Origin of the sequence: uncultured Acidovorax sp., from assembly GCF_964021665.1 — a bacterium.
Taxonomy (GTDB): domain Bacteria; phylum Pseudomonadota; class Gammaproteobacteria; order Burkholderiales; family Burkholderiaceae_C; genus Acidovorax; species Acidovorax temperans.
Genome location: NZ_CAXIAK010000017.1, coordinates 1 through 52825 on the forward strand (window position 1 = coordinate 1; position 52825 = coordinate 52825).

General features: G+C 65.0%; 47 protein-coding genes and 1 pseudogene. 33 read left to right on the forward strand and 15 right to left on the reverse strand.

Annotated features, from left to right (window positions below):
* Positions 1–97 precede the first annotated feature (97 nt).
* The 5 genes from AADJ04_RS05750 to pabB all read left to right on the forward strand — a co-directional run bounded on the left by AADJ04_RS05750 (position 98) and on the right by pabB (position 5915).
* Positions 98–634 (forward strand): VOC family protein, encoded by a 537-nt coding sequence (locus AADJ04_RS05750; RefSeq protein ID WP_341239027.1) that lies wholly within the window; start codon positions 98–100, stop codon positions 632–634.
* Between the two features lie 22 nt (positions 635–656).
* The gene (gene fahA / locus AADJ04_RS05755) at positions 657–1970 is read left to right on the forward strand and encodes a fumarylacetoacetase (protein ID WP_341239028.1); all 1314 of its coding nucleotides are present in this window, start codon (positions 657–659) and stop codon (positions 1968–1970) included.
* Between the two features lie 109 nt (positions 1971–2079).
* Positions 2080–2928: a carboxylating nicotinate-nucleotide diphosphorylase gene (gene nadC / locus AADJ04_RS05760; protein ID WP_341239029.1), complete on the forward strand. Its 849-nt coding sequence runs from the start codon at positions 2080–2082 to the stop codon at positions 2926–2928.
* Positions 2925–4055: a quinolinate synthase NadA gene (gene nadA / locus AADJ04_RS05765; protein WP_207373945.1), complete on the forward strand. Its 1131-nt coding sequence runs from the start codon at positions 2925–2927 to the stop codon at positions 4053–4055. The genes nadC and nadA overlap by 4 nt, the downstream gene beginning before the upstream one ends.
* 69 nt (positions 4056–4124) lie before the next feature.
* A complete protein-coding gene (pabB, locus tag AADJ04_RS05770) occupies positions 4125–5915 on the forward strand; it encodes an aminodeoxychorismate synthase component I (RefSeq protein ID WP_207373946.1) in 1791 nt (596 codons plus the stop codon).
* A gap of 6 nt (positions 5916–5921) precedes the next feature.
* Here the strand turns inward: pabB and AADJ04_RS05775 are convergent, their stop codons facing one another.
* A complete protein-coding gene (locus tag AADJ04_RS05775; RefSeq protein ID WP_341239030.1) occupies positions 5922–6845 on the reverse strand; it encodes a LysR family transcriptional regulator in 924 nt (307 codons plus the stop codon).
* 138 nt (positions 6846–6983) lie between these two features.
* Here AADJ04_RS05775 and AADJ04_RS05780 point away from each other — a divergent pair, with 138 nt between their 5' ends.
* Together AADJ04_RS05780 and AADJ04_RS05785 are read left to right on the forward strand one after the other, a co-directional pair.
* Entirely contained in the window at positions 6984–7439 is a 456-nt protein-coding gene (locus tag AADJ04_RS05780; protein WP_288484144.1) for a tripartite tricarboxylate transporter substrate-binding protein, read from the forward strand.
* Positions 7440–7493: 54 nt separating this feature from the next.
* A complete protein-coding gene (locus AADJ04_RS05785; protein ID WP_207373949.1) occupies positions 7494–9107 on the forward strand; it encodes a gamma-glutamyltransferase family protein in 1614 nt (537 codons plus the stop codon).
* A gap of 36 nt (positions 9108–9143) precedes the next feature.
* On the opposite strand, the gene AADJ04_RS05790 is transcribed toward AADJ04_RS05785, so the two are convergent.
* From AADJ04_RS05790 to AADJ04_RS05835, 10 genes are all read right to left on the reverse strand, one after another.
* A complete protein-coding gene (locus AADJ04_RS05790; RefSeq protein WP_044396029.1) occupies positions 9144–9512 on the reverse strand; it encodes a 5-carboxymethyl-2-hydroxymuconate Delta-isomerase in 369 nt (122 codons plus the stop codon).
* A gap of 30 nt (positions 9513–9542) precedes the next feature.
* Positions 9543–10802 carry an 8-amino-7-oxononanoate synthase gene (gene bioF, locus AADJ04_RS05795; RefSeq protein ID WP_341239031.1) on the reverse strand — a complete coding sequence of 420 codons (1260 nt, stop codon included), beginning with the start codon at positions 10800–10802 and terminating at the stop codon, positions 9543–9545.
* Positions 10799–11476, reverse strand: a complete 678-nt coding sequence (gene bioD, locus AADJ04_RS05800; protein WP_066786168.1) for a dethiobiotin synthase — start codon at positions 11474–11476, stop codon at positions 10799–10801. The genes bioF and bioD overlap by 4 nt, the downstream gene beginning before the upstream one ends.
* Entirely contained in the window at positions 11473–12816 is a 1344-nt protein-coding gene (gene bioA, locus AADJ04_RS05805) for an adenosylmethionine--8-amino-7-oxononanoate transaminase (RefSeq protein WP_341239032.1), read from the reverse strand. Before bioA ends, bioD begins: the two co-directional genes overlap by 4 nt.
* Before the next feature lie 2 nt (positions 12817–12818).
* Positions 12819–13199: an aspartate 1-decarboxylase gene (gene panD, locus AADJ04_RS05810; RefSeq protein ID WP_056058565.1), complete on the reverse strand. Its 381-nt coding sequence runs from the start codon at positions 13197–13199 to the stop codon at positions 12819–12821.
* Positions 13200–13266: 67 nt separating this feature from the next.
* Positions 13267–13641, reverse strand: a complete 375-nt coding sequence (locus tag AADJ04_RS05815) for a 6-carboxytetrahydropterin synthase (RefSeq protein ID WP_056058569.1) — start codon at positions 13639–13641, stop codon at positions 13267–13269.
* Between the two features lie 25 nt (positions 13642–13666).
* A complete protein-coding gene (queE, locus tag AADJ04_RS05820) occupies positions 13667–14302 on the reverse strand; it encodes a 7-carboxy-7-deazaguanine synthase (protein ID WP_066698936.1) in 636 nt (211 codons plus the stop codon).
* The gene (nadB, locus tag AADJ04_RS05825; protein ID WP_273623264.1) at positions 14299–15888 is read right to left on the reverse strand and encodes an L-aspartate oxidase; all 1590 of its coding nucleotides are present in this window, start codon (positions 15886–15888) and stop codon (positions 14299–14301) included. Before nadB ends, queE begins: the two co-directional genes overlap by 4 nt.
* Before the next feature lie 136 nt (positions 15889–16024).
* A complete protein-coding gene (locus AADJ04_RS05830; protein ID WP_240485275.1) occupies positions 16025–16822 on the reverse strand; it encodes a ScpA family protein in 798 nt (265 codons plus the stop codon).
* A gap of 151 nt (positions 16823–16973) precedes the next feature.
* A complete protein-coding gene (locus tag AADJ04_RS05835) occupies positions 16974–17180 on the reverse strand; it encodes a DUF3460 family protein (RefSeq protein ID WP_044396037.1) in 207 nt (68 codons plus the stop codon).
* A 42-nt stretch (positions 17181–17222) separates the two neighbouring features.
* Here AADJ04_RS05835 and AADJ04_RS05840 point away from each other — a divergent pair, with 42 nt between their 5' ends.
* Both AADJ04_RS05840 and AADJ04_RS05845 read left to right on the forward strand, forming a co-directional pair.
* Positions 17223–17747 carry an outer membrane protein assembly factor BamE gene (locus AADJ04_RS05840; RefSeq protein ID WP_341239033.1) on the forward strand — a complete coding sequence of 175 codons (525 nt, stop codon included), beginning with the start codon at positions 17223–17225 and terminating at the stop codon, positions 17745–17747.
* Between the two features lie 239 nt (positions 17748–17986).
* A complete protein-coding gene (locus AADJ04_RS05845; RefSeq protein ID WP_044396042.1) occupies positions 17987–18628 on the forward strand; it encodes a YitT family protein in 642 nt (213 codons plus the stop codon).
* Positions 18629–18733: 105 nt separating this feature from the next.
* Here AADJ04_RS05845 and metG read toward each other — a convergent pair whose 3' ends face one another.
* From metG to AADJ04_RS05860, 3 genes are all read right to left on the reverse strand, one after another.
* Positions 18734–20845 carry a methionine--tRNA ligase gene (metG, locus tag AADJ04_RS05850; protein WP_341239034.1) on the reverse strand — a complete coding sequence of 704 codons (2112 nt, stop codon included), beginning with the start codon at positions 20843–20845 and terminating at the stop codon, positions 18734–18736.
* An 84-nt stretch (positions 20846–20929) separates the two neighbouring features.
* A complete protein-coding gene (locus AADJ04_RS05855; RefSeq protein WP_341239035.1) occupies positions 20930–22180 on the reverse strand; it encodes a patatin-like phospholipase family protein in 1251 nt (416 codons plus the stop codon).
* A 137-nt stretch (positions 22181–22317) separates the two neighbouring features.
* On the reverse strand, positions 22318–22875 hold the full coding sequence (locus tag AADJ04_RS05860; protein ID WP_341239051.1) for a restriction endonuclease: 558 nt from the start codon (positions 22873–22875) through the stop codon (positions 22318–22320).
* A gap of 181 nt (positions 22876–23056) precedes the next feature.
* On the opposite strand from AADJ04_RS05860, the gene apbC reads away from it, so the two are divergent.
* The 17 genes from apbC (at position 23057) to AADJ04_RS05945 (ending at position 44846) form a co-directional block, all read left to right on the forward strand.
* On the forward strand, positions 23057–24148 hold the full coding sequence (apbC, locus tag AADJ04_RS05865; RefSeq protein ID WP_341239036.1) for an iron-sulfur cluster carrier protein ApbC: 1092 nt from the start codon (positions 23057–23059) through the stop codon (positions 24146–24148).
* 258 nt (positions 24149–24406) lie between these two features.
* Entirely contained in the window at positions 24407–26305 is a 1899-nt protein-coding gene (locus AADJ04_RS05870; protein ID WP_341239037.1) for an NADH-ubiquinone oxidoreductase-F iron-sulfur binding region domain-containing protein, read from the forward strand.
* The gene (locus AADJ04_RS05875) at positions 26302–29271 is read left to right on the forward strand and encodes a molybdopterin-dependent oxidoreductase (protein WP_341239038.1); all 2970 of its coding nucleotides are present in this window, start codon (positions 26302–26304) and stop codon (positions 29269–29271) included. Before AADJ04_RS05870 ends, AADJ04_RS05875 begins: the two co-directional genes overlap by 4 nt.
* A gap of 69 nt (positions 29272–29340) precedes the next feature.
* Positions 29341–29889: a DUF3305 domain-containing protein gene (locus AADJ04_RS05880; protein WP_341239039.1), complete on the forward strand. Its 549-nt coding sequence runs from the start codon at positions 29341–29343 to the stop codon at positions 29887–29889.
* Positions 29882–30601: a DUF3306 domain-containing protein gene (locus tag AADJ04_RS05885; RefSeq protein ID WP_341239040.1), complete on the forward strand. Its 720-nt coding sequence runs from the start codon at positions 29882–29884 to the stop codon at positions 30599–30601. The genes AADJ04_RS05880 and AADJ04_RS05885 overlap by 8 nt, the downstream gene beginning before the upstream one ends.
* Positions 30561–32630 carry a 4Fe-4S binding protein gene (locus AADJ04_RS05890; protein ID WP_207373970.1) on the forward strand — a complete coding sequence of 690 codons (2070 nt, stop codon included), beginning with the start codon at positions 30561–30563 and terminating at the stop codon, positions 32628–32630. Before AADJ04_RS05885 ends, AADJ04_RS05890 begins: the two co-directional genes overlap by 41 nt.
* Positions 32627–33256, forward strand: coding sequence for a molecular chaperone TorD family protein (locus tag AADJ04_RS05895; RefSeq protein ID WP_142083951.1), 630 nt, complete (start codon positions 32627–32629; stop codon positions 33254–33256). The genes AADJ04_RS05890 and AADJ04_RS05895 overlap by 4 nt, the downstream gene beginning before the upstream one ends.
* Positions 33257–33405: 149 nt before the next feature.
* Positions 33406–33627, forward strand: coding sequence for a formate dehydrogenase (locus AADJ04_RS05900; RefSeq protein ID WP_066698995.1), 222 nt, complete (start codon positions 33406–33408; stop codon positions 33625–33627).
* Positions 33628–33641: 14 nt separating this feature from the next.
* A complete protein-coding gene (locus AADJ04_RS05905) occupies positions 33642–36611 on the forward strand; it encodes a formate dehydrogenase subunit alpha (RefSeq protein WP_207373961.1) in 2970 nt (989 codons plus the stop codon).
* Positions 36612–36621: 10 nt separating this feature from the next.
* On the forward strand, positions 36622–37251 hold the full coding sequence (gene fdh3B, locus AADJ04_RS05910; RefSeq protein ID WP_207373962.1) for a formate dehydrogenase FDH3 subunit beta: 630 nt from the start codon (positions 36622–36624) through the stop codon (positions 37249–37251).
* The gene (locus AADJ04_RS05915; protein ID WP_142083955.1) at positions 37248–37487 is read left to right on the forward strand and encodes a hypothetical protein; all 240 of its coding nucleotides are present in this window, start codon (positions 37248–37250) and stop codon (positions 37485–37487) included. Before fdh3B ends, AADJ04_RS05915 begins: the two co-directional genes overlap by 4 nt.
* 12 nt (positions 37488–37499) lie before the next feature.
* On the forward strand, positions 37500–38693 hold the full coding sequence (locus tag AADJ04_RS05920) for a formate dehydrogenase subunit gamma (protein ID WP_207373963.1): 1194 nt from the start codon (positions 37500–37502) through the stop codon (positions 38691–38693).
* 11 nt (positions 38694–38704) lie between these two features.
* Positions 38705–39082, forward strand: coding sequence for a hypothetical protein (locus tag AADJ04_RS05925; protein ID WP_066697499.1), 378 nt, complete (start codon positions 38705–38707; stop codon positions 39080–39082).
* 114 nt (positions 39083–39196) lie between these two features.
* A complete protein-coding gene (locus AADJ04_RS05930; RefSeq protein ID WP_207373964.1) occupies positions 39197–40117 on the forward strand; it encodes a formate dehydrogenase accessory sulfurtransferase FdhD in 921 nt (306 codons plus the stop codon).
* A 120-nt stretch (positions 40118–40237) separates the two neighbouring features.
* Positions 40238–41845: a C13 family peptidase gene (locus AADJ04_RS05935; protein WP_341239041.1), complete on the forward strand. Its 1608-nt coding sequence runs from the start codon at positions 40238–40240 to the stop codon at positions 41843–41845.
* Positions 41846–41857: 12 nt separating this feature from the next.
* Complete coding sequence (locus AADJ04_RS05940) at positions 41858–44377, forward strand: FtsX-like permease family protein (RefSeq protein WP_341239042.1); 2520 nt, start codon at positions 41858–41860, stop codon at positions 44375–44377.
* A 61-nt stretch (positions 44378–44438) separates the two neighbouring features.
* Complete coding sequence (locus tag AADJ04_RS05945; RefSeq protein WP_341239043.1) at positions 44439–44846, forward strand: group II truncated hemoglobin; 408 nt, start codon at positions 44439–44441, stop codon at positions 44844–44846.
* A 71-nt stretch (positions 44847–44917) separates the two neighbouring features.
* Here AADJ04_RS05945 and AADJ04_RS05950 read toward each other — a convergent pair whose 3' ends face one another.
* Positions 44918–45385: an Lrp/AsnC family transcriptional regulator gene (locus AADJ04_RS05950; RefSeq protein WP_341239044.1), complete on the reverse strand. Its 468-nt coding sequence runs from the start codon at positions 45383–45385 to the stop codon at positions 44918–44920.
* Positions 45386–45500: 115 nt separating this feature from the next.
* On the opposite strand from AADJ04_RS05950, the gene AADJ04_RS05955 reads away from it, so the two are divergent.
* The 7 genes and pseudogenes from AADJ04_RS05955 to AADJ04_RS05985 form a co-directional block, all read left to right on the forward strand.
* Positions 45501–46754, forward strand: a complete 1254-nt coding sequence (locus AADJ04_RS05955) for a Zn-dependent hydrolase (protein ID WP_341239045.1) — start codon at positions 45501–45503, stop codon at positions 46752–46754.
* A gap of 53 nt (positions 46755–46807) precedes the next feature.
* Entirely contained in the window at positions 46808–48049 is a 1242-nt protein-coding gene (locus AADJ04_RS05960) for a diaminopropionate ammonia-lyase (RefSeq protein WP_341239046.1), read from the forward strand.
* Positions 48050–48063: 14 nt separating this feature from the next.
* On the forward strand, positions 48064–49230 hold the full coding sequence (locus tag AADJ04_RS05965; protein ID WP_341239047.1) for a M20 aminoacylase family protein: 1167 nt from the start codon (positions 48064–48066) through the stop codon (positions 49228–49230).
* Positions 49231–49526: 296 nt separating this feature from the next.
* The gene (locus tag AADJ04_RS05970) at positions 49527–49799 is read left to right on the forward strand and encodes a hypothetical protein (RefSeq protein ID WP_341239048.1); all 273 of its coding nucleotides are present in this window, start codon (positions 49527–49529) and stop codon (positions 49797–49799) included.
* Positions 49800–50294: 495 nt separating this feature from the next.
* Positions 50295–51296 carry a dienelactone hydrolase gene (locus tag AADJ04_RS05975; RefSeq protein ID WP_341239049.1) on the forward strand — a complete coding sequence of 334 codons (1002 nt, stop codon included), beginning with the start codon at positions 50295–50297 and terminating at the stop codon, positions 51294–51296.
* Positions 51297–51342: 46 nt separating this feature from the next.
* Positions 51343–52389, forward strand: a complete 1047-nt coding sequence (locus AADJ04_RS05980) for a dienelactone hydrolase family protein (protein WP_341239050.1) — start codon at positions 51343–51345, stop codon at positions 52387–52389.
* A pseudogene (locus tag AADJ04_RS05985) lies at positions 52386–52825 on the forward strand (serine hydrolase); the annotation flags it as partial. The gene AADJ04_RS05980 and the pseudogene AADJ04_RS05985, both read left to right, overlap by 4 nt.

Below are 52825 nucleotides of genomic sequence, written 5' to 3' on the forward strand. Positions count from 1 at the left end.
TGTCCACCGCTCGTGTCCTCAAACAGGCTGCGGGGACAAGACCTTGAAAGGGATGGCTCTTAGAACCCGTTCAAAGTTTTAACCCCAAGAGATTTCCATGCTGGTTCAAAAAATTCACCACGTTGCCTACCGCTGCAAAGACGCCAAAGAAACCGTGGACTGGTACGTCAAGCACCTGGACATGAAGTTCGTGCTGGCCATTGCCGAAAACGAAGTGCCTTCCACCAAGGCGCCCGACCCCTACATGCACGTCTTTTTGGACGCGGGCGACGGCAACGTGCTGGCGTTTTTTGAGCTGCCCAGCCAGCCGCCCATGGACCGCGACCGCAACACCCCCGCGTGGGTGCAGCACCTGGCGCTGAAGGTGGATTCGATGGACACGCTGCAGGCCACCAAGGCGCGGCTGGAAGCTGCGGGTATTGACGTGGTGGGCCCCACGGACCACACCATCTTCAAGAGCATCTACTTCTTCGACCCCAACGGCCACCGCCTGGAGCTGGCCGCCGACGTGGGCACACCCGAGATGTACGCCAAGCTCGACGAGGTGAAGTGGGCCATGCTGCAGGAGTGGAGCGAAACCCGCCGCGCCCCTCGCCATGCCGCGTGGATGCACGACGGCAGCATGGCGCAGTAAGGCAATCGCCCAAGAGAACCCCATGAACCTGTTGAACGAAACCCATGACCCCAGCCTGCGCAGCTGGGTGGCCAGCGCCAATGCTGCTGGCAACGACTTTCCGCTGCAAAACTTGCCGTTTGCGGTGTTCCGCCGCAAGGGCAGCGGTGAAGCCTTCCGCGGTGGCGTAGCCATTGGCGACCAGATTCTGGATTTGTCCGCCGCAGCGGCCAGCGGCGCCTTCACGGGCGTGGCGGCCACGGCTGCGCAAGCGGGCGCGCAAGACAAGCTCAATGCCCTGATGGCTTTGGGCGAAGCCGCCTGGAGCGCCCTGCGCCTGGCCTTGTCGCGCGCGCTGCGCGAGGGCAGTGCCCAGCAGGCGGCGTTGCAAGGCTGCCTGGTGCCCCAGGCCGAGGCCGAGTACGACGTGCCCGCCCGCATTGGCGACTACACCGACTTCTACACCTCGGTGCACCACGCCACCAACATCGGCAAGCAGTTCCGCCCTGACAACCCGCTGCTGCCCAACTACAAATGGGTGCCGATTGGCTACCACGGCCGCGCATCCAGTATTGGTGTGTCGGGCCAGGCGTTTCATCGCCCCAAGGGGCAGACCATGCCCCCCGGCGCCGAAATGCCCGTGGTGGGCCCGTGCAAGCGGCTCGACATTGAGCTGGAGCTGGGCATCTTCGTGGGCGAAGGCAATGCGCTGGGCCATGCCGTGCCCATCACGCAGGCCGAGCAGCATGTGTTTGGCATCTGCCTGCTCAACGACTGGTCTGCGCGCGACATCCAGGGCTGGGAATACCAGCCGCTGGGGCCGTTTCTGTCCAAAAACTTTGCCACCACCATTTCCCCCTGGGTGGTGACCTTGGAAGCGCTGGCTCCGTACCGCGTGGCGTTCACCCGGCCTGAGGGCGACCCGGCCCCGCTGCCTTACCTCGACTCACCCGCCAACCAGGCGCAGGGCGCATTCGACATTCAGCTGCAGGTGGGCTTGCGCACGCCGCGCATGGCGCAGGCCGGGCAGGGCGATGCCACCATCTGCCGCACCAGCTACCGCCACGCGTACTGGACGATTGCCCAGATGCTGGCCCACCACACCGTCAACGGCTGCAACCTGCAGCCGGGCGACTTGCTGGGCAGTGGTACCTTGTCGGGCCCCACGCTCGATCAAGCCGGGGCATTGATTGAGCTGACCACTGGCGGCAAGAACCCCGTGCAGCTGCCCGGCGGCGAGCAGCGCGTGTTTCTGGAAGACGGCGACGCGGTGGTGATTCGCGGCTGGTGCGAAAAGCCGGGCGCTGCGCGCGTGGGCTTTGGTGAGTGCTGGGGCACGGTGCTGCCCGCACTTTGAAGCAAGCGGCCCAGCACCAGGGCGGTGCGGGGCAGGCCGCGCCATGGGTTTCGCATTGCGGCTATGCTCCCGGGCCATGACAGCAGTGTTACAACCCGCGACCCTCCCCATGAACTACAACGACGTAACGGCCCTGGCCCAGGCCGACGTAGCCCGCGCCCTGGCCGAAGACGTAGGCGCTGGCGACCTGACCGCTGGCCTGATTGACCCCGCCCGCCGTGCCCGCGCCCGCATCCTGGCGCGTGAAGAGGCCGTGATTTGCGGCGCCCCCTGGGCCGAAGCCGCCCTGCGGGCGCTGGACCCCACCGTGCAGATCACCTGGCATGTGCAGGAGGGCCAGCGTTGCGCCCCCGACCAGGTGGTGCTGGAGCTGGAAGGCAATGCCCGCGCCTTGCTGAGCGCCGAGCGCACTGCGTTGAATTTTTTGCAACTGCTGTCGGCCGTGGCCACCAAAACGCGCATTTATGTAGATGTGGTGGCGGGCACCCGCGCCCACATCGTGGACACGCGCAAGACCATACCCGGCCTGCGCCTGGCGCAAAAGTACGCTGTGCGCGTGGGCGGTGGCACCAATCACCGCATCGGCTTGCACGATGCGGTGCTCATCAAAGAGAACCACATCGCCGCTGCAGGTGGCGTGACGGCGGTGCTGAAAGCTGCGCAGGCAGTGGCCGCCCAGGCCAGCTTCATCGAGATTGAAGTGGAAACGCTGGAGCAACTGGCCGAGGCGTTGGATGCTGGCGCGAAGATGGTGCTGCTCGACAACATGCCGCTGCCCATGCTGCGTGAGGCGGTGCGCATCAACGCAGGTCGCGCGATTCTCGAAATCTCTGGCGGCGTGACGTTGGAAGGTCTGCGCGAACTGGCCGAAACCGGCGTGGACCGTATCTCCATCGGCACGCTGACCAAGGATGTGAAGGCGACCGACTTCTCGATGCGCCTGCAGGAGCTGGCATGAGTACCACCACCATGAACCGTATTGACGTCGAGTACGAGCAGCCCGACGAAGCAGCTGCGGGCTCTGTCTGCTCCACCAAACACGCCTGGGCGCGTGTGCCGCCCGAGCCTTCGCAGGCCGAGCGCGTGGCTTTGAAAGACAAGATTCGCCGCTTGCTGAAAGAGAAAAACGCTGTCATGGTGTCGCACTACTACGTGCACCCCGACCTGCAGGATTTGGCCGAGGAAACCGGCGGCATCGTCAGCGATTCGCTGGAGATGGCCCGCTTTGGCCGTGACCACGCGGCGCAGACGCTGGTGGTGAGCGGTGTGCGTTTCATGGGCGAGACGGCGAAGATTCTGAGCCCGGAAAAGACCGTGCTCATGCCTGATCTGGACGCCACCTGCAGCCTAGACCTGGGCTGCCCCATTGACGAGTTCAGCGCGTTTTGTGACCAGCACCCGGACCGCACCGTGGTGGTCTACGCCAATACCAGCGCGGCAGTGAAGGCGCGGGCTGACTGGCTTGTGACATCGAGCTGCGCGCTGGAGATCGTGAGTGCCCTCAAAGCCGCAGGCCAGAAAATTCTGTGGGCCCCTGACCGCCACCTGGGCGCCTACATTCAGCGCGAAACGGGCGCGGACATGGTGTTTTGGAACGGCGCCTGCATCGTGCATGACGAGTTCAAGGCGCTGGAGCTGGAGCTGCTCAAAAAAGAGCACCCGAATGCCAAGGTGCTGGTGCACCCTGAAAGCCCCGCCGACGTGGTGGCCCTGGCCGACGCCGTGGGCTCCACCAGCGCCATCCTCAAGGCCGCACGCGAGATGGATGCTACCGAATTCATCGTGGCCACCGACAACGGCATGATGCACAAGCTGCGCGCGCTCAACCCTGGCAAGACGTTTTACGAAGCCCCCACCGCTGGCAACAGCGCCACCTGCAAGAGCTGCGCGCACTGCCCCTGGATGGCAATGAACGGCCTGGCCGACGTGGCCCGTGTGCTGGAAACCGGCGCCAATGCCGTGCAGGTAGACCCTGCACTGATCCCGCGCGCGCGCCAGCCGATTGACCGCATGCTGGCGTTCACGGCGGCTCTCAAGAACGGTCAGCCCACCGGGGCCTTGGTGCCCCATTTGGGTGCAGCCTGATTAATTTGCTACTGTTTTGATAGCTGTTGGCGCTTTCTGGATAAGCGCTAGAGGCCTCTGGAGCTTGTAATGACCCTGGCTGCAACGCCCGGCACCTGGATCGACTTCACCCAGCCGCGCGCGGCGGGCAACCTGCGCCTGCGTGGGGGCTGGGGGGCTCCAGCCCGCGTGCTGGTCGCCCATCACATCGACGAAGTCAAGCCGGTGCTGGAGGCCGTGCACGCCGCAGCCGAAGCAGGCCACTGGTGCGTAGGCCATGTGCGCTATGAAGCAGCACCGGCCTTCGACGCGGCACTGCAGGTGCACGCGGCAGACGGCCCACTGGTGTGGTTTGAGGTGCATGACGGTGCACCATCTGCATGGCCGTCGGCCGAAGCCGCTGGCCCCGCAGAGGCCCGCGCCACCTGGCTGCCCACATTGGCCCGGCCAGACTTTGATGCCGCAATCGCGCGCATCCACCAGGCCATTGGCGATGGAGAGCTCTACCAGGTCAACTACACCGCACCCTGGATGGGCACGGTGACCGGTGAGGGCGCAGCTTTGTTCGACGCCTTGCTGCGCGCCCAGCCCGGCGGCTATGCCGCGTGCTTCACCGCGGGTGAAGAGCAGGTGCTGAGCGTATCGCCCGAGCTGTTTTTTGACTGGCAGGCCAGCGCGGCTGGCGGCAGCATTTTGGCCCGCCCCATGAAGGGCACGGCCGCGCGGGGCGCCACGCCGGCGCTGGACGCGGCTGCTGCCGAGCGCCTGCGCGCATCGCCCAAAGAGCGCGCAGAAAACGTGATGATCGTGGACCTGCTGCGCAACGATCTCTCACGCATTGCCGAGCCGCACACGGTACGGGTGCCCGAGTTGTTCCACACCCAGGCGCTGCCCACCGTGTGGCAGATGACGTCTGACGTGCAGGCCCGCACCCGCAGTGGCCTGCGGCTGCCAGATGTGTTTGCCGCCTTGTTCCCGTGCGGCTCGGTCACTGGTGCGCCCAAGGTGCGGGCGATGCAGCTCATCCGTGAGCTGGAACGCCAGCCCCGGGGCATCTACTGCGGCGCCATCGGCGTGGTGCGGCCAGATGGCCACGGCGGCATTGCCGCGACCTTCAATGTGCCCATTCGAACCGTGGTGATGCGCGGCACCCAGGCCCGATGCAGCATCGGCAGCGGTATCACCGCAAGCGCAGAGGCGGGTGCCGAGTGGCAAGAATGGCTGCACAAGCAGGCTTTTCTGGCGCGGGCGAGCAAACCGTTCGAGGTGCTGGAAACCCTGGCGCTGGTCGATGGTGTCTATCGCCATCAGGCAGAGCACCTGGCCCGTATGGCTGAGGCGGCGCAGCACTTTGGCTACCCCTGGCAGCCCGCTGCCGTTCACGCGTGCCTTCAGGCACCGGCAGCGCAGCATGGCAGCGGCCCGTGGCGCGTGCGCCTGTTGCTGGACCGCTTTGGCCAGCCACGCGCAGAAGCCTTTGCCTTGCAACCCACGGCAAGCCCGGTGCGATTGCAGCTGGCCCCCCGGCCCCTGGCCGAGGCGCATGGCGAATGGGTGCGCTTCAAAACCACCCGGCGTGCGCACTATGCAGCCTTTGCGCCAGCGCCGGGCAGCGGCATCTTTGACACCGTGCTCTTCAACGCAGAAGGCGAAATCACGGAGTCAACCTTCGGTAACCTGGCGATGCAGATGGACGACGGCCGCTGGCTCACGCCACCGCTGGGCTGTGGCCTGCTGCCGGGCGTGGGGCGTGCAGTGGCCTTGCGGGAAGGCCGGGTGCAGGAAGGCGTGGTGCGCGTGCACGACCTGCACCGCGTGCGCCGCTGGGCCTTCATCAACAGCCTGCGTGGCTGGCTGGATGCGGAACTGATCCAGCACTGATCCTGTTCACAGTGGCGACGGTTTGAGGTGCTGCCGCGCCATGGCCAGAAACGCCATGGCGGCGGGGCTGAGCGGTTGCTTGGCCAAGCGGATCGCCACGATAGGAAACTCCAGCACCGGCCGCACGATGGGCACGGCGTGCAGGTCGGGTGGCATCAGGCGTGCCACATAGCGCGGCAGCAGCGCCACTCCGGCGCCCGCCTGGATCATGCCGAACGCGGTGGTCAACATCGACACATGGTGCACCACCTGCGGGTACACATTGGCCGCGGCACTCAGCTCGCGGCTGATGGCGCGCCACACCACGGCGTCAGGGTTCACGTGCACCAGGGGCAGGCCGTCCAGGTCCCGCCCTTGCACGCTGGCGCGTTGGGCCAGCGGGTGGTCGTGCCGCAGGAACAGCGCCATGCGTTCGCTGAACAGCCGCTCGGTGGCTAGCTCGGAATGCGTCTGGCCAATGTCGGAGCCCAGCGCCAAATCGGCTTCGCGCGAGAGCACCTGCGCCACCATCTGCGCGGCATTGCTGTCGTGCAGCGTGGCCACCAGCTGCGGGTGCGCTGCTGAAAAGCGGGTGAGCAACGCAGGCAGCAAGGCACCGGCCGTGAGGTGACCCACGGCCACCACCACGCGGCCTTCCTGCAGTTGCGCCTGTGAGCGGCAGGCGTGCACTGATTCGTCAATCATGCGCAGCGCGCGCTGCGCGGTGTCGGTCATCATCTGCCCGGCATCGGTGAGCCGAATGCGCCGCCCACGCACCACCAGCGGCTGGCCCAGTTGCTGCTCCATGCGCTTGATGAGGTGGCTCACGGCGGGCTGCGTCAGCTGCAGCGCATCGGCCGCCAGCGTGAAGCTGCCCGTCTGCGCAATCGCCGCCAGGGCGCGGAACTGCTGCAGCGAGACTTCATCAGGCGTCGCAAAAGTGGGTTTCATGACGTGGCGTCATAGTGAAATAACTTTGATTATCTGTTTTGATGGATCAACAGCGCCTACATTGGGGCTTGAAAGATCCTGAACGGGTTCTACAGGCCCTGAGTTGTTGTTGTCCCCCTTGTGAGGAATCGATCCATGATCCGTCGCCACCACTTTCTGCGCGGCCTGGCCGCAGCCCTCGCGCTGGGCGCCGCCATGCCAGCCGCCCTGGCCCAGTCCAGCAAACCCATCCGCTTGGTCGTTCCGTTCCCGGCAGGCGGTGCCACCGACCTGTTTGCGCGAACCCTGTCGCAAAAAATGGGTGAGCGGCTGGGTACTTCCGTCGTGATCGACAACAAGCCCGGCGCAGGTGGCAGCCTGGGTTCAGACATGGCGGCCAAGGCGGCTGCAGACGGTCAGACCTTGCTGTTCACCACCAACCGGGTGAACACCGCTGCCAACCAGGCACTGAGCGACCCCGAGGTGCGCGCCAAGCTCACCACCTTGGGCATTGAACCCGTGACCAGCACGCCTGCGCAGTTCGCCAAGATGGTGGCTGACGACCAAGCCAAGTGGAAACGCATCATTGCCGAGCGCAAGATCGTCAACGAATAAACCACTGCTTCACCGCTGCTTCATACCCAGCCACACCCGCATCCCGGAGACCGCATGCAGATCAACCACCCAAACCCCTACCTGTCCACCCGCATTCCCGTCTTTGCGCGCAATGTGGTGTCCACCTCGCACCCCCTGGCCGCGCAGGCGGGCTTGCTCATCCTGCACAAGGGCGGGAATGCGGTGGATGCGGCCGTGGCCGCAGCCGCTGTGATGACGCTGGTGGAGCCGGTCAGCAACGGCCTGGGCAGCGATGCATTCTGCATCTTGTGGGATGGGCAGCAACTGCATGGCCTCAATGCCTCGGGGCCCGCGCCGCAGGCCTGGACGCCTGAATATTTCAAGGCCAAATACGGCGATGGCGCTACCACGCCGCCCATGCGCGGCATTGATTCGGTCACCATCCCTGGCGCAGTGCGTGGCTGGGTGGCACTGAGCAAGCGCTTTGGCAAGCTGCCCTTTGCCGACCTGATGGCCCCAGCCATCGAGGTGGCCGAGCGCGGCTATCTGGTGCCCCCTGTGGTGCAGCAGAAGTGGGCAGCGGCCACGCCCGTGCTGCAGGGCATTGCCGGTTTTGCCGACACCTTCTTGCCCTGGGGCCGTGCCCCGGAGGTGGGTGAACTGTTCCGATTCCCTGCGGCCGCGCGTGCGCTCAAGGCCATTGCTGCCAGCAACGGCGATGCGCTGTACGAAGGCGAGATCGCCGAAGCCCTCGCCGCGTTTGCCAAGGAGCAGGGCGGTGCGCTGACGGTGAAAGACCTGGCCAGCTACCAGCCCGAGTGGGTCACGCCGATTTCGCGCGACTACCGGGGCTACACGCTGCACGAGATCCCGCCCAACGGCCAAGGCATTGCCGCGCTGATCGCGCTGGGCATTCTCGAAAAGTTCGATCTGGCCAGCCTGCCGGTGGACTCCACCGCGTCGCAGCATCTACAGATCGAGGCAATGAAGCTGGCGTTTGCCGATGTGTACCGTTACGTGTCGGAACGCTCCACCATGGAAGTGACGACCGAGCAGATGCTGGACGACGCGTACCTGGCCTCGCGCGCGCGCCTCATCGACATGCGCCGGGCACAGGACTTCCAGGCGGGTAACCCGGTCAAGGGCGGCACCATTTACCTCACAGCGGCCGATGAGAACGGCATGATGGTGAGCTTCATCCAGAGCAACTACATGGGCTTCGGCTCGGGCTGCGTCGAACCAAACTACGGCATCAGCCTGCAAAACCGGGGCTATGGTTTCAGCCTGGACGCCGCCAGCCCCAACGTGGTGGCACCGGGCAAGCGGCCCTTCCACACCATCATTCCGGCCTTTCTGACCAAGGACGGCCAGCCGGTGATGAGCTACGGTGTGATGGGCGGCAATATGCAGCCGCAGGGGCACATGCAGACGTTGGTGCGCATGTTGGACTATCGCCAGGGCCTGCAGGCCGCGTGCGATGCGCCACGCTGGCGCTTCAACAAGGGCCTGAACATCAACGTGGAAGCTGCCATGAATGCGGCCACGGTGCAGGGCCTGAAAGACCTGGGCCACGAGATCGATGTCATCAACGATTCGTACCAGGACTTTGGCGCGGGCCAGTTCATCTGGCGCGCAGGCAACCCGGCCGTGGAAGGCTATGTGGCCGCCAGCGACCCGCGCCGCGACGGTCTGGCTGCAGGGTACTGAGGCCCGAGGTCCCTCGCGGAGAGCCGGGCCCTGTTGTCACTGGGGATCGATGCGCGCCTTGGCGTAGGGCGCGCGATCCATATCGCGCACTTCCACGCTCAATTGCACTGATACGCCGGCCGGGCGCGGGGTGAGGCGTTGCAGCACCTCCAGCACGCGCGCTGCCAGCTCGCTTTTCGCTTCGGGCGTGCGGCCCGACAGCAAGCGCAGCTCTGCGTGCACAAAGCCGCGCGGCTCAGGCGCTGTGCCCATCACGAAATCGGTCACGTCCACAAAGCGGATCTTCAGGTCAGCCTCGACCGGGATTTGCGGGTGGGCGGTGAGCGAAGCGGCCAACTCTTTGAGCGCCTGGGCTTTGGGATAGGTGCCGAGATTGGCAGTGGTTTCGATGACCAGATGGGGCATGTTTGTCTCGCTTTCGGTGTGGAACAGGATCTAGGATGCTGGGGCAAGGAGAGAGTCCGCGTGCTCCGCCAGGGCTTGCACCAGCCGGTCTACGTCAAACGGTGTGTGCGCCGCAGACAGGGCAATGCGCAGCCGCGCAGTGCCCTCAGGCACGGTGGGTGGGCGAATGGCAGGTACCCACAGGCCGCGCGAGCGCAGCGCTTCCATGGCGGCCAGGGCGGCTGCATTGCTGCCAATGACCAGTGGCTGGATGGGCGTGTGCGACGGCATGAGCTGCCACTGCGTGCGCGCCAGCAAGGGGGCCAGCCCCGTGCGCAGGCGGGCGATGAGCTGCTGCAGGTGCGTGTAGCGCCAGGTCTCGGTTTGCATCACCTGCACGCTGGCCTGCAGTGCTTTGGCCAGCAGGGCGGGGGCGGCGGTGGCAAAGATGTAGCTGCGGGTTTTTTGCAGCAGCCATTCCACCAGCACCTCGCTGCCCGCGACAAACGCACCGGCCACGCCTGCGGCCTTGCCCAGTGTGGCCATGTACAGGATGCGGGGCGAGGCGTTCTCGCCCGTTAGCCCGTAGTGCGCCAGCGTGCCGCGTCCTTCCTGGCCGGGCGCACCCAGCACGCCAAAGCCGTGGGCATCGTCGATGAGCAGCAGCGCGTCGTAGCGCTCGCACAGCGCCAGCAGGGCCGGGATATCGGCCACGTCGCCGTCCATGCTGAAGACGGCATCTGTCACCACCAGCTTGCGCTGCGCGGGGCTGCTGGCCAGGGCGGCTTCCAGTGCGGTCAGGTCGGCATGTGGGTAGCGGTGGATGGTGGCCCGCGACAGGCGTGCGCCGTCGATCAGGCAGGCGTGGTTGAGCGCGTCCGAGAACAAAGCGTCGCCTGCACCCACCAGCGCGGGGACGATGCCCACGTTGGTGGCATAGCCCGCGTAAAAGTACAGCGCACGCGGCAGGCCCACAAAGCGGGCCAGGTCATGCTCGAGCAGCGCATTGGCCGTGCTGTGCCCGCTGACCAGGGGCGAGCCGCCCGAGCCCAGGCCGTAGGCGTGGGCGGCCTCGCACGCGGCGGTGGCCAGCGCGGGGTGGCTGGCCAGGCCCAGGTAATCGTTGCTGCAAAAGGCCAGCATGGGCTGGCCGTCGATTTGCAGCATGGCGCCGCCCGCCGGGGCCACGGTGCGGCGCACGCGCAGCAGGTGCCCGTCCTTCAGGTCCGCTATGCGGCCGGGCAGCTCGTCCAGCCAGGATGCCGTCGGTGAAGTGGCCGGGAGGGCAGGGGTGGTGGCAGAGGTGTTCATCGGGTCCAATCTGCGGGCAGTTGAAAGTGGGCTGCCAGGTTGTGGGCGGTGTGTTCGCCCCAGGGGATGTCGGCCAACGGCGGGGCGCCCAGGCGCTGCTGCAGCCAGGCAATGTTCTCCTCGGGCGCTAGCATGTCTGGGTCCACCCTGTTGGCCACCCAGCCTGCCAGCGTCAGCCCGCGTGCGGCAATGGCCTCTGCCGTCAGCAGGGCGTGGTTGAGGCAGCCCAGTCGCAGGCCTACGACAAGCACCACGGGCAAATTCAGCGCTAGGGCCAGGTCGGCCCCGGTCTCGGTTGGCGACAGCGGCACATGAAAGCCACCGGCCCCTTCGACCACCACGGCATCGGCTTGCGCGGCCAGTGCCTGGTAGGCCTGCACGATGGCCGCGATGTCGATCTGCACCCCCGCGCGTGTGGCGGCAATGTGGGGTGACAGAGGATCGGGCAGCAGCACCGGTGTGTCCAGCTCAGGGGGCACGGCGATGGTGGACGCCGCCCGCAGGGCAATGCTGTCCTCGCTGGCCCAGCCTTCGCCCCAGGGCACCACGCCTGCAGCCACGGGCTTCATGCCCACCACGCGGCGGTGGTGCTGCGCCAGGGCCTGCAGCAGCGCGCAGGAGACGTGGGTTTTGCCCACGCCCGTGTCGGTGCCCACCACAAAGCAGGCGGTCATGCGGGCTCCTCTGCCAGGGTGGCGTGCAGGGCATGCAATGCGCCCTGGGCCAGGCACTGCACGGCCTCGTCGTCCAGCACATAGGGTGGCATGGCGTACACCGTGTGGCGGCCAGCGTCGCCAGAGATAGGCCGCAGCAGCAATCCCTGCGCCAGCGCGTGCTGGTGGTAGCGGCGTGCAAAGTCGGGCAGCGTGGTGTCCACGTCCCACGCCCAGATCATGCCCAGGCGCCGGGCGTGGCGCACACGGGGGTGGAGGGTGAGGGGGGCGCAGGCCGCGTCGATGCGCTGGGCCAGGGCGCTGTTGGCGTTCAACGCGTCCAGCTGTTCAAACAACTCCAGCGTGGCCACCGCAGCGCGGCAGGCCAGCGGGTTGCCGGTGTAGGAGTGCGAATGCAGAAAGCCCCGCGCCACATCGTCGTCGTAGAACGCGGCGTACACCGCATCGGTGGTGAGCACGGCCGACAGCGGCAGTGTGCCGCCTGTGAGACCTTTGGACAGGCAAATGAAATCCGGCCGGATTCCGGCCTGCTGGTGGGCGAACATGGTGCCCGTGCGGCCAAAGCCCACGGCGATTTCGTCTACCACCAGGTGCACCTCGTAGCGGCTGCACAGCGCACGTGCCAGGCGCAGGTATTCGGGGTCGTGCATCGCCATGCCAGCCGCGCATTGCACCAGGGGCTCGACGATCAGCGCGGCGGTGGTGGCGTGGTGCTCCTGCAACCACGCCTCCAGCGCGGCAGCTGCGCGTCGTGCCACGTCCTGTGCGGTCTCCCCCGGTGCCGCACCGCGTGCGTCAGGGCTGGGCACGGTGTCGGCCAGGCGCACCAGCGGGGCATAGGCTTCGCGAAAGATCGCAATGTCGGTCACGGCCAGCGCGCCCACGGTTTCGCCGTGGTAGCCACCGGCCAGGCCCACAAAGCGGCTCTTGGCAGGGCGGCCGGTGTTGCGCCAGTAGTGCGCGCTCATCTTCAGGGCGATCTCGGTGGCGGCGGCACCATCGCTGCCGTAGAACGCGTGGCCCAGGCTGGTGAGCGCGGCCAGTCGCTCGGACAGCTCCACCACGGGCGCATGGGTGAAGCCCGCCAGCATCACGTGGTCCAGATGTCCCAGCTGGTCCACCAGCGCGGCCTGGATGTGTGGGTGGCTGTGGCCGAACAGGTTGACCCACCAGGAGCTGATGCCGTCCAGGTAGCGCTTCCCATCGGTGCCGTAGAGCCACGGGCCCTGCGCGCGGGCAATCGCCACGGGAGGCTGGGCCTCGTGCCGCTTCATCTGGGTGCACGGGTGCCAGACGGCAGCCAGGCTGCGGGCCACCAGAGCGTCATGGGTCGGCGCCATCGTTACAGGGCCTGCGTGGGCACTGCGTGGCGCAGTTCCGTCTGGCGGTTGTGGTCGTCCACAAACACCAGCTGCGGCTGGTGCGCGGCCACCTGGTCTTCGTGCACCTGGGCGAAGGCCGCAATGATGATGAGATCGCCCACTGCAGCACGGCGTGCGGCCGAGCCGTTCACCGAGATCATGCCGCTGCCGCGCTGGCCCTTGATGGCATAGGTGACAAAGCGCTCGCCGTTGTTGATGTTCCAGATGTGGATCTGCTCGTTCTCTGCGATGTTGGCGGCATCCAGCAGGTCTTCGTCGATGGCGCACGAGCCTTCGTAGTGCAGCTCGCACTGGGTCACGGCCACGCGGTGGATCTTGGATTTGAGCAGGGTGCGGAACATTGGGCTTCCTTGGGTGAAGTCTGTGAACTTTTGGGGGGTAGCCTGCCGGTGGCAGGGCCGTGGCCGGTCAGGGCTGTGGAAAGTCCAGCGCGCAGCTGTCGCCCAGCGCCTCGCGCCACACGCGCACGCGGCTCAGGCTGGCGCGCAGGTCGGCGGGCAGTGCCTGGGCGATGAACAGGCACAGGTTCTCCAGCGTGGGTGTGCCCAGGCCGGGCACTTCGTCGAGCATGTGGTGGTCCAGCTGCTCGCGCACCACGGCCAGGCCCTGGCGCAGCAGGCCCAGGTCCAGCACCATGCCTGTGGCGGGGTCGCGCGGGCCGGTCAGGAACACTTCGGCGTGGTAGGTGTGGCCGTGCACACGGCGGCTGCCTTCGGCTTCGATCTCGCGGCGCAAGGTGTGGGCGGCGTCGAAGAAGAAGCGCTGGGAGATGGTGAACAACATACGGAAACTAGAAGATAAAACCGCGTCACCTGATGCCGGTGAGCTTGTGGGTTTGAAGGCTTAATCGCCATGCGGGGTGGGCCAGGCAGGCGTCAATGCAGGCGGCAGTGTTCTGGCGCTGCAGAAGTCCGTCCATGGGCTGAAGAAAGCGGTGGGTGAACTGGGTGTCCTGCTCCAGCGCCTGCAGGTCAAAGCCGGGCTGGGGCCAGACCAGTTTCAGTTCCTGCCCGCTGCGCTGCACCCACGGTGCACTCGCCTTGGGGCTGATGCACAGCCAGTCGATGCCTTCGGGCGCGGCGACGGTGCCGTTGCTTTCGACGGCGATGCGGAATTGCTGCGCGTGCAGCGCGTCTATCAGCGCCGCATCGACCTGCAGAAGGGGCTCGCCGCCCGTCAGCACTACCAGGCGGTGGCCCGCGCCCGCAGGCCATTGGGCGGCGATCAACTCCGCCAGCGCCGTGGCTGTTTCAAACTTGCCGCCCAGCGTGCCGTCGGTGCCGACAAAGTCGGTGTCGCAGAACTGGCAGATGGCTTGCGCACGGTCCTGCTCGCGGCCCGTCCAGAGGTTGCAGCCTGCAAAGCGGCAGAACACGGCGGGTGTGCCCGCCTGGCCGCCTTCGCCTTGCAGGGTGTAGAAAATTTCTTTGACGCTGTAAGTCATCGCGGCACCGGAGGAACGAGGATGGTGGGGGCCGCTGGGGCGGCGACTTCGGGGTAGTCACGGCTGAAATGCAGGCCCCGGCTTTCGCGCCGCAGCTGGGCGCTTTTCACGATCAGGTCGGCCACCTGCACCAGGTTGCGCAGCTCCAGCAAATCGCGCGTGACGTGAAAGTGCGCGTAAAACTCCTGGATCTCACCCTGCAGCATGGCAATGCGGTGGGCGGCGCGCTCCAGGCGCTTGTTGGTGCGCACGATGCCCACGTAGTCCCACATGAAGCGGCGCAGCTCGTCCCAGTTGTGGGAGATGACGACGGATTCATCCGCATCGGTCACGCGGCTGTCGTCCCAGGCGGGCACGGTGGGCAGTTCTGTGGTCGGCGCTGCGGCGATGGCCTGCGCGGCGGCGCGGGCGAACACCATGCATTCGAGCAGCGAGTTGCTGGCCAGGCGGTTGGCGCCATGCAGGCCGGTGCAGGCCACCTCGCCCACGGCGTACAGGCCGGGCAGGTCGGTGCGGCCCGCCAGGTCGGTCAGCACGCCGCCACAGGTGAAGTGGGCGGTGGGCACCACGGGGATGGGCTCCTTGGTGATGTCGATGCCAAGCGACGCGCAGTGCGCGAGGATGTTGGGGAAGTGCTCCTGCAAAAACGCGGGGCTCTGGTGCGAAATGTCGAGGTGCACGCAATCGAGGCCGTGCTTCTTCATCTCGAAGTCGATGGCGCGCGCCACCACATCGCGCGGGGCCAGTTCGGCGCGTGGGTCGTGGTCGAGCATGAAGCGCTTGCCACCGGCCGATGGCGGCAGCAACAGCTTGCCGCCCTCGCCGCGCACCGCTTCGCTGATGAGGAAAGACTTTTCGTGCGGGTGGTACAGCCCCGTGGGGTGGAACTGGATGAACTCCATGTTCGCCACACGGCAGCCTGCACGCCAGGCGGCGGCAATGCCGTCGCCCGTGGCGGTGTCTGGGTTGGTGGTGTACAGGTACACCTTGCCCGCGCCACCCGTGGCCAGAATAGTTTCCGGGGCACGGAAGGTGACGACCTCGTCGGTGTCGCTGTCCAGCGCATACAGGCCCAGGCAGCGGTTGCCCGGCAGGCCGAGCTTGCGCGTGGTGATCAGGTCTACCAGCGTGTGCTGCTCGAACAGCGTGATGCCGGGGGTGCTGCGCACCACGTCGATCAGCGTGCGCTGCACCGCTGCGCCGGTGGCGTCGGTCACATGCGCAATGCGGCGCGCGCTGTGGCCGCCTTCGCGCGTCAGGTGCAGCTGGTCGCCTTCCAGCGTGAAGGGCACGCCGAGCGCGCGCAGCCAGGCAATGGACTCGGGCGCGTTCTCCACCACAAAGCGCGTGGTGGCCAGGTCGCACAGGCCTGCGCCCGCGACCAGCGTGTCTTCTATGTGCGCGGCAAAGCTGTCGTCGTCGGCCAACACGGCGGCAATGCCGCCCTGGGCCCAGCCGCTGGAGCCATCTTGCAGCGTGCGCTTGGTGATGACGGCCACGCGGTGCGTGGGCGCCAGGTGCAGCGCGGCCGAGAGGCCGGCGAGGCCGCTGCCTACGATGAGAACGTCGAAGTCGTGTGATGCCATAGAGGGTGTCAGTTGCCGTTGAAACTGGCGCTGCGCCATGCCGGGGCCACCGTGGAGCTGGCTTTGCCAGGCCACCGGTGGTGTCCCCCTCCCGCGCAGCGAGAGAGGGGGAAGCGGCGCAGCCGCTCAGGGGGTGTCATACGGGTGTATAAGCCAAGCGCACGTAAATGGGGGCGAACGCCTCGGCCTGCGTGATTTCGATCAGCGTCTCTTTGGCCAGCTCCAGCAGCGCAATAAAGGTCACCACCAGCACGGTGCTGCCCTTCTCGGGCTCGAAGAGTTCTTCAAACTCCACAAAGCGGCGGCCCTGAAGCGTCTTGAGCACCATGCTCATGTACTCGCGCACGCTCAGCTCTTCGCGGGTGATCTTGTGGTGCTGCACGAGTTTGGCGCGCTTCAAAATGTCGCGCCAGGCCTCCTGCAGCTCTACCACATGCACATCGGGGAAGCGCGGCTGCAGGCTTTGTTCGATGTAGACCTGGGCCTTCAAAAAGTCGCGGCCGTACTGCGGCAGCTGTCCCAGGCGCGCGGCAGCCATCTTCATCTGCTCGTATTCCAGCAGGCGGCGCACCAGCTCGGCGCGCGGGTCTTCAGGCTCCTCGCCTTCGGCCTGCTTCTTGGGCGGCAGCAGCATGCGCGACTTGATCTCGATGAGCATCGCTGCCATTAGCAAATACTCGGCCGCCAACTCCAGGTTGCGGCTGCGGATCTCGTCCACATACGCCAGATACTGCTTGGTCACCCCCACCATGGGGATGTCGAGGATGTTGAAGTTCTGCTTGCGGATCAGGTACAGCAGCAAATCCAGCGGGCCTTCAAAGGCTTCGAGGAAGACTTCAAGCGCGTCGGGCGGGATGTACAGGTCTTGCGGCAGCGCAAACAGTGGCTCACCGTACAGGCGCGCCAGGGCCACCTGATCCACCACGTCGGGCATGGAGCTGCCGTTGGAATCTGGCCGTTCATCGGCGGCGGGTGCGCTGGTGGGCGCTGTGTTGCTCATGTTTGCTATGAAATAAATAGCTGCTGGCGCTTGTCAGTCAAGCGCCAGAGGCCAATTTGATTGCAAATGCTGGCGGCAGCAAGGCTCAGTCCGCGTTGGTCTGGTAGACGTAAGGCTTTTGGGCCACGCGCGCCTGGCGGTAATCGTTCCATAGCTGGCGGTCTACCTGCTTGTCCCACAGCAGGGCACGGCCGGCTTGCTGCTGCTTGTCCAGTTCAGGCTTGGTGGCCTTGAGCTGGTTGATGAACTGGGTGGCGTCGGATTGGTAGTCAGGGCGGCGGAAAATAGACATGTGCAGTGAACCTCTTTTGCTGGATTTTACCGGGACGATGCCATGCCACTTTCTGATCGTATTCACCGTGCCGCCGCCACCGTGCTGGCGGCCCTCGCCCTGCTGGCCGCAGCGGGGTGCGACCCCCAGCGGCTGAGCGAGCTGCAGCCGGGCGTTTCCACCGAAGCCGATGTGCGCGACCGCTTCGGCGCCCCTGAGATGATCTGGGAGGAGCCAGGCGGTGCCCGCACCTTTGAATACAACCGCCAGCCCGCAGGGCAGGTCAATTACATGATCACGCTGGGGCCTGACGGCAAGCTGGCCGGGGTGCGCCAGGTGCTGACGCCCGAGAACTTCGCGCGCATTCAGCCGGGCATGCCCATGAGCGAAGTGCGCCGGATTCTGGGCAAGCCCGCCAAAACCATGCACTTTGCCCTCAAGGGCGAAACCGAAGTGGACTGGCGCTTTGCCTTGCCCGCCACATCGCCCAAGCTGTTCACCGTGGTGCATGGGCCAGACCAGCGCGTGCTGCGCACCTACACGGGTGACGACATGGATGCCCACGAGAACAAGGGCGGCGGCCGATAGGGCTGGGTGTGCTGATGGATTATGAAAATAGAAGAAAATAAGGACCAGCGCCTGAATCGTAAGCGCTGAATGCTATTTATTCGATAGCAATTGCGGTGTTGATTGCCGCTGGCAACAGAGCCACATTCCGTTTGGCGCGCTGTTTGCTTGTGTTCTTGTGCCCCCGTGACAGGGGCCCATGGTGTTGGGGCTCACAAGGCCCTGACCCCTTTTCATTTTCAAAACCAAGAGTTTTCTCCATGTCTCCTGCTGAATCCAGCAACTCGCCTGCCCCCGGCCCCGTAGTGTCTTTGCGCCACGGCACTTATGAAGATGCGCAAGCCCTGTTCTCGGGCACCCTGTTTGTCGCCATGGCGCTCATGCTGTTCAACCAGGCCGGGTTGCTCATTGGCAGCACGGCGGGCATGGCATTTTTGCTGCACTACGTCACCGACATCTCGTTCGGCAAGCTGTTCTTTGTGGTGAACCTGCCCTTTTACTGGTTCGCCTGGACACGCATGGGCCGCGAGTTCACGCTCAAAACCTTTATTTGCGTGGCACTGCTGTCGCTGTTGACCGAGCTGTTCCCGCATGTGATGCAGGTCAGCTACATCAACCCGCTGTTTGCCTCGCTGCTGGGCGGGCTGCTGCTGGGCACCGGCTGCCTGTTCCTGGCGCGGCACCGCTCCAGCCTGGGTGGCGCCACCATCGTGTCGCTGTACATGCAAAACCGCTACGGCGTGCGCGCGGGCAAGGTGCAACTGGCGATCGACTGCGTAGTGCTGCTGCTGGCCCTGTTTGTGGTGCCACTGGAGCGGGTGTTTTATTCGGTGCTGGCGGCCGTGGTGATGGGCGTGTTTTTATGGATCAGCCACCGGCCGGGGCGGTATGTGGGCGGTTGACGCTTCTGCCCTGAGGCTGGTTGCCTGGCGCTGCTATCAGCGTGTGTTGCCAAAAGAAAAGGCCCTCTGAGCGAGGGCCTTGTCATTGGAACCAATCGCAGGCGATCAGCGCACCCGCATGCCGGGCGTGGCGCCGGGCCAGGGGTTCAGCACATAGATGCCGGGGTTGGCTTTTTCGTCGCCATGGCTTGCGGCCAGCACCATGCCTTCGCTCACGCCAAACTTCATCTTGCGCGGGGCCAGGTTGGCCACCATCACGGTGTGCTTGCCGATCAGGTCTTCGGGCTTGTAGGCGCTGGCAATGCCGCTGAAGACGTTGCGCAGGATGGGACGTCCTTCCAGGTCGGGGCCCTCGCCCACGTCCAGCGTCAGGCGCAGCAGTTTGGTGGAGCCCTCGACCGGCTCGCAGTTCACGATCAGCGCGATGCGCAGGTCGATCTTGGTGAAGTCGTCGATGGTGATGGTGGGGGCCAGTTCCTCGCCACCGGGGGCTGCTACGGTTTCTGTAGCTGCTGGTGCTTGTGCTGCTTGGGCTGGAGGCTCAAACAATGCCTCAAGCTGCTCGGGCGTCACGCGCTGCATCAGGTGGTTGTAGGGCTGAATGGCTTGCACGTTGCCGTCCACCGCCCACTCGGTCATGCTGCGGCCGACGAAGCCTTCCACCGCGCGCGAGAGGCCCGGCAGCACGGGCGCCAGGTAGCGGGTGAGGGCGTCGAACGCGTTGATGAGCACCGAGCACACCTGGTGCAGGGCCACATTGTTGGCGGCGTCTTTGGCCAGATCCCAGGGTTTGTTCTGGTCCACGTAGGCGTTGATGCGGTCGGCCAGCAGCATGATTTCGCGGGTGGCCTTGCCGTATTCGCGCGCTTCGTACAGCTGGGCCAGCGTGTCGCGGGCGCCGCGCACCTCGGCCAGCAGGGCGCTGCCAGCAGCGTCAAAGTCTTGGGTCAGCTTGCCTTCAAACCGCTTGGTCAGGAACCCCGCCGCACGGCTGGCAATGTTCACGTATTTGCCGATCAAATCGCTGTTCACGCGCAGCATGAAGTCTTCGGCGTTGAAGTCGATGTCTTCGTTGCGGGCGCTGAGCTTGGCGGCCAGGTAGTAGCGCAGCCATTCGGCGTTCATGCCCAGGCTCAGGTACTTGAGCGGGTCGAGGCCCGTGCCCCGGCTCTTGCTCATCTTCTCGCCGTTGTTCACGGTGAGGAAGCCGTGCACGAACACGCTGTTGGGCGTCTTGCGGCCGCTGAAGTGCAGCATGGCGGGCCAGAACAGGGTGTGGAAGGTGACGATGTCCTTGCCGATGAAGTGGTACTGCTCAAGCAGCGGGTCGGCCATGTAGGCGTCGTAGCTTTCGCCGCGTTTGTCCAGCAGGTTCTTGAGCGAGGCGAGGTAGCCCACGGGCGCATCGAGCCACACATAGAAGTACTTGCCCGGTGCGTCAGGGATCTCGATGCCGAAGTAGGGCGCATCGCGGCTGATGTCCCAGTCGCCCAGGCCTTCGCTGGTGGTGCCGTCGGGGTTGGTGCGGACGCTGAACCATTCCTTGATCTTGTTGGCCACCTCGGGCTGGAGCTTGCCGTCCTGCGTCCAGTTCTGCAGAAACTCCACGCAGCGGGGGTCTGACAGCTTGAAGAAGAAGTGCTCGGAGTGTTTCAACTCGGGCTTGGCTCCGGAGAGGGCCGAGTAGGGATTGATCAGGTCGGTGGGGGCGTACACCGTGCCGCACACCTCGCAGTTGTCGCCGTACTGGTCCTTGGCGTGGCACTTGGGGCATTCGCCCTTGATGTAGCGGTCGGGCAGGAACATGTTCTTCTCGGGGTCGAAGAACTGTTCGATGGTGCGCACCTCGATCAGGCTACCGTCCGCGCGGTCGCGCAGGTCGCGGTAGATCTGGCGGGCCAGTTCGTGGTTTTCTGGCGCGTCGGTGCTGTGCCAGTTGTCAAAGCTGATGTGAAAGCCGTCCAGATACTGCTTGCGGCCTGCGGCGATGTTGGCCACAAACTGCTGGGGCGTGACGCCAGCCTTTTCGGCGGCGATCATGATGGGCGCGCCGTGCGTGTCGTCGGCTCCACAGAAGTTCACCGCGTTGCCCTGCATTCGCTGGAACCGCACCCAGATGTCGGCCTGGATGTATTCCATGATGTGGCCGATGTGGAAGTTGCCGTTGGCATACGGCAGGGCGGTGGTGACGAAGAGTTTGCGTGCAGGTGACGACATGGGGAGATACTTTCTCAGGCGGAACCCGCGATTTTAGGCCACGGCCCGTGCGGTTGCCACGCAACCCGGTCTTGCCCCACGGGGCTATTGGTGCAGCTGGGTGCGCACTTCGGCGCCGCTGTCCGTCCAGCCAAAAAACTGGCACACCTGCGCGCGCATGGCCAGGGTGTCGGCGCGGCCCAGGGCCATCAGTTCTTGGGTGTAACCGGCCTCAAACAGCAGGTAGCTAGCCAGCGCCGCACCGCGTACGTCGGCCATGTTCGATGTGACGCCCAGCGCGCCCAGCATGGTGCGCACGGGCGTGGGCAGGTCGCCCACATGGCGGGCGGCCACGGCATCCAGCCGCTGCGAGGGGGCGATGACCAGCAGCTCAATCGGCCGCAGGGCGCTGTGGGTGCGTTTTTCTTCGGGGATGAGCGAGAGCGTCTGGTTGATGCGCTGCACGCGCTCTACGTCCACCGACAGGGCGTCCAGAAAGATGTTGGACAGCGCGTGCCCCGCAATTTGCGCAAGCGACGGGTAGTTGGGCGTGGGGTTGACGGCGGCGTCGTTCTTGGGCTCGTGCATGCGGCCTGCGCCGATCACCAGAATGCGTTCGGCCCCCAGGTGAATGGCCGGGGCGATGGGCGCGGACTGGCGCATGGAGCCGTCGCCAAAGTATTCGACGTGGTCGTCCACCTCGATGCCCTTGGCCGGGAAGATGAACGGAATGGCTGAGGACGCGAGCAGGTGCTCATGCGTGATGCGGTCGCGTGCGGCCTTGCGCTGCGAGCGTACCCAGGGTTTCACGGGCTCGGCCGATTCAAAGAAGGTGACGTGCTCGCCCGAGCTGTAGCTAGACGCCGTGACGGCCAGCGCCTTCAGGTGCCCCTTGCGGATGAGGCGGGGCAGACGCACCAGCGGCACCATCTTGACCAACAGCTTTTCAAGCGGTTTGTTGTCCAGCAGCGACTGAGGCCGCATGCGCCGCCAGCGGGCCAGCGCCCAGCCAATCGACACCAGCGTGAGCCAGCGCGCGCCGCTGCGCATCACGCTCAGTGAATCGGCCCCGTACACCTGGTTGGCATGGAATTGCCGCCACACCCGGGCAATGCGCCGCACGGCGCGGTCAAAGTTGTCGGCACCGCAGGCCAGCGCGGCGGCGTTGATGGCGCCCGCCGAAGTGCCGGTGATGATGGGAAACGGGTTGGGCTCGCCACCTGCGCCGCAGGCCTGGCGCAGGTCGGCAATTGCCTCCAGCACCCCCACCTGGTAGGCCGCGCGGGCGCCGCCACCGGTCAGCAGCAAGCCTGTGGACGGGGCGGAGGCGGGCGCTTTGGGGGCTGCTTGGGGCATGGTCTGGTGAGGTGATCAGAAAGAGCCACCGTGGCAGATGCGCTGCGGCGGCTTTGAAGGCTGAAAGTGTGCGGCTCGGCCGCAGCCCGCAGGCTTTGGGAAAACCCGCAACCCTGGCCACAGGGCGCCGCAGTGTGTCAGCCGAGCAACAGCACGGCCAGCGCGGGCCCCTGCAGGATGGTGATGCCATGGTCGCGCGCAAACAGTGCAGCGCTTTCGCTCACGGTGCCTTGCCCCGCCACGTAGATGCCGCCCTGGGCGTTTTCAGCCTGCATGGCGCTGTAAAGCTCGCGCAGTGGTTCCACGCCGTGGGTGGCTGCTTTCCAGCGCTTGGCGCTGACCAGGGTGGTCTGGCCGTTTTGGGTCAGCCGCAGGTCTACGGCCCCTTTTGATGGGGCGTTCACCCCATAACCCTGGCCCGCCCAGGCGTGGGTAAGGGCCTGCGAAAACTTGGCCCACTGCATCGCCTGCGCTTGGTCGAGCATGGTTTGCACCTTGGCGGCGCTGGGCGCGCGCAACTGGCGCCAGGCCGCAATGCAGCCCACCACAAAGATGGGAAAGCCGCCCAGCGCGCCATAAATGAAGTACTCCGATGGCAGCAGCGCCTTGGAGATGAGCGCGACGCAGGCGACCAGCACAAAGCTGATCCACCACGGCGAGCGCAGCAGCAAGGCGAACAGGGAGTTTTCGGACATCTTGAATTTCACGGTGGCTTCTCGCTTGGGCGTTGGGGCAATGGCTGCGCATTGTCGTGCAGTTGTAGGGCGGTTATGGGCATGCGGGAGCACTGCCAAAGTGGGTTCTTCACGGCTTGCCCACAAGAAAAATCGGTGAAAGCCCCTTGGATAGACTACGGCCCCCACAGGAGTTATTTGAATGTCAGTCACCGAACAAGGCCTTTTGGCCGCACTTTCCAGCGTGCTCGACCCCCACACGGGCAAGGATTTTGTCAGCACCCGCGCCCTGCGCAACGTGCAGATCAGCGGTGGCGACGTGGCGTTTGACGTGGAGCTGGGCTACCCCGCCAAGAGCCTGGTGCCCGAGCTGCGCCGCAGCCTGGTAGCCGCTGCCAAGGGTGTGGCCGGGGTGAGCAACGTGTCGGTCAACATCACCACCAAGGTCATCGCCCATGCCGTGCAGCGCGGTGTGCAGCTGTTGCCACAGGTGAAGAACATCATTGCCGTGGCCTCGGGCAAGGGTGGCGTGGGCAAGAGCACCACCGCCGCCAACCTGGCCCTGGCCCTGGCGGCCGAGGGTGCCAGCGTGGGCGTGCTCGACGCCGACATCTACGGCCCCAGCCAGCCCATGATGCTGGGCATCAACCGCCGCCCTGAAAGCGAAGACGGCAAGACCATGGAGCCGCTGGAGAACTACGGCGTGCAGGTCATGTCCATCGGCTTCCTGGTGGACCAGGACGAAGCCATGATCTGGCGCGGCCCCATGGCCACCCAGGCGCTGGAGCAGTTGCTGCGCCAGACCAATTGGAAAGACCTGGATTACCTCATCATCGACATGCCCCCGGGCACCGGCGACATCCAGCTCACCCTGAGCCAGCGCGTGCCCATGACCGGTGCGGTCATCGTCACCACCCCGCAGGACATCGCCCTGCTCGACGCCAAAAAGGGCATCAAGATGTTCGAGAAGGTGGGTGTGCCCATCCTCGGCATCGTCGAGAACATGGCCGCCCACGTGTGCAGCAACTGCGGCCATGTGGAGCACATCTTTGGCGCCGATGGCGGCAAGAAGATGGCCGCCGAGTACGGCATGGACTACCTGGGCGCGCTGCCGCTGAACATGAGTATCCGCCTGCAGGCCGACAGCGGAAAGCCCACGGTGGTGGCTGACCCCGATGGTGAAGTCGCGCAGATCTACAAGAAGGTGGCGCGCGATGTGGCGGTGAAGATCGCCCAGCAGGCCAAGGATTTTTCCAGCAAGTTCCCCACCATCTCGATCAGCAAGAACACCTGAAATTGGGGTCTGGGGATCCTCTGCAGGAATCGAGCTGGCTAAGTGTGCGCTGCAGATCGGGATGGGCTGCCAGGCGTAAAACGCAGCAATAGCCGTAGCTATTTCGAGTATTTGCAACGACGCAGACCGCCTGAAACCGCACATGCACACGGCGCGGTGATTCGGGCGGAGGGTCCCTAGGGCCAGCGGCGGCGCCTCGCCGCCTGCGCACGCGGGCGATTCCCGACGCCGACCCGCTTCGCGGTGAAAATGCGGCCCATGAGTCTCCAGCCCGAAGCCCCCACCGTCGCCGCCGTGTCGGTCTCCGACATGCGTGAACGCATCCGCCGCAAAAGCCACCTCAAGGGCCGCCAGCCCGAAGACGTAGCCATGACCGAGGTGGCTGGGCTGCTGGGCCCGCGGCCCGCCACGGGCTTGCGGCGCGATCTGCTCATTGAATACCTGCACCGCCTGAACGACCACTTTGGCGTGCTGCACGACCGGCACCTGGTGGCGCTCGCCAAGCAGATGAACCTGCCGATGGCCGAGGTGTACGAGGTGGCGAGCTTTTATCACCACTTCGAGATCGTGCGTGGCGAGGAAGCCCAGGCACCGCGCCTGGTGCTGCGCGTGTGCGACAGCCTGAGCTGCAGCATGGCTGGCGCGCGCGAACTGCTCGACGCCCTGCCTGCACGGTTGCAAGCAGCCGGGCAGGGCGACGTGCAGGTGTTGGCCGTGCCCTGCGTGGGCCGCTGCGAGCAGGCGCCCGTGGCCGTGGTGCACCAGTGCCCTGTGCCGCAAGCCACCTTGGACTCGGTGCTGGAAACCGTCACTTTGAAGCCAAATCGGGCTCTGGCGCTTCACCCATCAGCGCCAGCAGCTATCAATTTTGATATTGCAGCGCTGGCAGAGCACAGCGTACCTGCGCAGCCGGATGGCATCAGCCCCGCGCACACTGATCTCGCCACCTACCGCGCCCGCGGCGGTTACCAGACCGCTGCCGCCTTGGTCAACGGCGAGATGGACGCCGAGGCCGTGCTCGCGGCCATGGAGGACTCGGGCCTGCGCGGTTTGGGCGGCGCGGGATTTCCGGCGGGGCGCAAGTGGCGCATTGTTCGCGACCAGCCGGCCCCCCGCCTGATGGCCGTGAACATTGACGAGGGAGAGCCCGGCACGTTCAAGGACCGTACTTATCTAGAGCGCGACCCGCACCGCTTTCTGGAAGGCGTGCTCATCGCCGCCCAGGTGGTGGGCACCGAGGCCGTCTATATCTACCTGCGCGACGAGTACCACGGCTGCCGCGCGCTGCTGCAGGCCGCGCTGGACGACCTGCGCGCCGAGCCGCCGTGCCCGCTGCCCCACATCGAACTGCGGCGCGGCGCGGGTGCCTACATCTGCGGCGAAGAGTCGGCCATGATCGAGAGCATCGAAGGCAAACGCGGCGAGCCGCGCATGCGCCCGCCCTACATCGCGCAGGTGGGTCTGTTTGGCCGCCCCACGCTGGAGCACAACTTTGAAACCCTGTACTGGGTGCGCGACATCGTGGAGCGCGGCCCGCAGTGGTTTGCCAGCTTTGGCCGCCATGGCCGCAAGGGGCTGCGCAGTTTCAGCGTGAGCGGGCGGGTGAGGCACCCGGGCGTCAAGCTCGCGCCTGCGGGCATCACCGTGCAGGAGCTCATCGACGAATACTGCGGCGGCATGCTGGACGGCCACGAGCTGTATGCCTACCTGCCCGGCGGGGCCTCGGGCGGCATCCTGCCCGCGAGCCTCAACCAGATTCCGCTGGACTTCGACACGCTGCAGCCCTACGGCTGTTTCATCGGCTCGGCCGCTGTCATCGTGCTCAGCCAGCACGATCGCGCGCGTGACGCGGCGCTGAATGTGATGCGCTTTTTTGAACACGAAAGCTGCGGCCAGTGCACGCCCTGCCGTGTGGGCACGGCCAAGGCAGCCGCGTTGATGCAAGCGCCGCAGTGGGATGAAGAATTGCTGGACGACCTGGCGCAGGTGATGGCCGATGCCTCTATCTGCGGCCTGGGGCAGGCCGCGCCCAATCCCATTCGCTGCATTCACAAGTATTTTCCGCACGAGGTGGGCGAAGGGCCCTGGCCGGGTGACCTGCCCAAGCCGCGCAACAGCCCACTGGCGGAGCAACTGCCCCAAGGAGGCGAGCCATGAGCGCCTTGCACGACACCGGCGGAGTGGCCTTTGAGCTGGACGGCCAGCCCGTCACCGCCCGCCCTGGCGAAACCATTTTGAAAGCCGCGCAGCGCCACGGGGTGGACATCCCGCACCTGTGCTACAGCGACGGACTGCGACCCGACGGCAACTGCCGCGCCTGCGTGGTCGAGATCGCGGGCGAGCGCACGCTGGCGCCCAGCTGCTGCCGCGCGCCGACCGCAGGGATGAAAGTGCAGGCCGCCAGCCCGCGTGCGCGCAAAAGCCAGCAGATGGTGGTGGAGATGCTGCTGTCTGACATGCCGGATGTGGGCTACCGATGGAACGATGGAGATATCAAAACTCCTGAATTGATAGCTGCTAGCGCTTATCCATCAAGCGCTAGAGCCCAATTTGACTCAAAAAATGCTGAAGCGGTGGGCCAGCACGGTGAGCTGAGCCAATGGGCGGATCGGCTGGGCGTGAGCGTGCGCCCGGCATTGAAGGCCCTGCGCCGCGAGCAGCCCGCGCCCGACCTGAGCCACCCCGCCATGGCCGTCAACCTGGACGCCTGCATCCAGTGCAACCGCTGCGTGCGCGCCTGCCGCGAGGAACAAGTCAACGACGTGATCGGCTACGCGCTGCGCGGGGCCGACAGCAAGATCGTTTTCGACCTCGACGACCCCATGGCCGAAAGCACCTGCGTGGCCTGCGGCGAATGCGTGCAGGCCTGCCCCACGGGCGCGCTCAGCCCCAAGACGCACATCGGCTCGCAAAAGGTGGACCGCAAAGTCGATTCGGTCTGCCCGTTCTGCGGCGTGGGCTGCCTCATTACCTACAACGTGCGCGATGAAAAGATCATCAGCGTGGAAGGCCGCGACGGCCCCGCCAACCACGGCCGCCTGTGCGTGAAAGGCCGGTTTGGCTTTGACTACGCTCATCATCCCGACCGGCTCACGGTGCCGCTGATCCGCAAGCCCGGCGTGCCCAAGGAGGTGCGGCCGTATGGCGCGGACTGGCGCGACACCTTCCGCGAAGCGACCTGGGACGAGGCACTCGACCTGGCCGCAGGCCAGCTCAAGACCCTGCGCGACACGCACGGCCGCAAGGCGCTCGCAGGCTTTGGCTCGGCCAAAGGCAGCAACGAAGAGGCCTATTTGTTCCAGAAGCTGGTGCGCACCGGCTTTGGCAGCAACAACGTGGACCACTGCACCCGGCTGTGCCATGCGTCCAGCGTGGCCGCGCTGCTTGAAGGCGTGGGCTCGGGCGCGGTGAGCAACCCGGTCAACGATGTGGAGCACGCCGAGCTGATCTTTGTGATCGGCTCCAACCCCACGGCCAACCACCCGGTGGCTGCGACCTGGATGAAGAACGCGGCCAAGCGCGGGGCAAGAATAGTGCTGGCCGACCCGCGCGTGACCGACATTGGCCGCCATGCCTGGCGCACGCTGCAGTTCAAGGCCGACACCGATGTGGCCATGCTCAACGCGCTGATCCACACGGTGATCGACGAGGGGTTGGTGGACGAAGCCTTTATCAAGGGCCGCACCACCGATTTCGAGGCGCTCAAGGCCAACGTGATGGGCTGCAGCCCCGAGGCCATGGTGCCTGTGTGCGGCATCCCGGCCGAGACGCTGCGCGAGGTGGCGCGCGCGTTTGCCACTTCGAAGGCCTCGATGATTTTGTGGGGTATGGGCGTGAGCCAGCACATCCACGGCACCGACAACGCACGCTGTCTGATCGCACTGTGCGCTGTCACGGGCCAGATCGGCAAGCCCGGCTCGGGCCTGCACCCGCTACGTGGCCAGAACAACGTGCAGGGCGCCAGCGACGCGGGCCTGATCCCCATGATGTTCCCCAACTACCAGCGTGTGGACAACGCCGGGGCGCATGCGTGGTTTGAAGAATTCTGGGGCACCCAGCTCGATGAAGCGCCGGGCTACACCGTGGTAGAGATCATGCACAAGGCCCTGGCCGACGACAGCGACCCGCACAAGGTGCGCGGCATGTACATCATGGGCGAGAACCCGGCCATGAGCGACCCCGACCTGAACCATGCGCGCCACGCGCTGGCCAGCCTGCAGCACCTGGTGGTGCAGGACATCTTTCTGACGGAAACCGCCTGGCTGGCCGACGTGGTGCTGCCCGCCAGCGCCTGGCCCGAGAAGACCGGCACCGCCAGCAACACCGATCGCATGGTGCAGATGGGCCGCCGCGCCCTGAACCCGCCGGGCGATGCGCGGCCGGACCTGTGGATCATTCAGCAGATCGCGCAAAGAGTGGGCCCCCACGCTCCGCACTTCGTGTCGTCGCTGCCCCCCGAGGGGGCCGGCCCCGCCTTGGGGCGGCCCGGCGGCGGGGCGGGCCTGAACTGGAACTACGAAGGCGAAGAATCTGGCGTGGCCGCCGTGTACGAGGAAATGCGCCAGGCGATGCACGCCAGCATCGAGGGCATCACCTGGGAGCGCCTCGCGCGCGAATCCAGCGTGACCTACCCCTGCCTTGCACCTGACGACCCCGGCCAGCCCATCGTCTTCACCGATCAATTCCCCACGCCCACGGGCCGCCTGCAACTGGTGCCCGCCAGCGTGATCCCGGCGGCAGAAAAGCCGAGCGCTGAGTTCCCGTTCGTGCTCATCACCGGCCGCCAGCTGGAGCATTGGCACACGGGCAGCATGACGCGGCGCAGCACCGTGCTGGACGCCATCGAGCCCATGGCCACCGCATCGCTGCATGGCGACGAGTTGGCGCGATTGGGCGTGGCGCCCGGCGCGCTGGTGGGCATCCGCTCGCGGCGCGGTAGGGTGCAGGTGCGCGTGCGCCGCGACGACGGCACGCCCCGTGGCACGGTATTCATGCCGTTTGCCTACGTGGAGGCAGCGGCCAACCTGCTCACCAACGCCGCGCTGGACCCGTTTGGCAAGATTCCAGAATTCAAATACTGCGCCGTTGCCGTGGAAGCGCTGCCATCGACCAAGGGCGATTGAAGAGCAGGGCGCAGGGGTTTGGCGGCGCGCCTGCATGGCAGGGGCGGGTCCGGAGTACAGTCGCAGCCCATGACTGAGCGCCCCTACACCGATGTTGCTGTGATCATGCGCTGCGAGCGCATTGACAACCGCTGGCAGCCCTGGCGGTGGTCGCTGGCCGAAGTGGTCATGCACGACCCGGCCTTCGGCACTGAACCGCGCCAACTGTTGAACGACGAGCGCGAACAGCGCTGGATATTTCCCGGCTTTCGGGTGGAGCTGTTCCGCGACGATGCCGAGGGCTACCACCTGAATGTCGAATCGCCCGCCCCGTGCTGGTTTGTGCTGTGGCGCATGGACGAAGACGATGGTGGCGATGCCCCCCGCCTGGCCCGCCCGGTGGAAGTCAGCCTGAGCTACCACGAGGCAGGCCGCTGGCTGGATGCGCAAGAAACGGTGGAGCAAGTGCCCGTGCCGCCTGAGGTGCTGGAGGTGCTGCAGGCCTTCGTGGCCGAGAACTACCAGCCTGAGCCCAAGCGCCGTAAGCGTCCTGACAGCTTTCAGCCGTTGCAAGACCGGTTTGGCAACCCCGCCTCGGTGAGTACCGAGAAACACCGTGGTGGAGGTGGCCGTGGCTGACGGATTCCTGGGCCGCTGGTCGCGCCGCAAGCAGGAGGTGCGCGAGGGCAAGCCCGTACAAGACCCTGCGCCACCCGTGCCACAGGCATCTGTGCCAGCCGGGGTGAATGCGCCTGCGCCCCTGGCCGCGCAGCCGGCTGCGGCACCCGTGCCGCCCGAGCCCGCAGCCGCGCCGTTGCCCACCTTGCAAGACGTGCAGTCGCTGTCCATCGATTCCGATTTCAAGCCCTTCGCCAGCCGTGCGGTGGCGCCTGAGGTGCGCAACGCAGCGATGAAGAAACTCTTCACCGACCCACACTTCAACGTGATGGACGGCCTGGACATCTACATCGACGACTACACCCAGCCCGACCCGCTGCCCGCTGCCATGCTCAAGCAAATGGCCAGCGCGCAGTTCATGGGGCTGGTGGAAGAAGAGTCGGAAACGCCTCCAGCAGCAGGCCAGGCCGCGGCCCCTGCCGGGCGAAATGACCCGAAAGACCCCGCACCCGTGGAACCCCCTGTGCCATCGGCAACGCAACCGGGGCAAGACGTGGCACAGTCGGGGGTATGCACAGCTATTCCTAGCACGCACGGGCAAGCGTTGGCTGGTTCCACGGGGGAGCCTGCGTCGCTTGCCCCAGCCAGCCACACAGAACATGACCACGCTCATCTGCGATTGCAACCAGACGATGCCGCTGAACGCCCAGGCCCTGGGCACAGCGCTTCGTGAAGACCTGACCCTCCATTCCACCCTGTGCCGCCGCGAGGCGGGCGCCTTCACCCAGGCCATCCGCTCGGGCGAGGACGTGGTGGTGGCATGCACCCAGGAAGAGCGCCTGTTCGCTGACCTGGGCCGCCAGACGGAAGGCGCCATCTCGCCCATCCGCTTTGTGAATATCCGCGAAACCGGCGGCTGGAGCCGCGATGCGGGCAAGGCCGGCCCCAAGATCGCCGCGCTGCTGGCGGCGGCGCACCTGCCCGAGCCGCCGCCCGTGCCGGTGGTGACGTATAAGAGCGCCGGGCGCCTGCTGATCATCGGGCCGCTCGATGCGGCAGAGCAGGTGGCCGGGTTGGTGTCTGATGTGCTGGACGTTACCGTGTTCGCCCAAGGCCCCGGCCAGGCCGGTGGCGCCCAGGCTCGTCGCTACCCCGTGCTGGGCGGGCGCATCGAAGCATTGACGGGCTGGCTGGGTGCGTTTGAATTGCGCTGGCGCGAAGACAACCCCATCAACCTTGACCTGTGCACCCGCTGTAATGCCTGCGTGGCCGCCTGCCCCGAAAACGCCATCGGGCTGGATTACCAGATTGACATGGCTGCCTGCCAGGGCCACCGCGCTTGCGTGAAGGCGTGCCAGGTGGCGGGGGCGATTGACTTTCAGCGCGCGGTCGAGAGCGAGTCGGCCCAGTTCGATCTGGTGCTGGACATGCGCCGCGCTGACGCCACGCCCACCTTCTTGCAGCACGCGCTGCCCCAGGGCTACCTGCGCAGCGATGGGCGTGACCTGCCCACCGTGCTGAAGCTGCGCGAACTGGTGGGCGAGTTTGAGAAGCCCAAGTTTTTTGAATACAAGCAGAAGCTCTGCGCCCACAGCCGCAACGCCACCGTGGGTTGCAGTGCCTGCGTGGACATTTGCTCGGCCGAGGCCATCAGCAGCGACAAGGCCCGCCAGCGCGTGGTGGTCAACCCCAACCTGTGCGTGGGCTGCGGCGCCTGCACCACGGTGTGCCCCACGGGCGCGATGACCTATGCCTATCCGCCCGCGGCAGAGCAGGGGCAGCGTTTTAAAACCCTGCTGTCCACCTATGCCGCAGCGGGCGGCAAGGACGCCGTGCTGCTGTTGCACAGCCAGGAGCGTGGCCAGGCGTTGGTCAATGAGCTGGGCCGCGCAGCGCAGCTGAAGGTGGCCCATGGCGTGCCTGCGAATGTGATTCCGGTGGCCTTGTGGCACACCGCCAGCACGGGCGTAGACCTGTGGCTGAGCGCCGTCGCCTACGGGGCCTCGCAAATCGTCTTGCTGGTTACCACCGAAGAGGCGCCGCAGTACCTGGAAGGGCTGCAGGCGCAAATGGACGTGGCCCAGCGCATCCTCAACGGGCTTGGCTACACGGGCACCCACCTGCGCATCATCGAGGCCAAGCACCCGACGGAGTTGGATGCGGCGCTGCAAACCCTCAGCCAAACGCGCCAGCGCACCCCCGGTGTGGCCGCACGCTTTGCCATCGCGCAGGAAAAGCGCAGCACCCTGGACATGGCGCTGGACCATCTGGTGGAACAGTCGCCCCTGGGCGCGGCCACCTTGCCAGCGGCGATTGAGCTGCCTGCCAAGGGCTCGCCCCTGGGCACCATCACGGTCGATAAAGACCGCTGCACCCTGTGCCTGAGTTGCGTGAGCGCCTGCCCGGCAAGCGCGCTGCAGGACAACCCGCAAACGCCACAACTGCGCTTTCTGGAGAAGAACTGCGTGCAGTGCGGCCTGTGCCAGACCACCTGCCCGGAAAACGCGATCAGCCTGCAGCCCCGCCTGTCGCTCACGCCCGAGCGCGCGCAGCTGCGCGTGCTCAACGAAGCGCAGCCCTGGGCCTGTGTGCGCTGCAGCAAACCGTTTGGCACCGTGAAGGCCATCGAGGCCATGCTGGGCAAGCTGGCTGGGCATGCCATGTTCCAGGGCGAAGCGCTGGAGCGGCTCAAGATGTGCAGTGACTGCCGCGTGATTGATCTGTACTCCGCACAAAACGAATCGAAAGTGACCGACCTGTGAGCGCCTCTGTTTCATTGACCCAGCCCGGCAGCTCTGCGCTGGACGAAGAAACCGCACGCGCCGAGTTGTATGGCGTGTTGTCCCAACTGTATTACGCACCGCCCAGCCCCGAGCTGCTGTCGGCCCTGCGCGTGGCCGTGACCGAAGCGCCCATGGAAGGTGGCTTTCTGCAAGAGCCCTGGCAGCAGCTGGTGGCAGCGGCCCGCGCGCAGGACGACGCCGCCATCGCGGCTGAATACGATCGCCTGTTCGGCGGCGTGGGCAAGCCCGAGGTGTTTGTGTACGCATCGCACTACCTGGCGGGCTTCTTGAATGAAAAGCCCCTGGCACGTTTGCGCACCAGCCTGGACCGCCTGGGGCTTGCGCGGGGCGACACCATGCCCGAGACCGAGGACCATGTCGCATATCTGTGCGAAGTCATGCGCTACCTGATTGCGGGTGATGACATGGCTGTCTGTAACCTGACGGCTCAGCGTGAATTTTTTGCCGAGCACATCCAGCCCTGGCTGCCAGCCATGTGCAACGCGCTGGAACAGCACCCGGCCGCGAGCTTCTATGCAGCCGTGGCGCGCCTTACGCGGGCTTTTGCTGCTGTTGAGGCGCAGGGTTTTGACATGCTCGATTGAAGATTGTTTGCGATGTGCCGCGTCTTGACGCGCGGCAATGCTCAAGTGCATTGGTGGGATTAGGGTTGGCCTCGTTGTGAAGGTTACCTGGCTGCCTTAGACTCGCCTATGCAATCTTTTACATAACTGCCAGCCTCCTGGAGACAAGCATGCAGGACCGCCAGCCTTCCGCTTCTACCCCCCCATCCCGTCGCCGCTTCTTTGCGGGCGCCGCCGCCGTGAGCGCCGGTGCTGCCGCCGTGACGGTGCTGCCGCGTGTAATCCCCGCCGAGGTCGTGGCCGCTGAGCCCGCCCGCGTGGCGCCTGAAAAGGGAGGTGGCTACCACCTCTCGGCGCACGTGAAGCAGTACTACAAAACCACCCAACTTTGATTTCGGGGCGCGCCATGTTGCTCACCAAAAAGTCTGCGCATGCACCGCACAGTGCATCGACATCCTCTCCCTTTGTTCACAGCCTGCGCCGGGGCCTGTCCCAGGCACTGCCCACCATGGACCGCCGCGCTTTCCTGCGCCGCTCGGGCCTGGGCGTAGGCGTTGGCATTGCAGCCTCGCAACTTACCCTGGTCAAGAAGTCGCAAGCGGCTGAAGGTGCCAAGGTGGGCCTGGGCGACAGCAAGATCGAAGTGCGCCGCACCGTGTGCACCCACTGCTCGGTGGGCTGTGCTGTGGATGCCGTGGTCGAGAACGGCATCTGGGTGCGCCAGGAACCGGTGTTTGACTCGCCCATCAACCTGGGCGCCCACTGCGCCAAGGGGGCGTCAGTGCGCGAGCACGGCCACGGCGAGTACCGCCTGCGCTACCCCATGAAGCTGGTCAACGGCAAGTACGAGCGCATCAGCTGGGACACGGCCCTGAACGAAATCACGGCCAAGATGAAAGAGCTGCGCGCCGCCAGCGGCCCGGACAGCGTGTACTTCGTGGGCTCGTCCAAGCACAACAACGAGCAGGCCTACCTGCTGCGCAAGTTCGTGAGCTTCTGGGGCACCAACAACTGCGACCACCAGGCGCGCATCTGCCACTCGACCACGGTGGCTGGTGTGGCGAACACCTGGGGTTATGGCGCCATGACCAATTCGTACAACGACATGCAGAACAGCAAGGTCGCTCTGTACATCGGCTCCAACGCGGCCGAGGCCCACCCGGTGTCAATGCTGCACATGCTGCATGCCAAGGAAACCGGCTGCAAGATGATCGTGGTGGACCCGCGCTTCACCCGCACCGCTGCCAAGGCGGACGAGTACGTACGCATCCGCTCGGGCACCGACATTCCATTCCTGTTCGGCCTGGTCTATCACATCTTCAAGAACGGCTGGGAAGACAAGAAGTACATCCACGACCGTGTCTACGGCATGGAAAAGGTGCGCGACGAGGTCATGGCCAAGTGGACACCCGACAAGGTGGAAGAGGCCTGCGGCGTCAAGGAAGACCAGATGTTCAAGGTCGCCAAGATGCTGGCCGACAGCCGCCCTGGCACCATCGTGTGGTGCATGGGCCAGACGCAGCACACCATCGGCAACGCCATGGTGCGTGCCTCCTGCATCTTGCAGCTGGCCCTGGGCAACGTGGGCAAGAGCGGTGGCGGCACCAACATCTTCCGTGGTCACGACAACGTGCAAGGCGCGACGGATGTGGGCCCCAACCCTGACTCGCTGCCCGGCTACTACGGCCTGTCCGAAGGTGCGTGGAAGCACTTCGCCAACGTGTGGGGTGTGGACTTTGAGTGGATCAAAAAGCAGTACGCCACGCCCGCGATGATGACCAAGAACGGCATCACCGTGTCGCGCTGGATTGACGGCGTGCTGGAGAAGAACGAGCTGATCGACCAGGACAGCAACCTGCGCGGCGTGTTCTATTGGGGCCATGCCCCCAACTCGCAGACCCGTGGCCTCGAAATGAAGCGCGCCATGGACAAGCTGGACCTGCTGGTGGTGGTAGACCCCTACCCATCGGCTACCGCTGCCATGGCCGCCATGCCCGGCAAGCCCGAAGACCTGAACCCCAACCGCGCGGTGTACCTGCTGCCTGCAGCCACGCAGTTTGAAACCAGCGGTTCCTGCACGGCGTCCAACCGCTCGCTGCAGTGGCGCGAGAAGGTCATCGAGCCGCTGTGGGAAAGCCGTTCCGACCACATGATCATGTACCAGCTGGCACAGAAGCTGGGCTTCGACAAGGAACTGGTCAAGAACTACAAGATGCAGAAGGTCAAGGGCATGGACGAGCCCATGGTCGAAGACATCCTGCGCGAAATCAACCGCTCCGTCTGGACCATTGGCTACACCGGCCAGAGCCCAGAGCGCCTGAAGGCCCACATGAAGAACATGCATGTGTTCGACGTGAAGACCCTCAAGGCCAAGGGCGGCAAGGACAAGGAAACCGGCTACGACTTTGCAGGTGACTACTTTGGTCTGCCATGGCCCTGCTACGGCACGCCCGAGCTCAAGCACCCAGGCACGGCCAACCTGTATGACACCTCCAAGCACGTCATGGATGGTGGCGGCAACTTCCGCGCCAACTTCGGTGTGGAGCGCAATGGCGAGAACCTGCTGGCTGAAGATGGCTCCCACTCGCTGGGTGCCGACATCACCACCGGCTACCCCGAGTTCGACCATGTGCTGCTCAAGAAGCTGGGCTGGTGGGACGACCTGACGGACGCCGAGAAGAAGGCGGCCGAGGGCAAGAACTGGAAGACCGACCCCTCGGGCGGCATCATCCGTGTGGCCATGAAGGTGCACGGCTGCCACCCCTTCGGCAACGCCAAGGCGCGTGCGGTGGTGTGGAACTTCCCTGATCCGATTCCGCAGCACCGCGAACCGCTGTACGGCACCCGCCCCGACATGGTTGCAAAGTACCCCACGCACGAGGACAAGAAGGCCTTCTGGCGCTTGCCCACGCTGTACAAGACGGTGCAGGACAAGAATATGGCGGACAAGGTGTACGAGAAGTTCCCGCTCATCCTCACCTCGGGCCGCTTGGTCGAGTACGAAGGTGGCGGCGAGGAAACCCGCTCCAACCCCTGGCTGGCCGAGCTGCAGCAGGAAGCGTTCGTGGAAATCAACCCCAAGACCGCTGCCGACCGTGGCATTCGCAATGGCAGTCGCGTGTGGCTGAGCTCGCCCACCGGCGCACGCCTGAATGTGCAGGCCCTGGTCACCGAGCGCGTGGCGCCCGACACCGTGTGGATGCCATTCCACTTCTCTGGCCGCTGGCAAGGCGCCGACATGTTGGCTTATTACCCACAGGGGGCAGCGCCTCTGGTGCGTGGCGAGGCCGTGAACACTGCAACAACGTATGGCTACGACGTCGTGACCATGATGCAAGAAACCAAGACCACGATCTGCAACGTGGAAGCTGCGTGAGGAGACCGCAATGGCCCGCATGAAATTTATCTGTGATGCAGAGCGCTGCATCGAGTGCAACAGCTGCGTGACAGCGTGCAAGAACGAGCATGAAGTGCCCTGGGGTGTGAACCGCCGCCGGGTGGTGACCCTGAATGACGGCGTGCCCGGTGAAAAGTCCATCTCGGTGGCCTGCATGCACTGCAGCGATGCGCCTTGCATGGCGGTGTGCCCCGTGAACTGCTTCTACCGCACCGAAGAAGGTGTGGTGCTGCACGACAAGGATGTCTGCATTGGCTGCGGCTACTGCAGCTATGCATGCCCGTTCGGTGCGCCGCAGTTCCCCTCTTCCGGCACCTTCGGTGTGCGCGGCAAGATGGACAAGTGCACCTTCTGCGCTGGCGGCCCTGAAACCCATGGCAGCCAGGCCGAATTCGAAAAGTACGGCCGCAACCGACTGGCCGAAGGCAAGCTGCCTGCCTGCGCAGAAATGTGCTCGACCAAGGCCTTGCTCGCCGGCGACGGCGACGTGGTGGCAGACATCTTCCGCAACCGCGTGGTGCAGCGCGGCAAGGGTGCCGAGGTGTGGGGCTGGGGCACTGCCTACGGTTCCAAGCAGGCAGGCCAGCCTCCAGCAGGCGCAACCGGAGCCAAGTCATGACACGCATTGCTTCGACACTTTTGACGGCCGCCACCCTGTGCGTGGCACTGGCAGCCTGCGGTGAAAAGCCCCAGACAGGCGGTGCAGTCAAGCACGATGCGGCGCCTTACGCCGGTACGGGCAGTAACTTCACCCAGCCAGGCTGGACGGCGGGCGACAAGACCAGCTGGGAGCAGCAACTGCGCACGCGCCAGCAGTACGGTCAAAACGAGTATTCCCGCAACCAGAAGCCCTGAGCGAGGTCTGCCATGAAACACAGTATCTGTGCCGTGCTGCTGGCCTTGGGTGCGCTGGCTGCGCAGGCCCAGGCGCCAGCGGGGCCCACGGCCTCGGGCGTTGTGGGCCAGGCGCCTGCCGCTCTGGGGGTGCAAGGGCAAAACATTTTTGATGTGAAGCCCGACGCGAGCGCCGAGCCCGGCTATGCCGAGCAGACCAACGGCGAACGCATGAAGGTACAGCCCGGCAACAATGCACCCATGTGGCGGCAGGTGGGGCAGGGCGTGACTGGCTACAGCAGCCTGCCCAAAACGCAGGCGCCTGAAGCAGGCAACCTGATCCAGCCCTTTGTGCAGTACCCCGGCTCCCGCGTGAGCAGCGCGGGCGAGGCTTGGCGCCAGGTGCGCAACCAATGGATCATTCCCTACGGCGCAGCGCTGTTCGCGATTGTTCTGCTGGCCCTGGGCATCTTCTACTTCACCAAGGGGCCGCTGGGGCACGACCACCCGGAAGGCCCTGGCACGCGCCGCATTGAACGCTTCACGCCGTTCGAGCGCGCAGCCCACTGGGCGAATGCCTTTGCCTTCATTGCCCTGGCCATTTCGGGCATCGTGATGGCGTTTGGCAAGTTCTTCCTGCTGCCCATCATGGGTTCCACGCTGTTTGGCTGGCTGACCTACGCGCTCAAGAACGTGCACAACTTCGTAGGGCCGCTGTTTGCCGTCTCGCTCCTGGTGATCATCCTCACGTTCGTGAAGGACAACATTGCCAACCGCGCCGACTTCGTGTGGCTGTCCAAGGGCGGTGGCATGCTGGGCGGCGACCACCAGGTGCCATCACATCGCTTCAACGCGGGGGAGAAGGGGTTGTTCTGGTGGGGCATCACCATCCCTGGTATTTTTGTGGTGGCCACGGGGCTGGTGCTCGACAAACTCATCCCCGGCTTTGGTGATGTGCGCAGCGACATGCAAATCGCCCACATGATCCATGCCACCCTGGCGATCTGGATGATGGCGCTGATCTGCGGTCACATCTACATGGGCACGGTGGGCATGAAGGGCGCCTACAAGGCCATGAAGACCGGTTACGTGACCGATGAATGGGCCAAGGAGCACCACGAGCTGTGGCACGACGACGTGCAGGCAGGCAAGATCCCACGGCAGCGCAGCGCCGCCCATCAGGGCGATGCTGCAGCCACCACTGCGGGCCAGCCCGCGCAGGTATGAGGCAACGCACCATGAAGCAAATCTTCCGATCGTCCCTGCTGGCGCTGTGCGCCGGTGTTCTGTGTTCTGTGGCGCTGGCCAAGTTGCCTGCCCCCACGCCTGAAGCTGCTGAAAAGGCCGCCGAAGCGGCTGCCAAGGCTGCCTGGTCGGGCAAGGTAGACAACTACAAGCTCTGCCAGGCGCAAGACCGCGTGGCGGCGCACTACCGCAAGACGGCCAAGGACGCCAAGCCCGCCGCAGCATCCGCACCTTGCGCCGACCCCGGCCCATTCGCCTACACGCCGCCGGCTGCGAAGCCGATTGAGGCGGCAGGCGCTCATTCGCCACCAGGCACGGCCAGCAGCCCGCCCAGTACCACCACACCAGCGGCGTCTGCGCCCAAGTCCTGACAGCGGACCCGGCGGCCATCGGCACGGCAGCGTGCCTGCGTGGTTCGCCCCGTCGCTGATCCGGCCGCAAGTTCCAATGAGCTTGCGGCTTTTTTTTGCGTGTACCCTGCGCCCATGAACGATTCCACATTGGCCCCCTCCCTCCCGTCACAGCCTTTCGTGTTGCCCCGCCTGACCCAGGCGCAAGCCCCCCTCACCCAAGCGGTGGATGTGATCAACGAGCGGGGAGAGACTGAGCAGGTGCACATTCCTGCAGAGCGCCCCTTGACGGTGTATGTGGACCGCCGGGAGCTGGTCACGCTGATGACGCTGGGCGCGCACCCCGAGCTGCTGGTGCTGGGCTACCTGCGCAACCAGCGGCTGGTGGATTCGGTGTTCGACATTGAATCCATCACCGTGGACTGGGAGGTGAACGCCGCCGCCGTGCGCACGCGCCACGGCATCGCCCGCATTGAAGAGCGCACCGCCAGCAAGGTCGTGACCACCGGTTGCGGGCAGGGCAGTGTGTTTGGCGGCCTGATGGACGAGGTGGACCGCATTGAGCTGCCGCAGGCGCAGCTCACCCAGGCACAGTTGTATGGCCTGGTGAATGCCATCCGCCTCAAGGAAACCACGTACAAATCCGCAGGCTCGGTGCACGGCTGCGCGCTGTTCCGTGGCGAAGACATGCTGGTGTTTGTGGAAGACGTGGGCCGCCACAATGCCATCGACACCATTGCAGGCTGGATGTGGATGAACCCGGAAGCCCCTTCTGCAGCGCGCTCAATCCAGGCAGGGCAGACCGATACCGCGTCGTTCCAACCCATGGGCGGTGCCGATAAGGTGTTCTACACCACCGGGCGGCTGACCAGCGAGATGGTCATCAAGTCCGCGCAGATGGGCGTGCCCATTGTGGTGTCGCGCAGCGGCATGACGCAGATGGGCCATGCCGTGGCCCAGCAACTGGGCCTGTGTGCCATTGGCCGCGCCACCAACCGACGCTTTGTCTGCTACGCGGGCGCGCACCGGCTGGTGCTGCAGCCCGAGCTGGCCTGAGCCCGCATCCTGCTATAAGCCGCCCGCCCTGTACTGCGTTGGATGCTATTGAAAAGATAGCTGCTGGCGCTTGATGGATAAGCGCCAGGTGCCAATTTTGTCTCATGGCATGATGGCGCCATGATTGCCGAGTCGCCGTCCCCCGAAACCCCCGCTACTGCTTCGCAGCCCAGTGCAGCACCTCCGCCCCCGTCCGCGCCTGCGCCCCAGCGTTTACCCGCCTACCGCTGGGTGCTGGAGGGCCTGCGCGCGGCGGCCTTCCTGACCCCTCGCACAGGCATAGCTGCACCCACGCCATTGCAATTGCTGGTGCTGCTGGCCGCCAACTGGGGGCTGGTGTTGTGGGGCGAATGGTGGGCCACTGCTGGCCCCGTGGAGTTCAATGCACGTGCGTGGCTGGGGCAGCAGTGGCTGTCGCTGGCTTTGATGGGCGCGGCGTGGTGGGCCATGGCGCCTGCCCAAGACCGCAGCGGTGTGTTCTCCAACCCGCAGCGGGCGCCCGGTGGTGGGCTTCCCGCCTGGCTGCTGCTCAGCAACTGGGCCATGCTGCCCTGGCTACTGCCCACCTTTGCCTTGCCTGCCAGTGTCGATGCCAGCCTGGGCGCTGACGCATTGGCGGGCGCAGGCGATTGGGCTTGGCAGGATGGGATGCTGGATGGCTTGGCGCTGCTGGCGTTGCTGTTGTCTCTGGCTGTGCTGCTGCGCCTCACGGCGCGCTTCATCCAGTCGCGCTGGCGCACGGCGGTGTTTGCCCTATGTTTGTTGGGAGGCATGGCCGCGCAGTTCTATCTGGGCGTGGAGCCTTCGTGGCAGCCCGTGGTCACGGCACCAGCTGCGGGCGCTGATCCGGGCCTCGGCGAGCCATCCGCTGGCGTGCCTTTGTCCCAGTCGGTGTTTGAGGGCCAGCAACTCATGCTGGAGGCCTACACCCAGGACCTGACCCCCGAGCGCCCCGGCGTGGTGGATGTGTACGGACTGGTGTTTGCCCCTTATGCGGGCGAGGAGGTGTTTCGCCGTGAAAGCACCATGGTGAGCGACCTGCTGCAAGACCGCTTCGACGCCGAAGGCCGCGTGCTGCACCTGCTCAACCACCCTGATACCGCAGACACCCACCTGTGGGCCACGCCCGAGAACCTGCGCAGTGCCATCGATGCCCTGGCGGCCACCATGGACCGCGAGGAGGACGTGTTGGTGCTCTACATGACTTCGCACGGCGCGCGCGACCACCAGCTGGCCGCCGCCCACCCGCCCCTGCAGGTGGACCCCATGACCCCCGAGCTGCTGCGCCACATGCTGGACGACGCGGGCATTCGCCACCGGGTGATCGCCATTTCTGCCTGCTATTCCGGTGGCTGGCTTGATGCGCTGACCACACCATCCACCCTCATCATGACGGCGGCAGACGCCACCCACACGTCCTACGGCTGCGGCACCCGTTCAGAGCTGACCTTCTTTGGCCGGGCGGTGTTCCATGAGCAGCTGCGCTCCACCTATTCCTTCACCGAGGCATTTACCAAGGCCGTGCCCATCATTGCGCAGCGCGAAATTCAGGCTGGCAAGGACGATGGCTTCTCCAACCCCCAGATGCGCGTGGGGGCAGAGATCGACCCCGTGCTCAACGCCCTGGCCCGGCGGCTGGCGGCGCAAGAGGGCCCGGTGCTGCGGCCCGGCGGCAAAGGCCTGGTCGCGCAAATCCCTATGGCCTACCACTCAGCGCAATTGCGCTAAGGTTTGCCCCCTATGAAACTGTCTTTCCTGCGCCTTGGGTGGCGCACCTTGCTGCGCGACCTGCGCGCGGGTGAACTGCGTTTGTTGATGGTGGCCGTCACGCTGGCCGTGGCCGCGCTCACCTCGGTGGGTTTTTTTGCGGACCGGCTCCAGGGCGGGCTGCAGCGCGACGCCCTGCAACTGCTGGGCGGCGATGTTGTGGTCGCCAGCGACAACCCCACGCCCCAGGCCTTTGTGGACAAGGCCCAGGCGCTGGGCTTGCAAGCCGTGGGCACCATGGGCTTTCCTACCATGGGGCGGGCCAGTGATGCGCAGGGGGGCGCCAGCAAGCTGGTGGCCCTCAAGAGCGTTGCGCCGGGCTACCCGCTGCGCGGCACGCTCAAGGTGGCCGATGCCCCCGGCGCCGCCGAGCAAGCCACGCGTGACATTCCCGCCCCCGGCGAGGTGTGGGTCGATGCCCCCCTGCTCGATGCCCTGGGCCTGGCCATGGGCGACCAGCTCCTCTTGGGCGATGCCCAGTTGCGCATTGCCCGCATCATCGTCATTGAGCCTGACCGTGGCGCGGGCTTCATGAGTTTTGCGCCGCGCGTCATGCTCAACGCGGCCGATGTGCCCGCCACTGGCCTGGTGCAGCCTGCCAGCCGCATCACCTACCGCTTTGCCGTGGCGGGGCAGCCCGCCGCCGTGAAGGCGTTTGCAGAATGGGCGGCTGAAGAGGTCAAAAAGCCCGACGTGCGCGCCGTGCGGGTGGAATCGCTGGAAAGCGGCCGCCCCGAGATGCGCCAGACGCTGGACCGCGCCCAGAAGTTCTTGAGCCTGGTGGCCCTGCTGGCCGCGCTGCTCTCGGCCGTGGCCGTGGCGCTGGCCGCGCGCGGCTTTGCGGCCGACCACCTGGACGCATCGGCCATGCTGCGCGTGCTGGGACAAAGCCAGCGCACCATTGCGGGCGCCTACACCACCGAATTTGCGCTCATTGGCGTATTTGCCAGCGCGCTGGGCGTGGCGGTGGGCTATCTGGTGCACAACGTGTTTGTGCTGCTGCTGTCGGGCCTGGTCGAATCGGCCCTGCCCGCGCCCAGCCTGTGGCCCGTGGCCTTTGGCCTGGGCATGGGGCTCACACTGCTGTTGGCCTTTGGCCTGCCGCCTGTGTTGCAACTGGCGCAGGTGCCGCCGCTGCGCGTCATCCGACGCGATGTGGGCGGTCTCAAGCCCGCATCGCTGGCCGTGCTGTGCGTGGGTGTGGCGGGCTTTGCCGCGCTGCTGCTGGCCGTGAGCAGTGACCTCAAGCTGGGCCTCATCGCCGTGGGCGGCTTTGCCGGGGCCGTGGCCCTGTTTGCGGGCCTGAGCTGGGTGGCCGTGAAGCTGCTGCGCAAAAGCGTGAATGAAACCACCGCACCGCGCTGGCTGGTGCTGGCCACCCGGCAAATCTCGGCCCGCCCGGCCTATGCCGTGGTGCAGGTCAGCAGCCTGGCCGTGGGCCTGCTGGCCCTGGTGCTGCTGGTGCTGCTGCGCACCGACCTGATCAGCAGCTGGCGCCAGGCCACCCCGCCGGATGCGCCCAACCGCTTCGTCATCAACGTCATGCCCGAGCAGGCCGACGACTTCCAGAAAAACCTGCAGACCAACGGCGTGGCCAAGTACGACTGGTACCCCATGATTCGCGGCCGCCTGCTGGCCGTGAACGGCCAACCCATGGGGCCGGACAACTACACCGAAGACCGTGCCAAGCGGCTGGTAGACCGCGAGTTCAACCTCTCCACCGCCGTGCAGCAGCCCCCCCACAACCAGATCGTGGCGGGCCGCTGGACCGAGAACGAGGCCGGTGCCGTGAGTGTGGAAGAAAGCATTGCCGAGACCCTGGGCCTGAAGCTGGGCGACCGCCTGCTGTTCGACATTGGCGGCGTGCAGAACGAAGCCCGCATCACCAGCCTGCGCAAGGTGGACTGGGGCTCCATGCGCGCCAACTTCTTCGTGATGTACCCGGTGCAGCAGCTCGAAGGCGTGGCCATCACCTACCTCGCAGCCTATCGCGCGCCTGAAGTGCAGGGCTTTGACAACGCGCTGGTGCGCCAATTCCCCAACATCACCAACGTGGACATGGCCAGCGCCATCAACCAGGTGCAGCGCGTGCTCGACCAGGTGATCCGCGCAGTGGAGTTTTTGTTTGCCTTCACCCTGGCGGCCGGGCTGGTGGTGCTGTTTGCGGCTGTGACCGCCACGCGCGAGGAACGCGCGCGCGAGTTCGCCATCATGCGCGCCGTGGGCGCCCGCGCCAGCCTGCTGCGCCAGGTGCAGCGCGCAGAGCTGGTGGGCGTGGGCCTGCTGGCCGGCTTCCTGGCCAGCGCTGTCGCCGTGGGCGTGGGCTGGGGGCTGGCACGCTACGTGTTTGACTTTGCCTGGACGGCATCGCTGTGGGTGCCGCTGGCCGGGGCCTTGGCTGGCGCCGTGCTGGCCTTGCTGGCCGGGTGGTGGGGCCTGCGCGAAGTGCTGCGCCGCCCCGTGGTCGAGACGCTGCGCCGCGCCGCCGAATAAAATGCTATAAAAAACAGAGCTGCTGGCGCTTGTCTATCAAGCGCTAGCGGCCAATTTGACTATGAATGAAGAAACCCAAGCCGCCAACACCATCACCCCGTTTGAATGGATTGGGGGTGAGGCCCGCGTGCACGCCCTGACCGACCGCTTCTACGACCTGATGGACCTGGAGCCCGCCTACACCGAACTGCGCGCCGCCCATGGCCCTGAACTGGACAGCGCCCGGCAAAAGCTCTTCTGGTTCCTGTGCGGCTGGCTGGGCGGCCCGTCGTACTACACCGACCAGTTCGGCCACCCGCGCCTGCGTGCGCGGCACATGCCGTTTTCCATTGGCATCAAAGAACGTGACCAGTGGGTGGCCTGCATGGACCAGGCCATGGGTGAGACCGGCGTGCCCGACGACCTGCGCGCACGCCTGCGCGAGAGCTTCATGGGCACGGCCGACTGGATGCGCAACCGGGGTGTTTGAGCCCGCAGTGTGGGGCGCGTAGGCCTGAGCCTTGGCTTGCTGCCGTGGTCTTGGAGCGCGATGCGCCCGGTTCAGACCATGTCCACCGGCACCGTGCTGCCGGTCTTCACTCGGTTCATCACCACCAGGGTGTTGAATGACTTCACGTTGCCCGACTCGAAAAACAGCTCCCGCGTGAGTTCTACATACTGGTCCATCGACCGCACCAGGAAGATCAGCACAAAGTCCCACTCGCCGGTGACGTAGTAGCACTGCTGCACCTGGGGGCACGCGGCAAAGCGGCGCTGCATCTCGTCTAGCAGGTGGGCGCGCTCGTTTTCGGCTTTCACTTCCACGATCACCGTCAGGTCGTAGCCCAGTGCGCGCGGGCTCAGTTGTGCCGAGAATTTTTCGATCATCCCCGCGCCTTCCAGCAGCTTGAGTCGGCGGTTGACCGCCGCGGTCGAGAGGTGGGCCCGCTGGCCCAGTTCGCTTTGGGGCACGCGCCCATCGCCTTGCAGGGCCGCCAGCAGCGTGCGGTCATAGTTGTCCAGCTTCATCGGGGCGCTTTCGTTGCCAATGTTGAAAAACGTTCAGTTTTCAGATCGATTTTTCGAAAACTGATTCTGGCACGCGAAATATTATTCACAGCCATCCCCCTGTGAAAGAACCCACATGGCCTTGCCAGACCCCTTGTTGGACACCGCAAAACTGCTGGAACAGCTTCGCGAACTCGGTGCCATCGGCCACGATGCAGCGCAAGGCGGCCGCACCCGCATTGCCCTGACCGACGAAGAAAAAACCGGGCGTGACCTGCTGGTGCGCTGGATGCGCGAACTGGACCTGGAAGTGCGCGTGGACCAGATCGGCAACATCTTTGGCGTACTGCATGCCGAACACTCTGGAGGCATGGCCCAGCCTTTGATGATGGGTTCACACATCGACACCGTGCGCAATGCAGGCGCGCTGGATGGCTGCTATGGCGTGCTGGCGGGCTTGGCCGTGGTGCGTGCTTACCGGCAGGCAGGCCTGCGCCCGGCGCGTGCCATTGTGGTGGCGGCGTTCACCAACGAAGAAGGCGTGCGTTACCAGCCGGACATGATGGGCTCGCTGGTGTATGCCGGTGGCATGGATGTGCAGGCAGCGCTCAACACCGTGGGCACCGACGGAACACGCCTGGGTGACGAGCTGGCCCGCATTGGCTACGCGGGTGACATGGCGCCGGGCGCCATCGTGCCGCGCGAATACATCGAACTGCACATCGAGCAGGGCCCGGTGCTGGAGGCCGAAGGCAAACTCATCGGCGTGGTGGAGAGCTTGCAGGGCATCTCCTGGCAGAAGGTGACCATCACCGGTGTGGCCAACCACGCAGGTACCACGCCCACGCGGCTGCGCCACGATGCCGGCTACGCAGCTGCGGCTTGCGTGGCCTTCCTGCGCGAGCAGGTGGTGGGCGCGGCGCCTGAAACGACCCTCGCCACGGTCGGGTCGCTGCGCCTGGAGCCCGACCTGATCAATGTCATCCCCCGCAAAGCTACCTTCACCGTGGACCTGCGCGACCCCGGCGAGCAGCGTCTGCAAACCGCAGAGAGCCGTCTGGCCGATTTTCTGGCCACGCTGGCCGGGCGCGAGGGCGTGACGGTTGAAACCGAGCAACTGGTGCGCTTTGAACCCGTGGTGTTCGACGCGGCTTTGACCGATCGCATTCAGGCTGCAGCACAGCGGCGCGGGGTGCCGCACCGCCGCATGACCTCTGGCGCTGGGCATGACGCGCAGATGTTGGCCCGCATCGCCTCATCAGCCATGATTTTTGTGCCCAGCCGCGGCGGTATCAGCCACAACCCGCGTGAGCACACCGACGATGACCAGCTGGCCCTGGGTGCCCAGGTGCTGCTGGATGTGGTGCAAGACTGCCTGCGTGGGCAGTGACCGGCCACCGATTGCCAGTGTATTTTTTATTCCCCCACCCAGAAGGCCCCACCATGTTGTTTCTGAACCCCCGCGCCACGCGCGCCGACTACCCTGCGGAGTTGTCGGCCATCATGAACATCGCGCAGGCGCACCAAAGCCGTGAGTGGTTGTCTTCCTGGCGTGGCATCCATCCCAACGCCACGCCGCTGTACGACCTGCCCGATGCGGCTGCGCGTTGCCAGGTGGGCCGCCTGTGTCTCAAGGATGAATCGGTGCGCTCACCGCTGGGCAGCTTCAAGGCGCTGGGCGCTCCCATCGCCCTGGTGCGTCAAATCTTGCGGCTGCACCCCGACTTTGAACCTGCCGCCATCCTCACCGGCCGGTATGCAGAAGCGCTGCGTGGCTACACCGTGATCAGCGCCACCGACGGCAACCACGGACGGGGCTTGGCTGCCGCAGCCCAAGACGCCGGGTGCCGCTGCGTCATCGTGCTGCACGCCCACGTCAGCCCCGAACGGGAGCAGGCCATTGCCGCCTATGGCGCGGACATCGTGCGCATTGCCGGCAATTACGATGAATCGGTGCAGGAAGCAGCACGCCTCGCCGCAGCCCACGGCTGGCAGGTGATTGCCGACACCTCGTACGACGGCTACGAGGACATTCCACGCGATGTGATGCAGGGCTATGGCGCCATTGCCGAAGAGATCGTGGAGCAGACAAGTGCACAGCGTGGCAGGGCGGGGACCTTCACCCACGTCTTCCTTCAAGGCGGGGTGGGCGGGATGGCGGCTGGCCTGGCCAGCTATTTCTGGGAATACCACGGCGCCCAGCGCCCTTGCTTTATATCGGTGGAGCCCGCCCAGGCCGACTGCCTGCTGCAAAGCGCCATCCAGGGCCGCCCAGCCAAGGCCACCGGCACGGTCGATTCCGTCATGGCTGGTCTGGCCTGTGGCGAAACATCGCCCCTGGCCTGGCGTTTTCTGCAGCCTTGCGTAGACGCCTTCATGACGATTGAGGACGAGCAGGCCATCGAAGCCATGCGCAGCTTGGCCCAGGGCAGCGAACGTGACACCCCCATCGTTGCGGGTGAATCGGGTGTTGCCGGGCTGGCAGCGCTGGAGTGGCTGCGCAGTGATCCGCGGCGCTCAGAGCAGGTCGGGCTCACGGCCGAGTCGCGCGTGCTCATCATCAGCACCGAAGGCGCTACCGCCCCCCGCGAATACACCCGCCTGGTGGGTCAGAGTGCGGAGCAAGTGCTGCAGCGCCAGCAAGCGTGGCAAGCCGCGCATTCCCTGCAAACCCAACTTGCCTGAACAGGAGGCACCGCATGTATGTGGACACAGAACTGGGCACCCAGATGGTGCGCTGGCGCCGGGAGTTGCACCAGTTCCCGGAAACCGGGTTCAACGAGCACAAGACCGCAGCCTTCGTTGCCGCTGCGTTGCGGGCCATGGGCCTGGAAGTGCACCAGGGCATTGGCGGCACCGGCCTGGTAGCCAGTCTGAAGGTGGGCGAGGGCCAGGGCGTGATCGGCCTGCGCGCCGATATGGATGCTCTGGCCATGACCGAGACGGCGCAAGGGCGCGAACACATCTCGCGCAACCCTGGCTGCATGCACGGCTGCGGCCACGACGGGCATATGGCCATGCTGCTGGGCGCAGCGCAGCTACTGAGCCAAAGCCGTGACTTCAACGGCACGGTGCGCTTCATCTTCCAGCCTGCCGAAGAGCATGGGCGCGGCGCACGCGCCATGATGGACGACGGGTTGTTTGAGCGCTTTCCTGTCGATGAAATCTACGGTGCGCACAACATCCCGGGCATGCCCGTGGGCCATATCGCCACGCGCGAAGGCGGCATCATGGCCAGCGAAGACAACTTCGTCATCCGCATCACTGGCCGGGGCGGCCACGCGGCCCGCCCACATCTGGCCATTGATCCCCTGGTCGTCGCGGCCGAGATCATCCTGGCCCTGCAATCCATCGTGGCCCGCGCGGTAGACCCTGCCGAGCCCGCCGTGGTGTCGTGCACCGAAATCCACAGCGATGGCATTCGCAACGCGCTGCCCACCCATGTGGAAATCAAGGGTGATACGCGCAGCTATTCACGCCAGGTGCAGGCGTTGCTAGAGCGCCGCATGCGTGACATCTGCCACGGCATTGCCGCAGCCCACGGCGCTACCTGTGAAGTGCAATACACCCACGAATTCGTCCCCACCATCAACTGGCCCCAATGCACCCCGGTGGCCATCCGCGCTGCGCAGGCCGTGGTGGGCCATAGCAACGTGGACGCGAACGTTGCGCCGATGATGATTTCGGAAGACTTCGGCGCCTTCCTCACCGCCGTGCCCGGTGCCTTCGTCTTTATCGGCAATGGCGCCACAGGGGCGACTGGTGGCGTGCCGTTGCACAACGCCCAATACGACTTCAACGACGCCGTGCTGCCGATTGGCGGACGTTACTTTGCAGAAATCGTGCGACAGCGGCTTGCGGTGTGAGCTGTGGGGATGCTTCTGCCGATCTGTGGTGCTGGCCCAGGGGGCAGGGGCGGCGCTGACAAGAAAAAAGCCCAAGCAGCTGAACTGCTTGGGCTTTTTTGGTTGACGGAGAGCGGAGCGTTGAGACTCCATCAAGAATCCGGCTTCGGCGCTGCTGCTTTGATATCGCGTCATGTCCAAGGATGTCAGGGTGACATTTCGGCCTAAGGCAAGGCTGAGAAAGAGTTTGCGGTCACCTGCGCGGCACGTACGAGCCTCAAGGCGCAGCGTTGGAGGGCAATACGGTCAAGGGCAATGTGACATACACCGTCCAGCGAACCGAAGGCAGCAAGGAGATACTGGTCAAGCTCACGGGACACTTGGCATTCATGGGACTTTTCCACGATCTGGCGATGCTCCGGGTGTTCGACAAGAGCGAAGCGGAGATTGCCAAGATTGCCGGTGAAGCGCCGCCAGCGGCCGAGGCCAAACCAGCGGAGCCGCCTCCACCCGAGGTCTCGCCAGTCGCTCAGCCTGCGCCAGCCGTAGCCACGCCAGCGCCTGCGAACAGGGCATCCGCTGTAGCGTAAGTCGCTTCGCCAGCCAACGTAACGGCTGCGGCTGTGACTATCCCGTATCTCTGCACCGCTGCTGAGACCCCGATCTTTGCGTGTTCCGCCGGCAAGAGGTGCGCCTCGGTTTGTGTTTGCCGCGCGGGTGGCAATGAGCAGTTGACGTACCGGATTGCACCTCAGGAAAGGGCGGTAGAGATGGAGTATCCGAGCGGCAGCGCTGGTGCGGCTTCAGCTTTCCAGCGTGGCTCACAGGTTGCTCAAGACGGTACTGCTGTGAGCTTCTTGTCCTTTGACAAGGGCAACTACCGCTATGTCGTTATGCCGGTGGCGGTGAAAATGGACGCAAGGGAGTGGTGGTCGAGCAGAGTGGCAAGCGCATTGCTGATCTGCGCTGCCAGAGTGATGCAATGTCCGCGATAAGCACGAAAGAGCTTGATCACTACGGGATGCGCGTGGACTCACGGCCTCTGCAGCTTCACTGATGAATCACCCAACAAAGAGAGCGTGCTCATGACCAGACAATTTCTCAAGGCTGTTTCTCGCTTAGCCGCCGTGATGGCTATCTGCGTGGCTTCAATGACCAGCCATGCAAATGAAGATGTGATCTCTGTTGAGAAGTTTCAACCGGCCATCACTGTGCAGTTCGCCCCCGAAAGACCCAATGGTTGGGAATTGGAGCGACCCATGGCGGCTTACGGCATGAATCTGTTTGCCGCCAACGTCACCGCATACAACGGCAAGGGGAAGCTGATCTCAAGCTGGAGCCCTCAGCAGGGGCGCGTGTTTGAGCAGCCCACCGTGATCATCGTGCACGGTGGCCACGGCATCTCCCCGGCCAACGTGGATATGGCGGTTTGGCTGCGCAAAGAACTCAAGGCCAACGTGCTTATCTTGGACTCCTACTGGTCACGCGGAAGGTCGGAGAACTGGCTCGCGTGGACGGAGTACGGTGCCAACATGCGCGTGCTTGATCTGATCGCAGCAGCACGTTTTACGCAAAGCCAAGGCGCTGATCCGAAGAAGACTTTTGTGGTCGGCGGCAGTCAAGGTGGTTGGACTGTATTGCGAGCTTTCAGCAATCACAACCTCAGCGGTGAGGTGAAATCCTTGCTGGTGGGCGGTGCATCGCTGTACCCCAACTGCTATGTCAAAGAGTCGATCTTTGGAAAATCCCCCAGTGGCACCACCGACAAGCAGTTTGCCCCACCTCTTGGCAACTATGTGGCTCCGGTGATTGCTTTTACCGGCACTAATGACTCGGCAACGCCTTTGTCGCAGTGCAATGTTGAGAAGGTATTCAAAGGCGTTGAGAAGTGGACCAACTTTGAAGGTGCCACTCACTCATGGGATTCACCCAGCGGCGGCATTGGTCGGCCAGGAGTCGATGGCAGTTGCTCTAACGCGCTCAACAAGTACAACCAGTTTCCGGTCTGTCGCAACAACAATTACACCGAGATCATGCGCAGCGACATTCTTGCCTTTATCGAACGGCACCTACCCAAAGCGCAATAGTCGCGGTTGCCAACGTCGTTTTGTTGAATCCTTGTACTTGTCCAATATGAATAAACAAAAGCTCTCTGCTTTGTGTCTCATTGCGTCAGTTTGGACTACGGTCTTCCTGTCACCAGCAGTCAAGGCTGCACCACTTTCAGACCTAAGTGGCGGTCAAACCGGCCGTATCGAGTTTACATCCTCCACCCCCGACCACCGCTGGGCACTGATCCGTGGCCGGTTGGGTCCTGAAGTGACGGTTTATGGCGATCTATTAATGCCAACTCAAGCGAGTAGCGGCAAGGTGCCAGCAGTGGTGTTCTCGCACGGCAGTGAGGGCGTAAGCAGCCTATACTTCGATGTGTGGGCCAAAGCACTGAATAACGCGGGGTATGCTGTGTTTGTGGTGGACAGTTTCAAGCCGCGTGGAGAGGACAGAGTCACTGGCCCCACAAAGCAATTGACTTGGAATACCGTGGCCAACACTACGGATGCCCTGTATGCGCTCAAGCTGCTGGCAACCCACCCCCAGATCGACAGCAGCCATATCTTCCACATGGGTTGGTCGCGAGGCGGGCAGGCCTTGCTGGATGCGGCATGGCCGACGTACCAGCAGCATGTGCTTCCCGCCAACTTGAAATGGGCTGGCGGGGTAGCGGTTTATCCCGGCTGCAACATGCGCTACCGGGTGGACCACCACAGCAAACTACCCGCTCCAATCTTTATGGTGCTAGGTGAGAAGGATGACATGACCTTGCCGAAGCCTTGTATGGAGTTAGCGGAGGAGTACGCCGCAGCAGGCAATCCAGTGAGCTACAAGGTATATCAAGGTGCAACGCACGTTTTCGACCGCCTCAATATGCCCTGGAAGAAACACAACGAAGGCAACTTCAATCTCTGCTCCATGGACGTACGAATGCCCTACGGAGCAAACGACCGCACTTGGGGTCCAGCTCACGACAAATATTCGGGCAAGACCTTCACCGATAACGCGGAATGGAACGCCTACGTACCAAAGTGCAGGCAGACGTCCTGGGTCACGGTGGAAAGTAACGAGAAGGCCCGAGAGCAAGCCGTGAAAGACGTTCTGGCGTTTCTGAAAGGTATCCAATGAAGCAGCTCACCACCAAACACACCTTGCGGCTGCTGGCGGCCGCTGCCCTGACTTTCTGCGCTCAGGCCATGGCTCAGGTCACTCCGGTGGCTGATGGCGGTGCCGCTGCTCCGGATGAATGGCTGCTGGCCAAGACTGGCCCACGCTGGTTCCAGATCACGCAGCCAAGCCCTAACCCGAGCGCGTTGAACACACGCGCGCCATCGGCTGGAGAAAGCGCTCTCGTAGACCGTGCTCACGCCCTCGTCGGCCAACGGCCAGCCAAAGCCTTTGCGCTGCTGGACGGCAACACCATCGTGTACTCGGCGTTCAATGCACCGGCAGACTCCGACTCGCTATTCTTCGGTATGTCCATGGGCAAGACGGTCACGGCCATGGCGGTGGGGCAAGCCATCTGCGCAGGCAAGCTCACGCTGCAGTCAAAGGCCGGTGATGT

What these genes read in the sequence shown, in the direction of transcription:
- AADJ04_RS05750 (WP_341239027.1), top strand. Translation starts at nt 98, where the DNA reads ATGCTGGTTCAAAAAATTCACCACGTTGCCTACCGCTGCAAAGACGCC.
- fahA (WP_341239028.1), top strand. Translation starts at nt 657, where the DNA reads ATGAACCTGTTGAACGAAACCCATGACCCCAGCCTGCGCAGCTGGGTG.
- nadC (WP_341239029.1), top strand. Translation starts at nt 2,080, where the DNA reads ATGAACTACAACGACGTAACGGCCCTGGCCCAGGCCGACGTAGCCCGC.
- nadA (WP_207373945.1), top strand. Translation starts at nt 2,925, where the DNA reads ATGAGTACCACCACCATGAACCGTATTGACGTCGAGTACGAGCAGCCC.
- pabB (WP_207373946.1), top strand. Translation starts at nt 4,125, where the DNA reads ATGACCCTGGCTGCAACGCCCGGCACCTGGATCGACTTCACCCAGCCG.
- AADJ04_RS05775 (WP_341239030.1), bottom strand. Translation starts at nt 6,845, where the DNA reads ATGAAACCCACTTTTGCGACGCCTGATGAAGTCTCGCTGCAGCAGTTC.
- AADJ04_RS05785 (WP_207373949.1), top strand. Translation starts at nt 7,494, where the DNA reads ATGCAGATCAACCACCCAAACCCCTACCTGTCCACCCGCATTCCCGTC.
- AADJ04_RS05790 (WP_044396029.1), bottom strand. Translation starts at nt 9,512, where the DNA reads ATGCCCCATCTGGTCATCGAAACCACTGCCAATCTCGGCACCTATCCC.
- bioF (WP_341239031.1), bottom strand. Translation starts at nt 10,802, where the DNA reads ATGAACACCTCTGCCACCACCCCTGCCCTCCCGGCCACTTCACCGACG.
- bioD (WP_066786168.1), bottom strand. Translation starts at nt 11,476, where the DNA reads ATGACCGCCTGCTTTGTGGTGGGCACCGACACGGGCGTGGGCAAAACC.
- bioA (WP_341239032.1), bottom strand. Translation starts at nt 12,816, where the DNA reads ATGGCGCCGACCCATGACGCTCTGGTGGCCCGCAGCCTGGCTGCCGTC.
- panD (WP_056058565.1), bottom strand. Translation starts at nt 13,199, where the DNA reads ATGTTCCGCACCCTGCTCAAATCCAAGATCCACCGCGTGGCCGTGACC.
- AADJ04_RS05815 (WP_056058569.1), bottom strand. Translation starts at nt 13,641, where the DNA reads ATGTTGTTCACCATCTCCCAGCGCTTCTTCTTCGACGCCGCCCACACC.
- queE (WP_066698936.1), bottom strand. Translation starts at nt 14,302, where the DNA reads ATGACTTACAGCGTCAAAGAAATTTTCTACACCCTGCAAGGCGAAGGC.
- nadB (WP_273623264.1), bottom strand. Translation starts at nt 15,888, where the DNA reads ATGGCATCACACGACTTCGACGTTCTCATCGTAGGCAGCGGCCTCGCC.
- AADJ04_RS05830 (WP_240485275.1), bottom strand. Translation starts at nt 16,822, where the DNA reads ATGCCCGACGTGGTGGATCAGGTGGCCCTGGCGCGCCTGTACGGTGAG.
- AADJ04_RS05835 (WP_044396037.1), bottom strand. Translation starts at nt 17,180, where the DNA reads ATGTCTATTTTCCGCCGCCCTGACTACCAATCCGACGCCACCCAGTTC.
- AADJ04_RS05840 (WP_341239033.1), top strand. Translation starts at nt 17,223, where the DNA reads ATGCCACTTTCTGATCGTATTCACCGTGCCGCCGCCACCGTGCTGGCG.
- AADJ04_RS05845 (WP_044396042.1), top strand. Translation starts at nt 17,987, where the DNA reads ATGTCTCCTGCTGAATCCAGCAACTCGCCTGCCCCCGGCCCCGTAGTG.
- metG (WP_341239034.1), bottom strand. Translation starts at nt 20,845, where the DNA reads ATGTCGTCACCTGCACGCAAACTCTTCGTCACCACCGCCCTGCCGTAT.
- AADJ04_RS05855 (WP_341239035.1), bottom strand. Translation starts at nt 22,180, where the DNA reads ATGCCCCAAGCAGCCCCCAAAGCGCCCGCCTCCGCCCCGTCCACAGGC.
- AADJ04_RS05860 (WP_341239051.1), bottom strand. Translation starts at nt 22,875, where the DNA reads ATGTCCGAAAACTCCCTGTTCGCCTTGCTGCTGCGCTCGCCGTGGTGG.
- apbC (WP_341239036.1), top strand. Translation starts at nt 23,057, where the DNA reads ATGTCAGTCACCGAACAAGGCCTTTTGGCCGCACTTTCCAGCGTGCTC.
- AADJ04_RS05870 (WP_341239037.1), top strand. Translation starts at nt 24,407, where the DNA reads ATGAGTCTCCAGCCCGAAGCCCCCACCGTCGCCGCCGTGTCGGTCTCC.
- AADJ04_RS05875 (WP_341239038.1), top strand. Translation starts at nt 26,302, where the DNA reads ATGAGCGCCTTGCACGACACCGGCGGAGTGGCCTTTGAGCTGGACGGC.
- AADJ04_RS05880 (WP_341239039.1), top strand. Translation starts at nt 29,341, where the DNA reads ATGACTGAGCGCCCCTACACCGATGTTGCTGTGATCATGCGCTGCGAG.
- AADJ04_RS05890 (WP_207373970.1), top strand. Translation starts at nt 30,561, where the DNA reads ATGCCGCTGAACGCCCAGGCCCTGGGCACAGCGCTTCGTGAAGACCTG.
- AADJ04_RS05900 (WP_066698995.1), top strand. Translation starts at nt 33,406, where the DNA reads ATGCAGGACCGCCAGCCTTCCGCTTCTACCCCCCCATCCCGTCGCCGC.
- AADJ04_RS05905 (WP_207373961.1), top strand. Translation starts at nt 33,642, where the DNA reads ATGTTGCTCACCAAAAAGTCTGCGCATGCACCGCACAGTGCATCGACA.
- fdh3B (WP_207373962.1), top strand. Translation starts at nt 36,622, where the DNA reads ATGGCCCGCATGAAATTTATCTGTGATGCAGAGCGCTGCATCGAGTGC.
- AADJ04_RS05915 (WP_142083955.1), top strand. Translation starts at nt 37,248, where the DNA reads ATGACACGCATTGCTTCGACACTTTTGACGGCCGCCACCCTGTGCGTG.
- AADJ04_RS05920 (WP_207373963.1), top strand. Translation starts at nt 37,500, where the DNA reads ATGAAACACAGTATCTGTGCCGTGCTGCTGGCCTTGGGTGCGCTGGCT.
- AADJ04_RS05925 (WP_066697499.1), top strand. Translation starts at nt 38,705, where the DNA reads ATGAAGCAAATCTTCCGATCGTCCCTGCTGGCGCTGTGCGCCGGTGTT.
- AADJ04_RS05930 (WP_207373964.1), top strand. Translation starts at nt 39,197, where the DNA reads ATGAACGATTCCACATTGGCCCCCTCCCTCCCGTCACAGCCTTTCGTG.
- AADJ04_RS05935 (WP_341239041.1), top strand. Translation starts at nt 40,238, where the DNA reads ATGATTGCCGAGTCGCCGTCCCCCGAAACCCCCGCTACTGCTTCGCAG.
- AADJ04_RS05940 (WP_341239042.1), top strand. Translation starts at nt 41,858, where the DNA reads ATGAAACTGTCTTTCCTGCGCCTTGGGTGGCGCACCTTGCTGCGCGAC.
- AADJ04_RS05945 (WP_341239043.1), top strand. Translation starts at nt 44,439, where the DNA reads ATGAATGAAGAAACCCAAGCCGCCAACACCATCACCCCGTTTGAATGG.
- AADJ04_RS05950 (WP_341239044.1), bottom strand. Translation starts at nt 45,385, where the DNA reads ATGAAGCTGGACAACTATGACCGCACGCTGCTGGCGGCCCTGCAAGGC.
- AADJ04_RS05955 (WP_341239045.1), top strand. Translation starts at nt 45,501, where the DNA reads ATGGCCTTGCCAGACCCCTTGTTGGACACCGCAAAACTGCTGGAACAG.
- AADJ04_RS05960 (WP_341239046.1), top strand. Translation starts at nt 46,808, where the DNA reads ATGTTGTTTCTGAACCCCCGCGCCACGCGCGCCGACTACCCTGCGGAG.
- AADJ04_RS05965 (WP_341239047.1), top strand. Translation starts at nt 48,064, where the DNA reads ATGTATGTGGACACAGAACTGGGCACCCAGATGGTGCGCTGGCGCCGG.
- AADJ04_RS05975 (WP_341239049.1), top strand. Translation starts at nt 50,295, where the DNA reads ATGACCAGACAATTTCTCAAGGCTGTTTCTCGCTTAGCCGCCGTGATG.
- AADJ04_RS05980 (WP_341239050.1), top strand. Translation starts at nt 51,343, where the DNA reads ATGAATAAACAAAAGCTCTCTGCTTTGTGTCTCATTGCGTCAGTTTGG.